46 protein-coding genes, 1 tRNA gene, 1 pseudogene and 1 riboswitch are annotated in these 47776 nt (G+C 65.7%); of the genes and pseudogenes, 23 read left to right on the forward strand and 25 right to left on the reverse strand.

What is annotated here, in order from left to right; translation table 11 throughout:
* Window positions 1-320: pseudogene (locus MXAZACID_RS19245) on the reverse strand (hypothetical protein); the annotation flags it as partial.
* Between the two features lie 126 nt (window positions 321-446).
* A complete protein-coding gene (pal, locus tag MXAZACID_RS07365) occupies window positions 447-947 on the reverse strand; it encodes a peptidoglycan-associated lipoprotein Pal (protein WP_008493592.1) in 501 nt (166 codons plus the stop codon).
* A gap of 309 nt (window positions 948-1256) precedes the next feature.
* Between pal and pheS the strand changes: the two genes are divergently transcribed.
* Complete coding sequence (pheS, locus tag MXAZACID_RS07370) at window positions 1257-2351, forward strand: phenylalanine--tRNA ligase subunit alpha (protein WP_008493593.1); 1095 nt, start codon at window positions 1257-1259, stop codon at window positions 2349-2351.
* A 4-nt stretch (window positions 2352-2355) separates the two neighbouring features.
* Window positions 2356-4812 carry a phenylalanine--tRNA ligase subunit beta gene (gene pheT, locus MXAZACID_RS07375; protein WP_008493594.1) on the forward strand — a complete coding sequence of 819 codons (2457 nt, stop codon included), beginning with the start codon at window positions 2356-2358 and terminating at the stop codon, window positions 4810-4812.
* 34 nt (window positions 4813-4846) lie between these two features.
* Here the strand turns inward: pheT and MXAZACID_RS07380 are convergent, their stop codons facing one another.
* The 3 genes from MXAZACID_RS07380 to MXAZACID_RS07390 are packed head-to-tail and all read right to left on the reverse strand — an operon-like array spanning window position 4847 to window position 7977.
* Window positions 4847-5059, reverse strand: a complete 213-nt coding sequence (locus MXAZACID_RS07380; protein WP_008493595.1) for a ribbon-helix-helix domain-containing protein — start codon at window positions 5057-5059, stop codon at window positions 4847-4849.
* The gene (locus tag MXAZACID_RS07385; RefSeq protein WP_008493596.1) at window positions 5043-7625 is read right to left on the reverse strand and encodes an MMPL family transporter; all 2583 of its coding nucleotides are present in this window, start codon (window positions 7623-7625) and stop codon (window positions 5043-5045) included. The genes MXAZACID_RS07380 and MXAZACID_RS07385 overlap by 17 nt, the downstream gene beginning before the upstream one ends.
* 43 nt (window positions 7626-7668) lie before the next feature.
* Complete coding sequence (locus MXAZACID_RS07390; RefSeq protein WP_008493597.1) at window positions 7669-7977, reverse strand: YggT family protein; 309 nt, start codon at window positions 7975-7977, stop codon at window positions 7669-7671.
* Window positions 7978-8098: 121 nt separating this feature from the next.
* Between MXAZACID_RS07390 and MXAZACID_RS07395 the strand changes: the two genes are divergently transcribed.
* Together MXAZACID_RS07395 and MXAZACID_RS17740 are read left to right on the forward strand one after the other, a co-directional pair.
* Window positions 8099-8174 (forward strand) — tRNA-Ala (locus MXAZACID_RS07395).
* A 212-nt stretch (window positions 8175-8386) separates the two neighbouring features.
* Window positions 8387-9424, forward strand: a complete 1038-nt coding sequence (locus tag MXAZACID_RS17740) for an ATP-binding cassette domain-containing protein (RefSeq protein WP_083878524.1) — start codon at window positions 8387-8389, stop codon at window positions 9422-9424.
* 39 nt (window positions 9425-9463) lie between these two features.
* Here the strand turns inward: MXAZACID_RS17740 and MXAZACID_RS19250 are convergent, their stop codons facing one another.
* Window positions 9464-9703, reverse strand: a complete 240-nt coding sequence (locus tag MXAZACID_RS19250) for a hypothetical protein (protein ID WP_168118403.1) — start codon at window positions 9701-9703, stop codon at window positions 9464-9466.
* Between the two features lie 124 nt (window positions 9704-9827).
* Between MXAZACID_RS19250 and MXAZACID_RS07410 the strand changes: the two genes are divergently transcribed.
* A complete protein-coding gene (locus tag MXAZACID_RS07410; RefSeq protein WP_008493599.1) occupies window positions 9828-10040 on the forward strand; it encodes a hypothetical protein in 213 nt (70 codons plus the stop codon).
* A 71-nt stretch (window positions 10041-10111) separates the two neighbouring features.
* A complete protein-coding gene (locus MXAZACID_RS07415) occupies window positions 10112-10585 on the forward strand; it encodes a YbaK/EbsC family protein (RefSeq protein ID WP_008493600.1) in 474 nt (157 codons plus the stop codon).
* Window positions 10586-10729: 144 nt separating this feature from the next.
* Here MXAZACID_RS07415 and MXAZACID_RS07420 read toward each other — a convergent pair whose 3' ends face one another.
* The gene (locus MXAZACID_RS07420; RefSeq protein ID WP_008493601.1) at window positions 10730-11620 is read right to left on the reverse strand and encodes a ketopantoate reductase family protein; all 891 of its coding nucleotides are present in this window, start codon (window positions 11618-11620) and stop codon (window positions 10730-10732) included.
* Window positions 11621-11705: 85 nt separating this feature from the next.
* Between MXAZACID_RS07420 and MXAZACID_RS07425 the strand changes: the two genes are divergently transcribed.
* Window positions 11706-12932, forward strand: a complete 1227-nt coding sequence (locus MXAZACID_RS07425; protein WP_008493602.1) for a transcription antitermination factor NusB — start codon at window positions 11706-11708, stop codon at window positions 12930-12932.
* Here MXAZACID_RS07425 and MXAZACID_RS07430 read toward each other — a convergent pair.
* Entirely contained in the window at window positions 12907-14124 is a 1218-nt protein-coding gene (locus MXAZACID_RS07430; protein WP_168118404.1) for a glycosyltransferase family 87 protein, read from the reverse strand. The genes MXAZACID_RS07425 and MXAZACID_RS07430 overlap by 26 nt on opposite strands.
* 82 nt (window positions 14125-14206) lie before the next feature.
* On the opposite strand from MXAZACID_RS07430, the gene rpe reads away from it, so the two are divergent.
* Genes rpe through MXAZACID_RS07455 form a run of 5 tightly spaced genes read left to right on the forward strand, consistent with a single transcriptional unit; the run spans window position 14207 to window position 19224 of the window.
* Window positions 14207-14914: a ribulose-phosphate 3-epimerase gene (rpe, locus tag MXAZACID_RS07435; protein ID WP_008493604.1), complete on the forward strand. Its 708-nt coding sequence runs from the start codon at window positions 14207-14209 to the stop codon at window positions 14912-14914.
* A complete protein-coding gene (locus tag MXAZACID_RS07440) occupies window positions 14911-16518 on the forward strand; it encodes a heparinase II/III family protein (protein ID WP_008493605.1) in 1608 nt (535 codons plus the stop codon). The genes rpe and MXAZACID_RS07440 overlap by 4 nt, the downstream gene beginning before the upstream one ends.
* Before the next feature lie 4 nt (window positions 16519-16522).
* Window positions 16523-17536: a UDP-glucose 4-epimerase GalE gene (galE, locus tag MXAZACID_RS07445; RefSeq protein WP_008493607.1), complete on the forward strand. Its 1014-nt coding sequence runs from the start codon at window positions 16523-16525 to the stop codon at window positions 17534-17536.
* A gap of 33 nt (window positions 17537-17569) precedes the next feature.
* Window positions 17570-18727: a glycosyltransferase family 4 protein gene (locus MXAZACID_RS07450; protein WP_240376556.1), complete on the forward strand. Its 1158-nt coding sequence runs from the start codon at window positions 17570-17572 to the stop codon at window positions 18725-18727.
* Window positions 18724-19224, forward strand: coding sequence for a CreA family protein (locus MXAZACID_RS07455; RefSeq protein ID WP_008493609.1), 501 nt, complete (start codon window positions 18724-18726; stop codon window positions 19222-19224). The genes MXAZACID_RS07450 and MXAZACID_RS07455 overlap by 4 nt, the downstream gene beginning before the upstream one ends.
* A 3-nt stretch (window positions 19225-19227) precedes the next feature.
* Here MXAZACID_RS07455 and MXAZACID_RS07460 read toward each other — a convergent pair whose 3' ends face one another.
* On the reverse strand, window positions 19228-19608 hold the full coding sequence (locus MXAZACID_RS07460) for a hypothetical protein (RefSeq protein WP_008493610.1): 381 nt from the start codon (window positions 19606-19608) through the stop codon (window positions 19228-19230).
* Window positions 19609-19792: 184 nt separating this feature from the next.
* Window positions 19793-19870, forward strand: a riboswitch (ZMP/ZTP riboswitch).
* A gap of 24 nt (window positions 19871-19894) precedes the next feature.
* Here MXAZACID_RS07460 and purH point away from each other — a divergent pair.
* From purH to MXAZACID_RS07485, 5 genes are all read left to right on the forward strand, one after another.
* Window positions 19895-21451, forward strand: coding sequence for a bifunctional phosphoribosylaminoimidazolecarboxamide formyltransferase/IMP cyclohydrolase (gene purH, locus MXAZACID_RS07465; RefSeq protein ID WP_008493611.1), 1557 nt, complete (start codon window positions 19895-19897; stop codon window positions 21449-21451).
* Between the two features lie 17 nt (window positions 21452-21468).
* Window positions 21469-21897, forward strand: a complete 429-nt coding sequence (locus MXAZACID_RS17745) for a hypothetical protein (protein WP_008493612.1) — start codon at window positions 21469-21471, stop codon at window positions 21895-21897.
* 297 nt (window positions 21898-22194) lie between these two features.
* Window positions 22195-22659 (forward strand): 50S ribosomal protein L13, encoded by a 465-nt coding sequence (gene rplM / locus MXAZACID_RS07475; protein WP_008493613.1) that lies wholly within the window; start codon window positions 22195-22197, stop codon window positions 22657-22659.
* Between the two features lie 5 nt (window positions 22660-22664).
* Window positions 22665-23156: a 30S ribosomal protein S9 gene (gene rpsI / locus MXAZACID_RS07480; RefSeq protein WP_008493614.1), complete on the forward strand. Its 492-nt coding sequence runs from the start codon at window positions 22665-22667 to the stop codon at window positions 23154-23156.
* The gene (locus MXAZACID_RS07485; RefSeq protein ID WP_008493616.1) at window positions 23156-23779 is read left to right on the forward strand and encodes a CPBP family intramembrane glutamic endopeptidase; all 624 of its coding nucleotides are present in this window, start codon (window positions 23156-23158) and stop codon (window positions 23777-23779) included. The genes rpsI and MXAZACID_RS07485 overlap by 1 nt, the downstream gene beginning before the upstream one ends.
* Window positions 23780-23805: 26 nt before the next feature.
* Here the strand turns inward: MXAZACID_RS07485 and hpnK are convergent, their stop codons facing one another.
* The 4 genes from hpnK to MXAZACID_RS07505 are packed head-to-tail and all read right to left on the reverse strand — an operon-like array spanning window position 23806 to window position 26103.
* Window positions 23806-24591 (reverse strand): hopanoid biosynthesis-associated protein HpnK, encoded by a 786-nt coding sequence (gene hpnK, locus MXAZACID_RS07490; RefSeq protein ID WP_008493617.1) that lies wholly within the window; start codon window positions 24589-24591, stop codon window positions 23806-23808.
* Window positions 24592-24594: 3 nt separating this feature from the next.
* A complete protein-coding gene (locus MXAZACID_RS07495) occupies window positions 24595-25062 on the reverse strand; it encodes a DUF1178 family protein (RefSeq protein WP_008493618.1) in 468 nt (155 codons plus the stop codon).
* Window positions 25059-25316, reverse strand: a complete 258-nt coding sequence (gene grxC, locus MXAZACID_RS07500; RefSeq protein WP_008493619.1) for a glutaredoxin 3 — start codon at window positions 25314-25316, stop codon at window positions 25059-25061. The genes MXAZACID_RS07495 and grxC overlap by 4 nt, the downstream gene beginning before the upstream one ends.
* A gap of 55 nt (window positions 25317-25371) precedes the next feature.
* Window positions 25372-26103: a ComF family protein gene (locus MXAZACID_RS07505; RefSeq protein WP_008493620.1), complete on the reverse strand. Its 732-nt coding sequence runs from the start codon at window positions 26101-26103 to the stop codon at window positions 25372-25374.
* On the opposite strand from MXAZACID_RS07505, the gene MXAZACID_RS07510 reads away from it, so the two are divergent.
* Complete coding sequence (locus MXAZACID_RS07510) at window positions 26104-26880, forward strand: methyltransferase domain-containing protein (RefSeq protein WP_008493621.1); 777 nt, start codon at window positions 26104-26106, stop codon at window positions 26878-26880.
* On the opposite strand, the gene radC is transcribed toward MXAZACID_RS07510, so the two are convergent.
* From radC to MXAZACID_RS07530, 4 genes are all read right to left on the reverse strand, one after another.
* A complete protein-coding gene (gene radC, locus MXAZACID_RS07515; RefSeq protein WP_008493622.1) occupies window positions 26875-27594 on the reverse strand; it encodes a DNA repair protein RadC in 720 nt (239 codons plus the stop codon). The genes MXAZACID_RS07510 and radC overlap by 6 nt on opposite strands.
* Window positions 27595-27674: 80 nt before the next feature.
* Entirely contained in the window at window positions 27675-30725 is a 3051-nt protein-coding gene (locus MXAZACID_RS07520) for an efflux RND transporter permease subunit (RefSeq protein WP_008493623.1), read from the reverse strand.
* Window positions 30726-30732: 7 nt separating this feature from the next.
* On the reverse strand, window positions 30733-31884 hold the full coding sequence (locus MXAZACID_RS07525; RefSeq protein ID WP_205619747.1) for an efflux RND transporter periplasmic adaptor subunit: 1152 nt from the start codon (window positions 31882-31884) through the stop codon (window positions 30733-30735).
* Window positions 31881-33389: an efflux transporter outer membrane subunit gene (locus MXAZACID_RS07530; RefSeq protein ID WP_144052680.1), complete on the reverse strand. Its 1509-nt coding sequence runs from the start codon at window positions 33387-33389 to the stop codon at window positions 31881-31883. Before MXAZACID_RS07530 ends, MXAZACID_RS07525 begins: the two co-directional genes overlap by 4 nt.
* A 107-nt stretch (window positions 33390-33496) precedes the next feature.
* Here MXAZACID_RS07530 and MXAZACID_RS17750 point away from each other — a divergent pair, with 107 nt between their 5' ends.
* On the forward strand, window positions 33497-34141 hold the full coding sequence (locus MXAZACID_RS17750) for a TetR/AcrR family transcriptional regulator (protein WP_081822227.1): 645 nt from the start codon (window positions 33497-33499) through the stop codon (window positions 34139-34141).
* A 241-nt stretch (window positions 34142-34382) separates the two neighbouring features.
* Here MXAZACID_RS17750 and moaA read toward each other — a convergent pair whose 3' ends face one another.
* From moaA to MXAZACID_RS07565, 8 genes are all read right to left on the reverse strand, one after another.
* Window positions 34383-35354, reverse strand: a complete 972-nt coding sequence (gene moaA / locus MXAZACID_RS07540) for a GTP 3',8-cyclase MoaA (protein ID WP_008493628.1) — start codon at window positions 35352-35354, stop codon at window positions 34383-34385.
* 36 nt (window positions 35355-35390) lie between these two features.
* Window positions 35391-35567 carry a DUF3553 domain-containing protein gene (locus tag MXAZACID_RS18230; RefSeq protein WP_008493629.1) on the reverse strand — a complete coding sequence of 59 codons (177 nt, stop codon included), beginning with the start codon at window positions 35565-35567 and terminating at the stop codon, window positions 35391-35393.
* The gene (locus tag MXAZACID_RS07545) at window positions 35554-36186 is read right to left on the reverse strand and encodes an RluA family pseudouridine synthase (RefSeq protein ID WP_008493630.1); all 633 of its coding nucleotides are present in this window, start codon (window positions 36184-36186) and stop codon (window positions 35554-35556) included. The genes MXAZACID_RS18230 and MXAZACID_RS07545 overlap by 14 nt, the downstream gene beginning before the upstream one ends.
* Window positions 36186-36782: a GNAT family N-acetyltransferase gene (locus tag MXAZACID_RS07550; protein WP_008493631.1), complete on the reverse strand. Its 597-nt coding sequence runs from the start codon at window positions 36780-36782 to the stop codon at window positions 36186-36188. Before MXAZACID_RS07550 ends, MXAZACID_RS07545 begins: the two co-directional genes overlap by 1 nt.
* A 164-nt stretch (window positions 36783-36946) precedes the next feature.
* Window positions 36947-38857: an RNA polymerase sigma factor RpoD gene (gene rpoD, locus MXAZACID_RS07555; RefSeq protein ID WP_008493632.1), complete on the reverse strand. Its 1911-nt coding sequence runs from the start codon at window positions 38855-38857 to the stop codon at window positions 36947-36949.
* 79 nt (window positions 38858-38936) lie between these two features.
* Window positions 38937-39161, reverse strand: a complete 225-nt coding sequence (locus MXAZACID_RS19255) for a hypothetical protein (RefSeq protein WP_168118405.1) — start codon at window positions 39159-39161, stop codon at window positions 38937-38939.
* Entirely contained in the window at window positions 39158-40765 is a 1608-nt protein-coding gene (gene dnaG, locus MXAZACID_RS07560; protein ID WP_008493633.1) for a DNA primase, read from the reverse strand. Before dnaG ends, MXAZACID_RS19255 begins: the two co-directional genes overlap by 4 nt.
* A complete protein-coding gene (locus MXAZACID_RS07565) occupies window positions 40766-41224 on the reverse strand; it encodes a GatB/YqeY domain-containing protein (protein ID WP_008493634.1) in 459 nt (152 codons plus the stop codon).
* 91 nt (window positions 41225-41315) lie between these two features.
* Between MXAZACID_RS07565 and carA the strand changes: the two genes are divergently transcribed.
* From carA to MXAZACID_RS07585, 4 genes are all read left to right on the forward strand, one after another.
* Complete coding sequence (carA, locus tag MXAZACID_RS07570) at window positions 41316-42644, forward strand: glutamine-hydrolyzing carbamoyl-phosphate synthase small subunit (protein ID WP_008493636.1); 1329 nt, start codon at window positions 41316-41318, stop codon at window positions 42642-42644.
* A gap of 85 nt (window positions 42645-42729) precedes the next feature.
* Window positions 42730-45972, forward strand: coding sequence for a carbamoyl-phosphate synthase large subunit (gene carB, locus MXAZACID_RS07575; RefSeq protein WP_008493638.1), 3243 nt, complete (start codon window positions 42730-42732; stop codon window positions 45970-45972).
* Window positions 45973-46056: 84 nt separating this feature from the next.
* A complete protein-coding gene (gene greA / locus MXAZACID_RS07580) occupies window positions 46057-46530 on the forward strand; it encodes a transcription elongation factor GreA (RefSeq protein ID WP_008493639.1) in 474 nt (157 codons plus the stop codon).
* Window position 46531: 1 nt separating this feature from the next.
* The gene (locus MXAZACID_RS07585) at window positions 46532-47728 is read left to right on the forward strand and encodes a threonine ammonia-lyase (RefSeq protein ID WP_008493640.1); all 1197 of its coding nucleotides are present in this window, start codon (window positions 46532-46534) and stop codon (window positions 47726-47728) included.
* The last annotated feature ends 48 nt before the right edge of the window (window positions 47729-47776 follow it).

Genomic DNA, 47776 nt, shown 5'->3' on the forward strand with positions numbered 1-47776 from the left:
ATCTCGTGCTTCAGCTCGGAGACCTGGCCATTGAGGGACTGCACCTGGGATTGCAGCGTCTGCACCTGGGTGAGTAGGCTCGCCACCAGCCCGCCATTGGCAGAATTGCCGGCATTGCCCGATGGCGGCGGCGCATTGCCGCCCCCCAGCGCGGAGCCGCCATTGCCGCCCCCTTGCGCCTGCATCTGCTGGAGCTGTTGCTGCAGCTGCAGAATCTCGTTCTGCAGGGCGATGCCCTCCTGGCTCTGGATCAGCGGCTGGGCGGATGCGGCCAGCGGCAGGAAAAGCGGGGCAGCGAGAAGCAGGAAACGGGGGCGCATTGAGACTCCAGTCAGGCCGTGAATGGCCTCAAATATAGTCAGGGATAGGCGCAAAACAAAACCGGCGGCCAAGGGCCGCCGGTCTGTACCACAAGGCCCGGCCAGATGGCCGGACGCAGGCCGCAATTACTTGCAGTTCTGCGGGTTGAAGCCCTGCACGGAGGTGATGGCGTTACGGTTCTGCGCATAGGCGGACTCGTCATTGCCAGCGGCAACCGGGCAATCCTTGCCGTAGGAGATGGTCTGGATGCGCGAAGCGGACACGCCCTGAGCCACCAGATAGTCGCGCGCCGAGTTGGCGCGGCGCTGGCCGAGGGCCAGGTTGTAGGTCTCGGTGCCGCGCTCGTCGGCGTTACCCGCCACCAGCACGTTCACGGAGGGGTACTTGGCCAGCCAGGCGGCCTGCTTGCCCAGGGTCGCGTCGGCATCGCTGGACAGACCGGACTTGTTGAAGGCGAAGAACACGCGGTCGCCGACATTGGCAACCAGATCCTGCTCGGAGCCCGGAGCCGGACCGGTGGAGGAGGTCATGCCCGCGCCGGTGTTGGAGGCGGTGCTGGTCGGGTTGGAAGAGCAGGCTGCCAGCAGGGCCAGGCCGGCAAGAGCGCCCAGAGCTTTGATTTTCATGGTAGGAACCGATCCCTGTCCGAATTGAGTGAGCAAAAATAGCCGTTTGGTTGCGTAATCACGATGATTACGTCACCTTGCGGGCTGTACTCTTCCGCCCTGGGAAGGGTCAAGCGCCACGTTAAGCTAATTTGTTCATATCGCGGGGGTTTCCAGCACCCCGATGTTTTTCTTTACATCTGTTGATTATTTGTAACACCAGAGCAAGCCGTCTGGACTTGCGGCGCGGCGGCGACGGACAGCGCGCGGCTTGACATTTGACCCCGACCGGGCTCTGCCCTGGCCGCGAAAGAGTGAGGCATAATCAAGATGCAGAGCGATGATTTGAAGAGCTTGGTGGAAGCGGCGCTGCCCGCCATCGCGGCCGCGGATGCGGGCGCTTTGGAAGAGCTGCGGGTCTCCCTGCTCGGCAAAAACGGCAATGTGACATTGTTGCTAAAATCGCTGGGCGGGATGGATCCGGACGCGCGCAAACAGGCCGGCGCGGAAATCAATCTGGTAAAAACGCAGATCACCGATGCGCTTTTGGCGCGCAAAACCGTGCTGGATGCGGCTTCTTTGGACGCCAAGCTGGCGGCTGAGCGCATCGATGTCACCGCCCCGCCGCGCCCCGACTCCACTGGCGCCATCCACCCGATCAGCCGCACGATGGAAGAGCTGGCGGCGATCTTCGCGCCGATGGGCTTTGCCATCGCCGAAGGGCCGGACATCGAGACCGACTGGAATAATTTCTCCGCCCTCAACATCCCCGCCCATCACCCCGCCCGCGCGATGATGGACACGTTCTATCTGCAGGCGCCCGAAGGGCAGCGCCCGCCGGTGCTGCGCACCCACACCTCGCCGGTGCAGATCCGCACCATGCTGGACTGGGCCAAGGCCCACGGCCTGGCGGAAAACGCCCCGCCGATCCGCATCGTCGTCCCCGGCCGTACCTTCCGCGCCGACCATGACGCCACCCATTCGCCGATGTTCCATCAATGCGAGGGGCTGGTGATCGGCGAGGGCATCCATCTCGGCCATCTGAAAGGCGTGCTGAACGACATGCTGCGCGCCTATTTCGGCGTGCCGGAATTGCCGGTGCGGCTGCGCGCCTCCTACTTCCCCTTCACCGAGCCCTCGATGGAGGTCGATATCGGCTGGAGCCGCAAGACCGGCGAGATCGGCGGCGGCACGGATTGGCTGGAGATCGGCGGCTCGGGCATGGTGCATCCCAACGTGCTGGCGAATTGCGGCATCGATCCGCGCCGCTTCCAGGGCTTTGCCTTCGGCATGGGGCTGGAGCGCATCACCATGCTCAAGCATGGCATCAACGATCTGCGCCTGTTCTATGAGAGCGATGTGCGCTGGCTGCGCCATTACGGCGTCTCCCCGCTCTCCCCCGCCAGCCTGCACGAAGGATTGTGATCCGATGAAATTCTCTTTGTCCTGGCTGAAGAGCTGGCTGCAAACCGACGCCTCCTTGGATCAGATCCTGGCGACGCTGAACAAGATCGGCCTTGAGGTCGAGGGCGTGGAAAACAAGGCCGAGGCGCTGAAGCCCTTCGTGATCGCGGAAGTGATCGAAGCGGTGCAGCACCCGAATGCGGATCGTCTGCGCGCCTGCCGGGTGAATGCCGGCGGGGCGGAGCTGTCCGTCGTCTGCGGCGCGCCGAATGCGCGCACCGGCTTGAAAGTGGTGTTCGCCCCGGCCGGGGCGGTGGTGCCGGCCAGCGGCATGGTGCTGAAGGTGGGCGAGATCCGCGGCGTGAAATCCGAAGGCATGCTCACCAGCTTTCGCGAGCTGGGGCTGGGCGAGGAGCATGACGGCATCATCGAGCTGCCGGACGACGCGCCGGTCGGCGAAAATTATGCGCAATGGGCCGGGCTGGATGAGCCGGTGGTGGAAATCTCCATCACCCCCAATCGAGGCGATGCGCTCTCCATTCGCGGCATCGCCCGCGACCTCGCCGCTGCCGGGCTGGGCACGCTGAAGGAGTTTGCGCCGGCGCCGATCAAGGGCGAAGGGGCGTCTGCCATTCAGTGGGCGAACGAATTCCCTGAAGCCGCCCCCTGGGTGCTGGGCCGCACCATCTCCGGCGTGAAGAACGGGCCGAGCCCGGACTGGCTGGTGAAGCGGCTGGAGAGCATCGGGCTGCGCCCGATCAACGCGCTGGTCGATATCACCAATTTCTTCACCTATGATCTCGGCCGCCCGCTGCATGTCTTCGACGTGAAGAAGATTAACGGTAGGGTATTGACCCTGCGCCGCGGCCAGGAGGGCGACACCTTCCCCGGCCTCGCCGGCAAGGCGGTGAAGGCCGGCCCTGAGGATTGCGTGATCGCCGATGGCAGCGGCGCGCAGTCGCTCGCCGGCATCACCGGCGGCGAGGGCACCGGCTGCGATGAAGGCACCACGGAGGTCTTCATCGAATGCGCCCTGTTCGACCATGTCAGGATCGCCCGCACCGGCCAGCGTACCGGCATCTTCTCCGATGCCCGGGCGCGGTTTGAGCGCGGGATCGACAGCCAGCTGCTGCCCGCTGGCCTGGATGCGGCCAGCGCCATGGTGATGGCGATTTGCGGCGGCAGCGCCAGCGAAATTTCCGAGGCCGGCGCCCGCCCGGCCTGGACCCGTCAGGCCAGCCTGCGTTTCGAGCGGCTGCGCAGCTTCGGCGGCTCGGACATCGAAGCTGCCGATGCGGTGGCCTCCCTGCAGCGCCTGGGCTTTGGCGTTGTCGCCCAGGATGCGCAGCGCGTCACCGTCGCGGTGCCGAGCTGGCGCAATGATGTCGCGCAGCCGCCATCGCTGGACCAGGCGCCCGGCCTGCCCGGCGGCACCGAGGCCGCCTTGGGTGCGGCTGAGATCGAGCCGGAGGTCGATCTGATCGAGGAGGTGCTGCGCCTGCAAGGGCTGGATGCGATCGCGCCGGTCTCGCTGCGTGCCGATACCCTCCTGCCCGCCCCCATCCTCACGCCCAAGCAATCGCGCACCTATCTGGCGCGCCGGGTGCTGGCGATGCGCGGGCTGCTGGAATGCGTCACCTTCAGCTTCGCCGACGCGGCCATCTGCGCGCTGTTCGGCGACGCGCCGGAGAGCCTGCGCCTGGCCAACCCAATCGCCGCGGACCTCAACCAGATGCGCCCCACCGCTCTGGTGACCTTGGCGCAGGCGGCGGCGCGCAACCTGGCGCGCGGCCAGGCGGATTTCGGCCTGTTCGAAACCGGCCCTTCCTATGCGGCGGATCTCTCCCAGGCGCTGGTCGCGGCGGGGTTGCGGGTCGGCGGCACGCCGCTCTCAGCGCTCACCCCGGCCCGGCCCTTCGATGCGATGGACGCCAAGGCCGATGCAATGGCCGTGCTCGCGGCGCTTGGCGTGCCGATGGAGGCCGTCACCACCCAGCCGGGCGGGCCCTCCTACTACCATCCGGGCCAGAGCGGCGCGCTGATGCAAGGGCCGAAAACCGTGCTGGCGCGCTTTGGCACGCTGCACCCGACCGTGACCAAGGCGCTGGACCTGCCGGCCAACGCGATCGCCTTCGAGATCTTCCTGGATGCGATCCCCGAGCCCAAGCGCCGCAAGAAATCCGCCCCGTCGCTGCCGGCCTTCCAGCCGCTGCGCCGGGATTTCGCCTTCCTTGTGGATGAGAGCGTCGGCGCCGAAGCGGTGCTGCGCGCCGCCAAGGGGGCGGAGCGCAATCTTGTCACCAATGCGGTGCTGTTCGACCGTTACCAGGGCAAGGGCGTGCCGGAGGGCAAAATCTCGCTCGCCATCGCGGTGACGCTGCAGCCGGCGGAGAAGAGCCTCACGGATGCCGAAATCGAGGCGGTCTGCGCCAAGATCGTCGCCGATGTGGCGAAGAAGACCGGCGCCACGCTGCGCGGCTGAACCAAAAACGGGGCGCTTACGAGCGCCCCGTTTTTTATCCCGTCTTGTTCGCTTCCCGCAGCGCGAACACCCGCAGCGCCGAGGCCAGCGGCCGCTCGCCGCCCCGCTCGGCGTCGATCAAGGTTACCAGCGCCGAGACCGCCATCCCCCGGCGCGCCGCAACCTCCCCCAGCACCGCCCAGAATTCCGGCTCCAGCGCCACGCTGGTGCGATGGCCGGAGAGCGAAAAACTACGCTTTTCGAGCATCGGCGAGGGTGTGCAGCAAGGCCGGCAGGAAGATGAAGGTGGAAACCAGCACCGCCGCCAAGCTGAGGAAGAGCAGATCCCCCATGCTGGCGGTGCCGCGATCCGCCGAGGCGGCGAGCGAGCCGAAGGCGGTGGCGGTGGTCAGGGCCGAGAACAACACTGCCCGCGCCGTCGCCGAGGCCAGGAAATTGCGCATCCCCGAACGGAAATTCATCACGAAATAGACGTTGAAGGACACGCCCACCCCCAACAGCAGCGGCAGCGCGATGATGTTGGCATAGTTGATCGACATGCCCGCCATCCGCGCGAACAAGGCGGTGAGCAGCGCCGAGAGCGCCAGCGCCGCCAGCACCAGCAGGCTGTCGCGCAGATTGCGGAACACCGCCAGCAGGATCACCGCGATGGCGATGAAGGCCAAAATCGCCGCTTCCTTGAAGGAGCTGAGAATGGTGCCCGCGGTGGCGATGGTGGAGATCGCCGGGCCGCCGGCATTGGGCGCCGCCGCCAGCACCGCCTTGGAGAAGGCATAGAGCCCCTTGGTAGTCTGCGCCGCCGCCGTCGGGAAAGCTTCCACCCGCACCTGGCCGTCAGGCAGGAACCAGTCCGCCTTGATCGAAGCCGGCAGATTATCCTGGGTGATCGGCTTGGCCTGCAAGGCGCGGGTGAGGTTTTGCAGCTCCAGCGGCAGGAAGCGGGTGATGGCTTCATTCATCGCCATGATCCGCGCATCATCCTCGCCCTGCAGCTGCTTGAGCACCGACGCGATCCCCAAAAGCTCGCTGCCCTTCGGCAGTTTCGCCTGCACATTGGTAATGGCGGCGATGGTCTTGGCCATCGCGTCGCGGATCTCCTGCGCGGTGACCGGCTGCTTGGGCGGGGTGGCGGCGGCCAGCAAGGTGGGCGCCAGGATGGTCTGGGCCTGTGCGAGCATCGCCAGCTTCTGCGGCTGGTCCTGCGGCACGAAGGTGGCGCCGGAAATCGCCTGCGAGACCTCCTTCAACGTCCCGAGCTTGTCCGCCAAGGCCCGCGCCGCATCCAGGTTGGGGGCCAGCGCATCCGCATAGAACGGGTTGGTCTGCGGGTCCGCGAGCAGCGAACGGATGGTGCGCATGCTCTCGGTATTGGGGTCCTTGGTATCCAGCGGGTTGGCATCGAAGCGCAGCGTTACCGCCCCCCACAACCCGGCCAGCGCCAGCGCCCCGAACAGGCCCAGCACCGCCCTGCGATGGCGGCGCAGGACATGGTCCGCCTTGGCCCCGCCCGGCAGCGCCACCGATTCCGTCTCAGGATGCGGGCGGAACAGCCGCAGCAGCGCCGGCAGGAAGCTGATGGTGCAGAAGAAGGCGATGAACATGCCCGCCCCGGCGATCTCGCCCAGCTCCGCGACGCCGACGAAGGGCGTGGGCGCGAAGGCGAGGAAGCCACAGGCGGTGGCGGTAGCGGCGAGCGCGATCTGCGCCCCGGCCAGGCGCGAGGTCTCGCGCAAGGCCGGCCCCAGCTCCGGCTCCATCAGCCGCACCGCGCGCAGCCGCACGCAATATTGAATGGCGAAATCCACCGCCAGCCCGATGAACAGGATCGCGAAGGCGACCGAGATCAGGTTGATCGTGCGCACCACGATGGCGGCGTAGCTCATGGTCAGCGCCAGCCCCATCACCAGCGTCAGCAAAATCGGCAGGATCAGCCGCCAGGAGCGCAGCGCCAGATAAAGCCAGAGCGCGATCAGCACCACGCTGATGATGCCGCCCAGCACCAGCCCATGGGTGAGCGAGGCGAATTGCTCGTCGGAGAGCGGGATCTGCCCGGTATAATTCACCGTCGCCCGCCCGGCCTTCACATCCGGCAGGGTCTTGGCGATCGCCATCAGCGCCTTGGTCGCCTCACCGCCCGGCTGCAGCGTGCCCTGTTGCAGTTTCGGATGCGCCAGCACGAATTCCGCGCCGCCCTGCCCCGGCGCGCCGGCCATGATCAGGCTTTGCCAGGAGAGCGGCACCGGCTTGCCATTCGCCGCCGCCTGCAAATTCGCCCGCACCCCGGCGATGGCCTGGTTATAGGGCGAGATATTCGCCCCGGCCTGCACCCCCTGGGTGATCAGCGCCAACCCATCCAGCAGCCCGCGCGCGGAGGGGTCCGCCGCCAGCTGGCCGAGGAAAGGCTGGGCCGCGACGATCTGGTTCAGCAGCTTGGCAAGCTGATCCGTGGGCAGCAGCAGCAGCCCTTCATCGGTGTAGAAGCGATCACCGGACGGGTAGCTCGAATCCTTGAAATGCGCGGTATCGGCTTGGAGTGCCGCATTCAGCGCGGTGGCGGTCTCCTTCGCCTCCTCCGGCGTATCGGCGCGCACCACCGCCACGATCAGATCGTTGAATTGCGGGAAATTCTTGTCCTCGGCGATCTGCGCCTGGCGCCAGGCCAGCGAGGCGGCGAAGAGATGATCGGTATCGGTATCGATGGCCAGATGCCGGGCCGTATAGCCCAGCCCCAGCCCGCCCAGCACCAGGAACAGCAGCACGCACAGCACGGCATGGCGGCTGGCCGTGGCGACGATGGAATTGATCAGCCTCACACTTATCCCCTGGCGAGCCGGGCGCTTGCGCAACGTCCCGGCCTTAGAATGCCAGACCGCGCATCACGATCTGACCGTAAAGATCAGCCAGCACCATCTGCAGCGCTTCCAGCAGCAAAATGGCGATGACCGGCGAAATATCGATATTCCCCATATAGGGAATGACTCGCCGGATGGGACGCAAAACAGGGTCCGTGATTCGGGTGAGGAAATCCCCCACCGTATAAACGAACTGATTGCGCGGATTCGCGATGCCGAACGCCACCAGCATGCTCAACACCGCCGCCGCGATAATCGCGAGAATGAGCAGGTGAATCAGTTCGGACGCCAGCCAGAAAATCGCGCCAACCATGGTTTTCCTCAAAAATTTCGGGTGCCAGAGACCTAGCGGGAGGAATGTGTCAAAGCAATGTTGACTTCCGCTTCCGAATGCGCGAAACGCCGCCCCCACGCGGTCATCGCATGACGGGACCGGGGCTGTAGCTCAGTTGGTAGAGCGCGTCGTTCGCAATGACGAGGTCAGGGGTTCGATTCCCCTCAGCTCCACCAGCCGCCCTTCCGACAAAAATTTAATCAGGGCGCCAGATGCGTTGCGCTGATTTGGTTACAAGCTTGTCATGTTTCGGTTTTTCGGGCACCGAGCGCGCAGGGCTGAATAATGGCCGAGCGGGCGCGCCTCCCGCCCCCCGGATGAATAATCTTTCCGGTAGCCGTTTCTTCATCCAAACATTTTAATCGGATGTGCGGTTGCGAGAGCCTCGATGGAACATGTGGCATCTTACTTAGGGCTGGCTGGCGTTTGCGGTGGGATCGCCGTGGCGGCGTGGCGGCTGCACGGGCGGCGGCTGCGCCGCGCCGAGGCCGCGCGGGCCTTGGAAAGCCATATGGTGGAAGGCATTGCGGCGTTGCGGCAGAGCCTGCGGGAGGAACTGCCGGACGAGGATGAGGGCGGCCCGCTGATCGATGCCGAGCCGCTCTCTGGCGCCTTGACGCATCGGGCCGCGCCGCCAGTGCTGCACTGCGCGGCGTTCGGCCTGGGGTTCGGCGCCAAAATCGTGCTGGACGATCTCAGCTTCACGGTGCCGGCCCAGGGCGTCTGCGTGCTGATGGGGCCGCCCGGCACCGGCAAATCCACGCTGCTGCGCGCCCTCGCGGGGCTGTATGCGGAGAATGCGCTCTATAAAAACTGGGGAGAGGTCTTTTATCAGGGGTTGAAGCTGGGCGCGACGAAACCGCCCGTGCTGGTCGCGCCGCGGCTGGATCTGCTCCGGCGCAGCCTGCTGGAGAGCCTGCTGTTTCATCGCGACTCATCGCTGCCCGCCGCCGCGCGGCGCGGCTGGGCCGCGGGCTGGGTGCGCGAGATGGGCATGGAGGCGCTGATCCCGCTCTTCGACCAGCCGCTGCTGGAACTGCCGCCCGGATTGCGCCGCGCCACGATGATCCTGCGCGAAGCGGCGGCCGGGCCGAAATTGCTGATGCTCGACGAACCGACCAGCGCGATGAGCGACGCGGACGCCCAGATGCTGCTCGGGCTGCTGCGCCGTCTGGGCGCACGCGGCGCCTTGCTGGTGGTGCTGCAGAGCCAGAATCAAGCCCGCGAGATCGCCGACAGCCTGGTGCTGCTGGCCGGCGGTGATCGGCAGGTGGCGGGGCGGGTACGCGGACTCTATCACCGCCCTCCCCAGCCCGCCGGCGGCGGGCTGGAAGCAGGGGCGGCCCTGACTCTGTTCGGCACGGCGGCGCAGCCCAGCGCCACCGCGCCGCGCTGTTCCTCCCCGCCTCTGTCCGACGCGGGCTGAGGCCATCTGCGCTTGCGGGGGGCGGTGGCGAACCTCATATCATCTTCGCCGCCCCTTCCTGGCGCGGCCTTTTGGGGAGATGAGGCAGACCATGGCGCCCTCCATCTGCACGACCATCACCTCGCCCGTGATGGCGGCCGCGTGCCATCCCAGCGCGCCGCCGGTGACCTGGCATATGGTCCCGCTCTCGCCGATCGCGACGCAATGGGTGCTGGTGCTTTTAAGCGCGTTGCTGGCGACCTTGCTGGCGGACCGGCCGAAAAAATAACCGCCGTTCATTGCTGCTTCGGACGCAACGCAGTTGGCGAAAATAAGCGATTGTGCAGTGCGGCGTAAATCTCCCATTTGAAGGGGCGCCGGCATGCTGCTTGCCGGCGGGCTTTGCCGATCTGGGACGCTGCACATGAATCTTACCGCCTGTCCGGACGCCTTCGAGGCGTATTACGCTTCCACCTGTGATGCCACGGCCCTGCAGGCCGCGAGTGGCTTTCCGGCCAATCAGGTGCCGGCCGTCACCTGGCATGTCGTGCCGCTGTCCCCCTCCGCGACCGAGCTGGTGCTGGTGCTGCTGACCATCCTGCTGGCGACGCTGCTGGTGAGCAAGCCGGAGAAATAAGCCGCAGGGCTTTCGCCGCCCCGCGATCCATGACAGCCTCCCGGGCTGAATCATTCAACTGGGATATTGCCATGAGCCTCGACTCTGTCCGCGCTTTTCTGGCGGACCACGCGCCTGACATCGAGATCCTGGAGCTTCCCGAAAGCACCGCGACGGTGGCGCTCGCCGCCGCCGGCCATGGCGTCGCCCCCGCGCAGATCGCCAAGACCCTGGCGTTGCGGGTGGGCGAGGAGATCGTGCTGCTGGTGGCGCGCGGCGATGCGCGGCTGGACAACAAGAAGGCCAAGACCGCCTTTGGCGGCAAGGTGAAGATGGTGCCGGTGGAGGAGGTGGCGGCGCTGACTGGCCATCCTGTCGGCGGGGTCTGCCCGTTCGGGCTGGCCAGCCCGCTGCGGGTCTATTGCGACATCTCGCTGCAGGCGTTTGAGGAGGTGCTGCCCGCCGCCGGCTCCACCCATAGCGCGCTGCGCATCAGCCCGGCGCGGATGGTGAAAATCACCCAGGCGGACTGGGTGGATGCCTGTCAAAAGCCGGAGGCGGCTTAAAAATCAAAAGTTTTTTGGTGCCGCTTTTTTACAAAAAAGCGGCGAAAACGTCCGGGGCAGTGGCACCGCCGTTGCCAAAACCCCGAACCTTTGTGGGGACTTTTTGAAAAAACTCACCACACCCCCCAAAAACTTTTGATAATTTTAGCGCGCGGTCTCCAGAATTTTCACCAAAGTCGTCATCGCCGCATTCACCGGGGTGGGAATGCCATGCGCCGCCCCGCGCCGCACCACATGGCCGTTGAGATCATCGATCTCGGTCTTGCGCCCCCGGATTATGTCTTGCGCGGTCGAGGAGAGCTGCCCCTTCATCGCCTGCGCCGCTTCGATGCAGCGCTCGGCCTGGTCCGGCGCCAGCCGCACCCCGTCCGCCGCCGCCACCGCCACCGCCTCATCCACCAGGGCGCGGATCAGCGCATGCGCGCCCTCCACCGCGACGATATGCCCGTACGGCGCCCGGGTGACGGCGGAGACCGCATTATAGGCGCAGTTCAACACCAGCTTGGTCCACAGCACCGCCTCGACATCCTCGGCGATGTCGGTGGGGATTGCAGCCGCATTCAGCAAGGCCGCCAATTCCCGCGCCCCATGGCCCTGGCCCAGCTTCAGCTCGCCCCGGCCATGATGGCGAACATGGCCAGGCCCGGCCATTTCGGTGGCGACATAGACCGCCGCCGGCAACACGCCCCGTCCCAAGGCAGCTGTGAGACGCTGGGCATTGCCGACCCCGTTCTGCAAGCTGATCAGCATCGCCTCCGGTGCCAGATGCGGCGCCATCTCAGCGGCAACCTGGGCGGTATCGGCGGATTTCACGCAGACCAGCACCAGCCCGGCGCCCTGCACGCCCTGCGCCCCGGTGGCGGCCTGCAGCTTCACGTTTTCGGTGCCCGAGGCACGCTCCAGCAGCAGCCCCCGGGCCTGGATGGCCTCCACATGCGCCGCGCGGCCGATCAGCACCACCTCATGCCCCGCCTTGGCCAGCAGCGCGCCGAAATAGCACCCCACCGCACCGGCCCCCATCACCGCGATCTTCATGGCAGCTTTCCTTCCTTTTCGCCCTGAGCGATGGCCAGAGCCCCCGCCATTATGCTAGGCCCCGCCCCTGAACCCAAGGACGCTTATGACAGACCCGACCCGCAATGCTGGCTTCACTCTGCTCCACGCCGTACTGGCGAAGGGCCGGCCGCTCGATGCAGCGCTTGATTCGCTGCCGCGCATCGAGCCGCGCGACAAGGCCGCCGCGCACCGGCTGGCGGCCTGCGTGCTGCGCCATGTCGGCACGCTGGATGCGGTGCTGGAGCCTTATCTGCGCCGCGACCCGCCGCCGGAGCTGCGCATCATCCTGCGCATGGGCGCAGCCGCCTTCCTGTTTCTGGACACACCCGCCCATGCCGCCGTCGCAACCTCGGTCGAGCTGGCGCGCTCACGCAAGCTCACCCCCTTCGCTGGGCTGGTGAATGCGGTGCTGCGCAAGGTGGTGGCCACCGGCCCGGCGGCGCTGGAGGAGCTGGACATGCCGCGCCTGGACACTCCCGCCTGGGCCTGGGCGAGCTGGGGCAAGGAGGCGCGGGCGATTGCCGAGGCGCATGCGCATGAGGCGGCTTTGGACGTCTCCGCCCTGCCCGGCTTCGTGCCCGAGGGCGGCTTGGCCTTGCCCACCGGCTCCTACCGCTTTCCCGCCGGGACGCCGGTGATGGACATCCCGGGCTTCGCCGAGGGCAAAATCTGGGTGCAGGACGCCGCCGCCGCGCTGCCGGCCAAGCTGCTGGCCGCCCAGAAGGGCGAGCGCGTGCTGGATCTCTGCGCCGCCCCCGGCGGCAAAACCGCCCAACTCTGCGCCGCTGGCGCCGCGGTAACGGCGGTGGAGCGCGACAAATCCCGCATGGCGACGCTGTGCGGCAATCTGGAGCGGCTGCATCTTGCCGCCGAAACCGTGCTGGCCGATGCCACCAGCTGGCAGCCGCCTTCCCCCTTCTCCGCCATCCTGCTGGATGCCCCCTGCAGCGCCACCGGCACCGCCCGCCGCCATCCGGAGCTTCTGCATATCCGCAAGGCCCGCGACATCGACACCGTCACCGCCCTGCAGGACAAGCTGCTGGACGCGGCGGCCGCGATGCTCGCCCCTGGCGGACGGCTGATCTACGCCGTCTGTTCCTTGCAGCCGCAGGAAGGTACCGCGCGGGTGGACGCCGCCTGCGAACGGCTCGGGCTGAAGCGCGACCCGCTCAGCCTGCCCGAACTGCCCGAGGCGGTGACCGCGCAAGGCGATATCCGCACCCATCCCGGACTCTGGCCCGAACGCGGCGGCATGGACGGGTTCTTTATCGCCAGGCTGGTGCGTCCCTGACCTTCCAGGCCAGCGCGGCCCCGGCGAGGGCGACCAGCGGGAAGAGGAGCAGGTGGGTGAGCATCACTGAGATCACGCCTGTGTAGCCAGCCATCAGCCACAACAGGCAGGCCGCGAAACGCTGCCAACCTTTACAAACGACAACCAGCGCCCCCATGGCAACCGAGAACGCCACGAGGTCGTACATGAAGCCATGGGGAACAATCCACACATTCAGGCAAACCGTAATAATAACCCTCGGCATTAACTTTAACCGACCTGGCGCCCAGCAATGCCAGATCAGACAGATCGCCAAAATAGAGGCCAAGCCTTGCACCACCAAGGCACTTCGATCAGCCAGCCCAAAGCTTCGCACCATGTCGTAAACCGTGATCGCGGCACCTGGAAAAACTTGCTTAATAGGGCGCGAAGCCCATAGCCATTCGTCATGCTGTGCGATGCCGAAAAACCACACCCAGCCGTGCAGCCCCCACAAGTATGTCGCCGCAACCGCCAGGAAAAACGCCACTGCCACAGCCCAGCCGATCATTCGCCAAGCCCGCAGCCGCAGCGCCGCAACCGACACACCTACGCCTAAATGAGGCTTGAGGCTCAACAGCCCGGCGCAGAAACCGGCAAGACGATTGCCGTGTCCTGCGAGCAGCAAAGCCGCAAGCAGCCAGGCGCCGGTCAGCGTGCCATTCTGGCCGTTGGTGAAGTCATGCAAAGCGGCCGGGCTGGCCAGACCAAGACTGATGATCTGCCAACTCAGCCCTGCCCTGCGCAACAGCAATGCGGCGACACAAACGCTGAAGAGCCGCCACACCCAAAACGCCTCCCCTAATGGCAACAAGGCAAATGGGGCAACGAGGAAACCCATTGTTGGCGGGTAGGGCCAAGCCTGGTCGATCGGCGACTGCGGGGAGAGGATATCGTTCTGGCAAACCTGCCGAAATGACTGCGAAAAATGAAAATGAAAACTTTGCGCCAGCTGCGAAATCAGGCCATTCCCGGCACACCAAAACAAACCAAAATCTTTCTGAGGCAGCTGATGCTCACCTCGCAAAACTTCCGTCTGGCCGTGCATTTGATATAAAAGCACCAGATGCGCTGCCAGAAATGCCAGATAAAGGCCAACGACCAGTGCTGCCGCTAGGACAAAGGAAAACCTGACCTGGGCCGTCGCCCCTGCCGCTGAAGACGAAGCTTGCATATCTTGCGCCTGCCACAGGGGCATCTTGGATATCAACCCCCCGCTTGTGAATCCTCCACCCTGCCGGTTACAACAAAGCATCATGACCGCCTCCCCGACTCGACCGCTCATCGCCCCGTCCCTGCTCGCCGCCGATTTCGCTCGGCTGAAGGAGGAGGTGATCGCCGTCGAACAGGCCGGCGCGGACTGGCTGCATCTGGATGTGATGGACGGGCATTTCGTTCCCAACATCACCTTCGGCCCGCTGGTGGTCAAAGCGCTGCGACCGCACACCAAAATGCCGCTCGACGTGCATCTGATGATCGCCCCGGCGGACCCGTATATCACCGCCTTCGCCGAGGCCGGGGCGGATCATATCTCCGTGCATCCTGAATCCGGCCCGCATCTGCACCGCACGCTCCAGCATATCCGCGGCCTGGGCAAGAAATCCGGGGTGGTGCTGAACCCGGCCACGCCGATCGACGCGGTGGCGCATGTGCTTGATCTCACCGACATCATCATGGTGATGACGGTCAATCCCGGCTTTGGCGGGCAGGCCTTCATCGCCTCGCAGCTGCCGAAAATCGCAGCGCTACGACGCATGATCGACGAGAGCGGGCATGATATCGTGCTGCAGATCGATGGCGGCATCACGCCCAAGACCACGCCCGGCGTGCTCGCCGCCGGCGCCACCTGCCTGATCGCCGGCACCGCTGTTTACGGCGCTCCGGATTACGCCCAGGCGATCACCGAGATCCGCACCGCCCTGCCCGCTTTGCCGGCGCAGACCAGCATCAGCCAGGGCGGATGAGCGAAGGCCCCGCCAAGCCGGTTGGCCTCGGCCGCCAGGCCCGCACCTGGTTCACCAGGCTGCAAAATCTGCGCCCCGCCGGCGGGCCGGATGCGCCGGCGCTCTCGCTGCGCGACCCCTGGCCGGGGGATCCCGCGCGCGGCGCCCGGCTGGTCAAGGCGGAGCTGGAATTTGGCGGCGCGGTGCTGCCCCTCCATCACGATATTTTCAGCCATGCCCCCGGCTGCACCCGCCTGCTGCGCGCGCATCTGCATGGCTTCACCTGGCTGCGGGATCTGCGCGCCCTGGGCACCGATGCCGCCCGCTCCCGCGCCCGCGCGCTGGCCATGGATTACATGGACACGCCCAAGCCCGAGCCGATTTCCTATGCGCCGGATGTGGTGGGCGCGCGGCTGGCCGCCTGGCTCGGCCATTATGATTTCTTCGCCGCCTCGGCCGATGACGCCTTTCGCCAGGCGCTGATGCACCGGCTGGTGCAGGATGCCCGCACCCTCTCCGCCGCTCTGCCGGCCGAATTTCTGGATGGCCGCGCCCTGACCGCGCTGAAAGGGCTGGCCGCCGCCTCCATCGCCATGCCCGAGCATGTGCAATATCTGCCCCGGGTGCAGAAAATCCTGCTGCCGGAGCTGGCGCGGCAATTCTACGCCGATGGCGGCCATATCGAACGCAGCCCGGCGGCGCATCTGCTGGCCTTGCAGGACCTCACCGAGATCCGCGCCTTGATGCAGGCAGGCTCCAAAACCCCACCGACCGAGCTGGTCACCGCCATCGAGCACGCCGCCGCCGCGCTGCGCGCCCTGCGCCATGGCGATGGCGGGCTGCCTTTGTTCAACGGCTCCCAGGAGGAGCTGGCGACATTGGTGGATCTGGTGCTAGCCCAGGCCGGGCGGGCGCGCGGCACGCTGGCGCATCTGAAAGCCTGCGGGCTATTCCGCCTCGCCGCCGGCAAGGCGGTTTTGTTCATGGATGCCGGCGTGCCCACCGCGCCGGGGCTGGACCGTTTCGCCCATGCCGGCACGCTGGGCTTTGAATATTCCTTCGGCAAGGACCGGCTGATCGTCAATTGCGGCGCCGCCCCGGCTTTGGCCAGCGACTGGGCCGGGGTGCTGCGCGGCACCGCCGCCCATTCCACCTTGATTATCGCCGACACCTCCTCCGCCGAGATCAAGGAGACCGGGCTCGGCCGGCGGCCCTTGAATGTGAATGTGCAGCGCCAGGAGGCCGGCGGCATCGGCTGGATCGAGGCCAATCACGATGGCTGGAGCAAGCCCTTCGGCGCCATCCATCATCGCCGCCTCGGCCTCTCCGAAAACGGCGAGGAATTGCAGGGCGAGGATCTGATCGAGGCGGAAACCCCGCAGCCTTTCGCCATCCGTTTCCATCTCCACCCCAACGTCACCGCCAGCCTGGTGCAGGATGACGAGACGGTGCTGCTGCGCACCCCCTCGGGGCGCGGCTTCCGGCTGAAGGCCGAAGGCGCGGCGCCGAGGATCGAGGAGAGCGTGTATTTCGGCCAGGCCGAGCCGCGCCGCGCCGAGCAGATCGTGCTGCCGGGCCATCAGGATGGCCCGCAGCATATCAAATGGACCATTACCAAGGCCTGATCCCATGCGCATTCTGTTGACCGGCGGCGCCGGCTATATCGGCTCCCACACCGCCGCCGTGCTGGCCCAGCGCGGCCACGAGATCGTCATTCTGGATAATTTCGCCAATGCCGAGCGCGACGTGCCGGCCCGGCTCGCCCGCCTCACCGGCCAAGAGATGACGGTGATCGAGGCCGATATCCGCGACACCGCGGCGGTGAGCGCAGCGCTGAAGGCGCATCCGGTCGAGGCGGTGATCCATTTCGCCGCGCTGAAGGCGGTGGGCGAGAGCGAGGCCGACCCGCTGCTTTATTACGACATGAACATCATCGGCACGATCCGGCTGATGCAGGCGATGCAGGCGACCGGGGTGGCGCGGCTGGTATTTTCCTCCTCCGCCACGGTCTATGGCCAGCCGGACAGCTCGCCGATTCTGGAGGACGCGCCGACGCGGGTGGAGAACATCTATGGCCGCACCAAGCTGGTGATGGAGGATCTGATCCGCGATCTGGCCCGCACCGGCAAGCTCAAGGGGGCTGCCAATCTGCGCTATTTCAACCCGGTCGGCGCGCATCCCTCCGCGGTGATCGGTGAGACGCCGCGCGGCGTGCCGAATAATCTGATGCCTTACGTGACCCAGGTGGCCACCGGCGAGCGCGCCCGGCTCAATGTCTTCGGCAATGACTACCCCACCCGCGATGGCACCGGCGAGCGCGATTATATCCATGTGATGGATCTGGCGCTGGCGCATGCGCTGGCGGTGGAACATATCACCGCCCATGATGTCTCCGTCACCGTCAATCTCGGCACCGGCAACGGCACCACGGTACTGGAGCTGGTAAAGGCGTTCAAGGCGGCGACGGGCCGGGAGATCCCGGTGAACATCGCGCCGCGCCGCGCTGGCGATGTCGCCAGCTATTACGCCAACCCGGCGCTGGCCGAGAAGCTTTTTGGCTGGAAGGCAGAGCGCGGGGTGGAGGATATGTGCCGCGATAGCTGGCGCTGGCAGGCAGCGCGGGCCGGGATCAACGATATTTAGGCAACATCCGATCAAATGGTATCGTTTGATCAGATGTTGCTCTACATCCGCTGCATGCCCGACCAACGCCCCACCCTCGTCTTTCTGCTGATGGAAGACTGGTTCTTCGCCTCACATTTCTGGGCACGCGGCCTGGCCGCCAAGGCGGCGGGCTGGCGGGTGGTGCTGATCACCCGGGAAAACCAGTCCCGCGCCGAAATCGAGGCCTCGGGCATCGAATTCATCGCCGCCGATCTCGACCGCAAGCGCCTCAACCCGTTCAAGGAGCTGGCTTTTTCATTCTGGCTGGCGCGGCAATATCGGCGGCTGCAGCCGGATGTGGTGCATCATATCGCGCTGAAGCCGATCATTTTCGGCGGCATCGCCGCCCGTCTGGCGCGCGTACCCGCCGTGGTCAACGCGCCGATCGGGCTGGGTTTCGTATTCTCCTCGCAAAAGCTGCTGGCGAAAATTTTGAAGCCCCTGGTCTCGGCCGGGCTGCGCGCCACCATGAGCCCCAAACACGGCATCGCCATTTTCGAAAACCCGGACGATCTGAACGCGATGGTCGAGGGCCGGATGGTGGCCCGCGCGCGCACCGCGCTGATCCGGGGGGCTGGCGTGGATATGACGCTGTTTGCCCCGATGACGGAAGCGGAAGGCCGGCCGCGCATTCTGCTGGCGGCGCGCCTGATCCGCGAGAAGGGCATTCCGGATTTCGTCGAGGCGGCGCGGCTGCTGAAGGGCCAGGCGGAATTCTGGCTGGCCGGCGCGCCGGACCTCTCCAACCCCAACCCGATCACCGAGGCCGAGCTGCGCGGCTGGGAGGCGCAAGGGCTGATCAAATGGCTCGGGCCGGTGAAGGACATGGCCGGGCTGCTGCGCGAGATTCATATTTTCACCCTGCCCTCGACCTATCGCGAAGGCCTGCCGAAGGCGCTGCTGGAGGCGATGTCCGCGGCGCGGCCCGCCGTGGCCACCGACATTCCCGGCTGCCGCGAGGCGGTGGTTGATCACGAGACCGGCTTTCTGGTGCCGCCGCATAATCCCCAGGCCCTGGCCGCCGCCCTGGCCCGGCTGATCGCCAGCCCCAGCCTGCGCGCCCGGCTGGGGGCAAATGGGCGGGCGCGCGTCGCCGCGCATTTTTCTGACGAAATCGTCTGCCAGAAGACGCTGGCGATCTATGACGGGTTGAAGGAGATACGGCGTTGAGGGGATTTCTCTATCGCGCGCTGGCCGTGCTGCTGGCGATTCTGGTGCTGATCGGGCTGTTTTTCTGGCTGGTGATGCCCCATGGCGGCGCGCGCCATCAGATCGGCGCGGTGAGCACAAATTTCCGCTGGTTCGGCCCCAATGACAAGGTGGTAGTGGAGCGCTTCGACGATCCGAAGATCCCCAATATTTCCTGCTATGCGGCCTCGGCACAGACCGGCGGCATTGCCGGCGGGGTGGGGCTGGCGAGCGATCCGAGCGAGTTTTCCCTCAATTGCATCGCCCATGGGCCGGTGAATTTGCCGGCGGACCTGCCGCGGCAAGAGCAGATCGGCGCGATCTCCGCCTCGCTGATCTTCAAGCATTTCATCCTGACGCGCATCCTCGACGATAAGAAAGATGCGGTGATCTATGTGCTGACCAGCACCAAGGTGCTGAAAGGCTCGCCGGCCAACGCCGTCTCCGCCGTGGTGGTGCAGGCGCAGCCGGGGGCGTAAACCCTACTGGCCGGGGGAGAGCTCGGCCAGATCGGTGTTGACCTTCTTCAGATCGCTCTGGGTCAGCCTGCCGCCGGAGAGGCTGGCGAGCTGGGAGAGGCTCATCGAGGAAAACAGCTCATAGCGCGGATCGCTGATCAGCCCCGGCATGTCGCGGTTCAGCACCGCCTTGCCGCGCGCATCCGCCGCGATCTTGTCGATCGGCGTCTGCACCGAAAATTGCGGCGCCGCCGGCTTGGCGGCCGCTCTCGGTGTCACCGGCGTGGGGACCTGCACCGATGCGTCGGTGACATGCGGCCCGGGTGCGGCCATCGCGCAGGCGCTGATCGCCGCGATCCCCGCCACCCCGGCGAAAACAAAACCCTGCCAACTCTGCCTGACCATGCTCAAATCCTCCTGAACCACAGCCTGACCGGGGCGCCGCCCCGGCCTGTTCACGTCATACAGCAAAACTTGATTACACTGCGACAAATTTGCCACAGGCGAGGGGCTTTAAATTTAGGACATGCCTGCGTTACCCCCAGCGCTTGCCTGCTTGCATCCGGTTTTGCCGCATGCGAAACCGCGCCGGCCCGCACGTGACTGGCGCTCAGATGGCTACCATCGGGGAGCGTGGGGGAGTTCGCCGCGCGCCTGGGCATTGCATCGTCGCCAATAACGGAGCCGCCTCGTGTCAGACATCGTCCCTATCCGCACCGCTTTGATTTCCGTCTCGGACAAGACCGGATTGGTCGAATTCGCCCAGAGCCTGGCGGCGACGGGGACCAAGATCCTCTCCACCGGCGGCTCGGCCAAGATGCTGCGCGAGGCCGGCGTGCCGGTCACCGAGGTTTCCGAACATACCGGCTTTCCCGAAATCCTGGATGGCCGGGTGAAGACGCTGGTGCCGCAGGTGCATGGCGGCATCCTGGGCCGCCGGCACGACCCCGCCCATATCGAGCAGATGGCCGCGCACGACATCGCGCCGATCGATCTGGTCGCGGTCAATCTCTACCCGTTCGAGGCGACGGTGGCGCGGGGAGCGGCGTTCGAGGATTGTATCGAAAATATCGATATTGGCGGCCCGGCGATGATCCGCTCCGCCGCCAAGAACCATGAAAGTGTCGCGGTGCTGACCGAGCCCGCGCATTACGCCAAGGTTCTGGAAGAGATCGCCGCGCATGGCGGCACCACTTTGGAGACACGCCGCAAACTGGCCGCCGGGGCCTATGCCCGCACCGCCGCCTATGATGCCGCCATTTCCGGCTGGTTCGCGGGGCAGCTGGGCGAGGAATATCCCGAGCGCTTCTCTTTCTCCGGCGAGAAGAAGCAGGCGCTGCGCTATGGCGAGAATCCGCACCAGTCGGCGGCGTTCTACACCTCCTCCCCGTCGCGCTTCGGGGTTGCCACCGCCACCCAGCACCAGGGCAAGGAACTGTCCTACAATAATTTCAACGACACCGACGCCGCCTTCGAGTGCGTGGCGGAATTCGACGCCCCCTCCATCGTCATCGTCAAGCACGCCAACCCGTGCGGGGTGGCGAGCGCGCAGAGCATGTCCGCCGCCTGGGATCTGGCCCTGGCCTGCGACCCGGTTTCGGCCTTTGGCGGCATCGTCGCGCTGAACCGCACGCTGGATGAGGAGACCGCCGCGAAGATCGCCACCATCTTCACCGAGGTGATCATCGCCCCGGAGGTGACCGAGGGCGCCAAGGCGCTGCTGGCCGCGAAGAAGAATCTCCGCCTGCTGACCACGGGCGGCGTGCCGAGCCCGACCGAGGCCGGTGTCACCTTCAAATCGCTCGCCGGCGGTTTCCTGCTGCAGAGCCGCGACGCCGGGCGGGTGGAGGCGGCGGACCTGAAGGTGGTCACCAAGCGCGCCCCCACCGCAGCCGAGCTGGAGGACATGCTGTTCGCCTTCCGCGTCGGCAAGCATGTGAAGTCCAACGCCATCGTCTATGCCAAGAACAAGGCCACCATCGGCGTCGGCGCCGGGCAGATGAACCGGGTGGATAGTGCCCGCATCGCTGCCTGGCGCGGCAAGGAGGCGAAGCTGGATTTCACCGGCTGCGCCGTGGCCTCCGATGCCTTCTTCCCCTTTGCCGACGGTCTGGAAGCGGCGATTGCCGCCGGGGCGAGCTGCGTGATCCAGCCGGGCGGCTCGATCCGCGATGCCGAGGTGATCGAGGCGGCTGACAAAGCCGGGATCGCCATGGTGTTCACAAATATGCGGCATTTCCGGCACTAATTCGTTATGATGAGGCTATGCTGATGACCCTGCCCTTCACTCTGCCGGACTGGATGCCGGGCTGGCTGTTCCTGGCCCTCGCCGTGCCGGCTTTGCTCTGGTTCCTGGCCTTCCTGATGGTGCCCTTCAATGTCTTCGGCCTGAAAGCCCGGCTGGAGACGATCGAGGGGGAGCTGGAGGATATGCGCGAGGAGCTGCGGGTGATGCAGATGCGCGCCAGCGGTGTCATCCAGACCCCGGTGCGCGCCATGGACAGCTATGACGACACCCCGAATTTCGCCCAGCTGAAACGCGCCCGCCAGGCCCCCGTGGAAGAGCCCCCTGCCCCCTCCCGCGCGCCGATTCCCAATAGCCGTGGCTTCGCGGACCGGGATTTCTCCGCCATCCGCGAGCCCCGCCCCGCCGCCCCGCAGCGGCCAAGGCGCAGCGAGCCGAGGCTGGATTAGAGCAATATGTGTTTAGATTGACGCGACAGCGTCACCCTAAACACATGAAACTGCTTGCCAAAACAAAACTTAGAGCACCAAGCTAAAGGATTGATGCTCTAAGCAAAAGCCGCCTGAGAGGGCGGCTTTTTTGCAGCTCTTTGAAAAAGCCGCCACGAAAAATGTCTGCAAACTTAGCCCCCGGTGATGGCTGGATGATCGCCTGAAAACCATGTGGTATGAAAATACCACATGCCAATCTATTGACCTTTTCCCTGGGCTTGCTCATAAGCCCGCCACTATTCTTTGGGTGAGCATATGAAAACGACGATTTCCATCAAGCCCGCGGATGTCAAGAAGGACTGGATCCTGATTGACGCCGAAGGTCTGATCCTCGGCCGCCTGGCGGCCATTGTGGCCACGCGCCTGCGCGGCAAGCACAAAGCCACCTTCACCCCGCACGTTGATTGCGGCGATAACATCGTCATCGTCAACGCGGAGAAGGTGAAACTGACCGGCAAAAAGCTGGAAGACAGCATCTTCTACTACCACACCGGCTATGCTGGCGGCATCAAGGAGCGCTCCATCAAGGACCGTCTGGCCGGCAAGCATCCTGAGTCCGTGGTCGAGAAGGCGGTTGAGCGCATGATCACCCGTGGCCCGCTGCAGCGCCAGCAGATGAAGAACCTGTATGTCTATGCTGGTCCCGAGCACCCGCATGGCGCCCAGCAGCCGAAGGCGCTCGATGTCGGCGCGCTGAACTCCAAGAACAAGAGGGCTTGATTCCAATGTCCGAAACCAATGCTTTCGCCGGTCTGAAGGACCTCCAGGCCACCGCCGGCGCCGCCACCCCGGACGCCGCCCCCCAGAAGCGTGAACCGAAGAAGGACGCGCAAGGCCGCTCCTACGCCACCGGCCGCCGCAAGAACGCCATCGCGCGCGTCTGGGTGAAGCCCGGCAAGGGCGATATCATCGTGAACGGCAAGACCGCCCCGGTCTATTTCGCCCGCCCGGTGCTGCGCATGCTGATCACCCAGCCCTTCCTGGTGGCTGACCGCTACAACCAGTTCGACGTGTATTGCACCGTCACCGGTGGCGGCCTCTCCGGCCAGGCCGGCGCCGTGCGCCACGGCATCTCCCGCGCGCTGACCTTGTTCGAGCCGGATCTGCGCCCGATCCTGAAGGCCGCCGGCTTCCTGACCCGCGACAGCCGCATGGTCGAGCGTAAGAAGTACGGCAAGCCGAAGGCCCGCCGCTCCTTCCAGTTCTCCAAGCGCTGATGCGCTTCGAAAAACCCGGCGAAAGCCGGGTTTTTTTATGGGCCGAATTTCTGTTCCTGTTCGCTGGCGTGCCGCTGCTCATCCTCATGCTGCGCCGGCCGGGGATTTTGTTTCTGGTGCTCTGGGGCGGTGGCCTGGCCTGCTGGCTGGCCAGTCGCGCTGTCCCGCGTGGCCGCGCCCAGGGGTGGCGTGAAATGCTGCGCCGCTTCGCGCTGTGCGGGGCCGCCCTCACCCTCGCCACCTGGCTTCTGGCCCCCGGCCTGTTTCTCTCGCTGCCGCTGCACCGCCCGCGCTTCTGGGCGCTGATCATGCTGCTCTACCCGCTGCTCTCAGTCTGGCCTCAGGAGATCATCTTCCGGCGCTTCCTGTTCGCCCGTTACGAGCCCATCTTCGGGCGCGCCACCGTGGCGGTTTCAGCCCTGGCTTTCGGCTATGCCCATATCATCTTCCTCAACGCCTGGGCGGTGCTGCTCACCCTCGCCGGCGGCTGGCTATTCGCCCGCTCTTACGCCGCCACACGCTCGCTCACATTCAGCGGCGTCGAGCATGCGCTCTATGGCTGTCTGGTTTTCACCATCGGGCTGGGGCAATATTTCTATACCGGTGCCGCCTGGCATCATTAGATGCCTCAGGCTAAAAGCTTGAGGCTCTAGCTGCGATAGCGGGCCAGCAGCGCCTCAAACTCCGCCACATGCTCATAATCCGGCATCAGCCGGACCAGCGCTTCATCCCGGCGCGTAGCCGGGTGGGTGTAGATTTCCGTGCGCCCCTCCGGGACCAGCGGCAGCAGCCGGGCGATGCGTTCGGCCGTCACATGCCCGGACCATTTCAGCCCGAACACCTGGTCCGGCACCTCCAGCCCACGCGCCTGGGCGCGCAGCAGCCGGGTCCAGGCATATAAAACACGGTCCCCGAAGGTGACGCGCTCGCCCAGCGCCGCCATCACCGCCGGCGGCTCGGCCGGCACCCGCAGCCGCTTCAGCCCGTAGCGCCGGCCGATCTCGATCATCAGCCGGGCGATGGTCGGGTGCAGCAGGAAATGCTTGTGCGCATCGGCATGGTGCAGGTCCAGCCCGGAGTCCGCAAAGGCCGCGAACTGCGCCTCGATCTCGGCGCGCAGCTCCCGCCTTGCCGCGGGCGAGAAGAAATAGCGCACGCCCAGAGCCGCCTGATTGGTGGAAAACCGCCCATCCGGGCCGGTGATGTGCGGCAGGCGGGCATGGCCGAGCAGCGAATCGCCATCCACCAGCACCAGATGCAGTCCGACTTTCAGCCCCGGCAGCATCCGCGCCCGGCGCACCGCATCCTCGGCGGCGGGGGCGGCGACCATCAGGCTCGCCTGGCCCAGCACGCCCTCGCGATGCGCGCGCTCCACCGCCTCGTTGACGCTTTCGGTCAGGCCGAAATCATCGGCGGAGAAGATGATCTCGCGCATGGTTCAGCTATCGTTGCGCGGCGCCCAGGGGATGCGGGCGAAGGCGATGCCATCCTCGGCCAGCTCCTCGGCTTCCTCCTCGGAGCTTTCGCCATAAATCCCGCGCGGCGCAGCCTCGCCATAATGGATCCGCCGGGCTTCCTCGGCGAAATCCGCGCCGACATAGTCGCAGTTTTTCTCGACCTCCTCGCGCAGCTTCTGCAGCGCCGCGCGCACCGCATCCGGCAGCGCGCCGCCGGCGGTCTGCGGGCCGGGGGGGAGCGCATCGGCCGGCGGCGGCTCAGGCGAGACCACCAGCTCGCGCCCCTTGCGCGGGATCGAGGGGGCCATCAGCGCCCGGTTCACCTCGACACTGCCGCAGGACGGGCAGGCCACCAGCCCGCCAGCCGCCTGGCTCTCAAAGCCTTCGGAATCCCGGAACCAGCCATCGAACTCATGGCCGGCTTCACAGCGCAGCTGGTAATGGATCATGGCGTAAGCAGAGGCTCCAAATTGCCGGCGCGCTCCAACGCCAGCAGATCGTCGCAGCCGCCAATATGCTGGCCGGCGATGAAGATCTGCGGCACGGTGGTGCGCCCGCCGGAGCGGCTGATCGCCGCCTCGCGCGCCGGCGTGCCGTGCGGGGCGCTGATTTCCGTGAAGGCCGCCCCTTTGCGCTCCAGCAACGCCATGGCGCGCATGCAATAGGGGCAGTAAGGCTGGGTATAGATCTCGATTTCAGGCATTTGCCTCCCAATTAGCTTGCGGGCGGGCGAATGCAAGGTGAATCTCAGCGCCCCTTCATTGCAAACGCGGATCCGCGACGCGCGCCAGGGTCAGCACATCCACCCGCATGGCCCCGGCGGCGCGCAGCGCCAGGGCGCAATGATGCGCCGTCGCCCCTGTCGTCATCACATCATCCACCAGCAGGATGCGCTTGCCCGCCAGCCCGGCATAAGGGCGGACATGGATGGCGCCCTGCAGCGCCGCCTGGCGTTGCGCCGCGCCCATTCCCTCCAGCTTCGCCGTGGCCCGCGCCCGGCGCAGCACATCCAGGCTCACCGGCCGGCCGGTGAGCCTGGCCAGGGCGATCGCCAGCAGCGCCGCCTGATTATAGCGGCGCTGGCGCAGCCGGGCATTGTGCAGCGGCACCGGCAGCAGCAGATTGGCCGCTTGCAGCAGCTCCTCCCCGGCCCGGCGCATCAGCCTGGCCATGCCGGCGGCCACCTCGCTCTGGTCGCTATATTTCAGCGGCAGGATCATCCGCTTGGCGGTCTCGTCATAGCGCAGCGCGGCGCGGGCCTGGGTGAAGGCCGGCGGCGATGCCGCGCAGGCGGCGCAATGCAGGGTTTCCGCCGGCGACGCGGCAAGGCTCAACGGCACGCCGCAACAGGCGCAGAGCGGCGCGGTGATGAAATGCGCGGTCTTGAAACACTCCAGGCAAAGCTGCCCCTGCGCCTCCACCAGACGGTGGCAGGCGAGACAGGAAGGCGGCAGGACGCTATCCAGAACCCAGCGCAACAGGGGTTTCATGTGCAGAGCATTTTCGATTTCACCACAATGGTAAAGCATCGCGAGCGCGCCGCCGGCCGGTTGGGCAATATCGCCCCGGTGCTGGAGGATCTGACCGCGCGGCTGCTCGACCGGCTGGACGATACCACCATCCGCTTCGAGCGCGCACTGGATTTTGGCGGTCGCGGCGCCGTCGCCCCGGCGCTGGCGGCGCGCGGCATGCTGGTGGACAGCGCGGATGCCTCACCGCGCCTGGCGGCGCTGGCCGGCGGGCGGCCCTTGATCCTGCCTGGCCCCGATGATTTCGGCCTGGCGCCGGGAGCGTATGATCTGGTCGTGGCCCCGCTCTCGCTGCATTGGCTGGATGATCTGCCGGGCGCGCTGATCCAGCTGCGCCGGGCGCTGAAGCCGGGCGGGCTGCTGCTGGCCAGCCTGCCGGCTCTGGGTACGCTGCATGAGCTGCGCCTGGCGCTGTTGGAGGCGGAGGAGGCGCTGACCGGCAAGGTCAGCCCGCGCGTCTCACCCTTCCCAGAGCTGCGCGACTGCGCCGGGCTGCTGCAGCGCGCCGGCTTCAGCCATCCGGTGGCGGATCTGGAGGAGATCACCTTCCTGTACGCCGATCCCCTGGCGTTGCTGCATGAGCTGCGCGACGCCGGGGAGACCAACGCGCTGGCCGGGCGCAGCCGCGCCATCCCGCCGCGCACCCTGTTCGCGGCGGCGCTGGCGGCACTGCCCCAGCAGGAGGGGCGGCTGGCCGTGGCGCTGCGCCTGGCCATGCTTACCGGCTGGGCCTCATAACAGCCCCGCCTTGCGAAAGCTCAGCCAGCGTCCGTTGCCGACGATGACATGGTCGTGCAGCACCACGCTCAGCGCGCTGGCGGCCTTCTTGATCTCGCGGGTCATCGCGATGTCCTCCTCCGAGGGCGAGGGATCGCCGCTGGGATGATTATGCACCAGGATGATCGCGGTGGCGTTCACCTCCAGCGCGCGCTTCACCACCTCGCGCGGATAGACCGGAGTGTGGTTGACCGTGCCCTGCGCCTGCGGCTCGTCGGCCAGCAGCCGGTTGCGGTTATCCAGGAATAAGAGCCGGAACTGCTCGATCTTCTCGCGTGCCAGCACCGCCTGCAGATATTCCATCAACCGGTCCCAGTTGCTGAGCACCGGACGGTAGAGCACTTCCGCCTTCGCCAGGCGCTGGGAGGCGGCCTGCACCAGCTTCAACGCCGCCACCCCGGCCTCGCCCAGCCCCGCAATGCCCAGCAGATCCGGCACCGGGGCGGAGATGGCATTGGCGTAGGAGCCAAAGCGCGCCAGCAAAGCCCGGGCGATCGGCTTGGTGTCGCGCCGCGGCAGCGCCAGGAACAAGGTCATCTCAATCAGCTCGTGATCGGCCAGCGCCTCCGGCCCGCCGGTGAGAAAGCGCGCCCGCAGCCGGGCACGATGGCCATCGGTGCCAAGCGACATCGGCGCCGGGCGCAGCTCCGGCGTCAACGCCTCCAGCATCGACATTTCGGCAAATCCCGTCGGTGCACGCGTTCGTTTCATGCACGCAAAAATTGCCAGAACTTAAAAGTTTTTCAACCTTTTATTTAGTTCGATACCGGTTTGTGATCCTCGGCCAGCACCAGATACACCGCCGGCACCACGAACAGCGTGAACAAGGTGCCGATGGACAGGCCCCCGGCGATCACCATGCCCATCGCATAGCGCGAGGCAGCGCCGGCGCCATTTGCGAAGACCAGCGGCAGCACGCCGACCACCATCGCCGCCGTGGTCATCAAAATCGGCCGCAACCTTATATTGGCCGCATGCTCGATCGCCTCGCGCTTGCCCATGCCGGCCAGCCGCGCCTCGTTCGCCACCTCGGTCATCAGAATGCCGTGCTTGGAGACCAGCCCCATCAGCGTCACCAGCCCGACATCGGTATAGATATTCAGGCTCAGCCCGCCAATGCCGATATAGATGAAGATCAAGGCGCCAGCGATGGACATCGGCACCGAGACCAGGATGATCAGCGGGTCGCGGAAGGAGTTGAACAGAGCCGCCAGCGCCAGGAAGATGATGATCAGCGCGAAGGCAAAGGTGAAGATGAAGGCGCTGCTGGTCTGCACGAACTGGCGCATCAGCCCGCCATAATCCAGCGTGTCGTCCGGCGGCAGAATTTTCTTGGCCAGGCTTTGCAGCGTGTGCAGCGCATCCGCCTCGGCCACGCCCGGCGCCACCACCCCTTGCAAGGTCGCCGAATTCTGCTGCTGGAAATGATTGATCGTCTCCGGGATCACGCTGGTCTTGATCGTCGCGATCGAGGAGAGCGGGACATTGATGCCGCCGGAGGAGAGCACGTAATAATCGTTCAGATCGGCGACATTCAGCCGCGCGGTGCGCTGCGTCTGCGGGATCACCTTATAGGAGCGGCCATCGAGATCGAAATAATTCACATAGCCGCCGCCCAGCGCCTCACCCAAAGCGGCGCCGATCTGGCTCATATTCAGACCCAGCGCCGCCGCCTTGTCGCGGTCGATCACCACCTCCGCCTCCGGCTGGTCGATCTTCAGATCGCTCTGCAGGAAGATGAATTTGCCGCTGGCCAGCGCCGCCTGCAGCAGCTTCTGGGTGTCGGGATAGAGCACGTTGAAGTCGCTGGTGCTCTTCACCACGAACTGCACCGGCAGGCCCGAGGAGCCGGGCAACGGCGGCAGCGGGAAGGCGGCGACCTGCTGGCCGGCATCCACCTTGTTGGCATCCGCCTGCATCAGCGTCTGCAGCGTCGCGGCCGGGCGGCGCTCGCCCCAGGGCTTCAGCACCGTGCCGATGATGTTGGTGCCCGGCACGTCGATCTGAAAGCTGTGCGCGACGTCTGGATATTTCAGCAGCGAGGCGTTGAAATGGCTGTCCCACATGGCGCGCTGGCCGGTGGTGCTGTCCGGTGCCGAGGTGGAGCTGAACAGCACGATGCCCTGATCCTCCACCGGCGCCAGCTCGCTCTTCGCCCCGGCGGCGAGGAAATAGATGCTGCCGAGCACGATGGCCGCGAAGATCAGCGTCACCGGCACCGTCTCCAGGCTGGAATGCAGCATCCTGGTATAGGCGCGATGCACGCGGGCGAAGGCGGCATCGATGAAATTGATCAGCTTGCCTTCCCAGTTGGGCTGCTCGCGATCCACATGCTTGAGAAACCGCCCGCTCAGCATCGGCGTCAGGGTCAGCGCCACCACCGCCGAGATCGTCACCGAGCCCGCCAGCGTCAACGCGAATTCGGTGAACAGCGCCCCGGTCAGGCCGGACTGGAAGGCGATCGGCACATAGACCGCGATCAGCACCACCGTCATCGCCACGATCGGCCCGCCCAGCTCCGCCGCCGCGGCGCGCGCCGCCACCAGCGGGGTTTCACCGAGATCGAGATGGCGGTTGACGTTTTCCACGACGATGATCGCATCATCCACCACCAGCCCGATCGCCAGAACCAGCGCCAGCAACGTCAGCAGATTGATGGAGAAGCCGAACGCCGCCATCATCGCGAAGGCGCCGATCAGCGAGAGCGGGATCGCCACCACCGGGATCAGCACCGAGCGCGGCGAGCCGAGGAAGGCGAACACCACCAAAGTCACGATCAGCAGCGCCTCCAGCAGCGATTCCACCACTTCGCGGATGGAGGCATTCACGAACACCGTGCTGTCATAGACAATCGCGCCGGTCAGGCCGGTGGGCAGATTGGTCTGGATTTCCGGCATGATCTTGCGCACGCCGGAAATCACGTTGAGCAGATTGGCCTGCGGTGCCACCTTGATGCCGATATAGACGCCGAGCTTGTTATCAAAGGTCACATGCTGGTCGTAGCTATCCGCGCCCAGCTCCACCTTCGCCACATCCTTGAGCCGGATGATGGCGTTGTTCTGCTGCTTGAGAATGAGCTGGCCGAATTCGGCGGCGCTGTGCAGGCCGGTATTCGCGGTCAGCGTCACCTGCGTCATCGTGCCCTTGGTGTTGCCCAGGGCGGAGATGAAATCATTGGTGGAGAGCGCGGTCCAGACATCGCTGGGGGTGAGGCCGAAGGCGGCGAGCTTCTGCGGGTCCAGCCAGATGCGCATGGCATAATTCTGCCCGCCCAGAATCTCCGCCGTCTGCACGCCCTGCACCGCCTGCAGCTGCGGCTGCACGACGCGGGTAATATAGTCGGTGATCTGGTTGGCGTTCAGCACCGAGCTGCGAAAGCCGATATACATCGCATCGACCGACTGCCCCACCGCCAGCGTGATCACCGGCTGTTCGGTGCCGCTGGGCAGCTGGTTCAGCACCGAATTCACCCGCGCCGAAACCTCGGTCAGCGCCTGATCCGGATTATGGTTGAGCACCAGATTGATGGTGATGGTGGAGACGCTGATGCTGCTCGACGAGGTCATGTAGTCGATGCCATTGACCTGGGCGACGGCGTTTTCCAGCGGCGTGGTCACGAACCCCGCGATCGTATCCGGCGAGGCGCCGGGATAGGTCGTGGTGATGGTGATGGTGGCGTTCTCGGTCTCGGGGAATTGCTGCACCGGCAGCGTGCCCACCGCGCGCAAGCCCATGACCAGGATCAGCACGGACACGGCGATGGCCAGCACCGGCCGGGCGATGAAGAGATCGGTAAAGCGCTTCATCGCTTTTTCACTCGTTCGGCGGGTTCGGGTTGGGATCGTTGCTGGGCTGGATCGTGTTGTTCACCGCCACCGGCGAGCCATTATGCAGCTTCACCTGGCCGGCGGTGACAACTTCGTCGCCAGCCTTCACCCCATCCAGGATCTGCACCTGATCCCCGCGCGTCGCCCCCAGCGTCACGAACACCTGGTCAGCCACCAGCGCGTTGCCCTGGCCATGCTTCACCACATAGACGGTATCGCCATAAGAGCTGTAGGCGATGGCGGTCTGCGGCAGCGTCACTGCCTCCTTCGGCGCGCCGGTCTCCACCGAGACGCTGGCGAACATGCCCGGGCGCAGGCGCAGATCGTCATTCCGCAGCACGGCGCGCACGGCGATGGAGCGGGTGGCGGAATCCACCGTGGCGCCGATCGCGGCGATCTTCGCGGGGAAAGTCTGGCCCGGATAGGCGTCGATCTTCAGATTGACCACCTGCCCCACCTTCAGCGCCACCAGCGCCTGCTGCGGCAGGTAGAAATCCACGAAAAGCGAGCTCAGCTGCTCCAGCGTGACGATGGCGGTGCCGGGCTGCAGATACTGGCCCAGATTGACCTGGCGGATGCCCAGCCGGCCGGAGAAGGGGGCGCGGACGATCTTCTCATCCATGCTCGCCTGCTGCGCCGCCACCTGCGCCTGCGCGGCGGCGAGATTGGCGCGGTCCGTATCCACCGTGGATTGCGCCACCGCATTGGCGGCGAACTGCTTCAGGTCGCGGGCGTAATTGATCTCATCCAGCTTCGCCTGCGCCTGCAGCTGCGCCAGCACGGCGGGGTCGTTATTCGCGCGCAGCGTGAGCAGCACATCGCCCTTCTGCACATCCTGGCCGGATTCGAAATGGATGGTATCGACGATGCCGCCGACTTCGGCCGAGAGCGAGGCGCCATTGATGGCGGTCACCGTGCCGACGGACTGTATCGCCGGCTGCCAGGGTGTTTCCTGCGCCTGAATGGTCGCCACCGTCTGCACCTGATTGGCGAAGCCTTTCAGGAATTTGGCGATGAAGACCGCGCGCAGCGCCCCCCAGCCAAAGACCATGCCCAGAATAAGCACCACGATCAGCAGCATGATGATGGTGCGCTTCACGGGTCTGGCCGGCTTGCTCATTACGATGCTGTCCTTCATGGAATCACCCCGCAGCACTGGCTGGTCACGTCCTGGCGGTGCCACCAACCGCCGCCCAGCGCCTGGTACAGCGCCGCGGTATCGGCCAGGCGCGTGGCCTTGGCCTTCACCGCGGCGATGTCGGCGGTCTGGTAGGTCACCTCGGCATTCAGCACCGCGGTGAAGGGCTGGCCGCCCAATTTATACTGCGCCTGGGTCACTTGCAGGCTTTGCGCCGCGGCATCGCGCGCGGTCTGCGCGGCGGCCAGCGTGGCCGCGTCATATTGCAGCGCCGTCAGCGCATCCGCGACATTCTGGAAGGCGGAGATGACGGTGGATTGATATTGCGCACCGGCCCCGCGCAGCGCCGCCAGCGCGCCCTTGCGCTGCGCCGCCAGCTGCCCGCCTTCGAAAATCGGCTGGGTCAGCCCGGAGACGAGGTTCCAAAGCAGAGTCTGCGGCGTGAACAAGGTGCCGGGGGTGAGGGATTCGTGCCCGATCTGCGCCGAGAGCGTGATCTGCGGCAGCATATTCGCATCCGCGACGCCGACATTGGCCGAGGCCTCATGCAGCTGCGCGGCGGCGGCCTGGATGTCCGGCCGCTGCGCGACGATGGCGCTGGGCAGGCTCACCGGCAGATCCGCCGGCAGGGTCAGATCATCCAGCGTGAAGCTCTGCAGATGGAAATTGCCCGGAAACTGCCCGGCATAGGCGGCGAGCTGGTTCTGCGCCTGGGCGAGCTGGGATTGCAGCGGCGGCAGGCTGGCCTGCTGCTGCGCCAGGGTGGATTGCTGCTGCAGCACCTGCGCCTGCGGCACCCCACCCAAGCGCGCCTGGGTCTGCAAAATCGTCAGCAGCTTCTGCTCATCGCCGATGACTTGCTGGGTCGCCTGGATCTGCCCGTTCAGCGAGGCCTCATTGACCGCGGCGGTGACGATATTGGAGGTCAGCGTCAGATAGGAGGCTTCCAGCTCCCAGCGCTGATATTCGGCGGTGGCGATGTAATTCTCGATCTGCCGGCGCTCGCCACCGAACACGTCCACCGAATAAGAAACCGAGAGCGAGGCGTTATAGAGCGTGTAGGGCCGCAGCTTGGCGCCGCTGCCGCCGCCGAAGGCGGCAAGCCCGGCGGAGGAGCCCTGGTCGCGCTGCGCGCCGAGGCTGGAGGAGATGCTGGGGATCAGGCTGCCCTGGGCGGCGCGCACGGTTTCCTGCGCCTGCACCAAGGTCTCCTGCGCTGCTTTCAGGCTGGGATTATTCGCCAGCGCCTGGGCGATCAGCGCATCCAGCGCCGGGGAGCGGAAGAGATGCCACCAATCGCCCGGGATATCAGCCCCGGGCCGGAAGGCCTGGGCGGCGCCATCGGCGCGGCTGGTGGCGGCGGGGAGAGGCTGCGGCGTCAAGGCCACATTCGGGGCGGCGGGCGGATGATAATTGGGGCCCACCGCGCAGCCGGCGAGCGCCGGCAGCAGCGCCAGAGCCAAGGCGGCTGAACTTACTCCGGAACGGAAACCAGCGGGTTTCATGCCAGCACGGGTACGTGGCTTTCCTCCCACCGTCAAGCTGATTTTTAACGGTATTATTTAAATATGAAAACTTGATGGTTTCCTTTGTGCCGCTCTATAGGTTATCCATGAGTCCCGCATTGCCGCCCGCCGAAACCTCCCACCCCCCGTCGCCAGAACGGCTGGAGGCGCTGATTGCCGCGGCGGAACAGCTTTTCCTGAGCAAAGGCTACCACAACACCACCATGGCGGACATTGCGCGCCAGGCTGGCATGTCCAAGCGCACCGTCTATACGCTGGTGCCCTCCAAGGCGGATTTATTCGGCGAGCTGATGGCGCATCAGCGCCAGACCAGGCTGCAATTCCCCGAGCCGCCGCCTGGCGCCAGCCTGGAGGACACGCTCTGCGCCACCCTGGCGGCGCTGGCGCAATTCCTGCTGGACCCGGTGCAGATTGCCATGACCCGGCTGCTGATCACCGAATTCAGCCATGATCCGGATTTCACCCAGAGCTTCCTCGCCGGGCGGATGCGCAAGGGCAAGACGCATCTGCAAGGCTGCCTGGTGGAGATCGCGATCACCCAAGGGGCGAGCCCGGAAATGGCGGCGGAGATGTCGGGCATGTTGTTTGGCATGGCGCTGGGGGAATTCGTGTTCGGGGTGCTGTGCGGGCTGCGCACGGCGCCGGCGCCGAAAGTGCTGAACACCCGCATCCGCACGGCGGTGCGGATGTTCCTGGCCGGGGCAAAGGCGATCAAAGCCGAGGAAACATGAAAGTTTCGGGGCTGTCCCAGAAAACTTTCAGGCTTATGCTTTCAACGCCTTGAAGGATCAGCATTATTTCGATCATTGCAGGGTTTCGCCTTTTGCCCGTGTCGTCAAGGGCACGCGGCTTCGCCGCGCGTCGCCGAAGGCGAGTAAACCCCTTGACGACACGGGCAAAAGGCGAAGAGACTCGGGATCGACATAATGGCCAGATGAATGAAGATCGGGGACAGCCCCAAATCTTTTCGCCTCAACCGCCGGTGACGGACATATGCCGCGCCACCGCCACCCGGCTGATGTCGAAATCATGCCCTTTCGGCTTCGCCGCGATGCCGCGCTCGATCGCCTGAATCAGCCCGGCATCATCCGCGCTGGCCCGCAGCGGCCGGCGCAGATCCACCGCATCCTCCTGGCCCAGGCACATATAAAGCGTGCCGGTGCAGGTCAGCCGCACCCGGTTGCAGCCCTCGCAGAAATTATGGCTGAGCGGGGTGATGAAGCCGATGCGCTGCCCGGTCTCCGCCACCCGCATATAGCGCGCCGGCCCGCCGGTCTGGTAATCGCTGGCGCTCAGGCTCCAGCGCCGCGCCAGATCCCGGCGCACCGCCGCCAGCGGCAGATGCGTTTCTTCCCGGTGCGTCACCTCGCCCATCGGCATGGTCTCGATCAGGCAGAGATCGAAACCATGGCGGCCGCACCATTCCAGCATGGCGTCGAACTCATCGTCATTCACGCCCTTCAGCGCCACCATGTTGATCTTCACCGCCAGCCCCGCCGCCTGCGCGGCTTCCAGCCCGGCCAGCACCTGACCCAGCCGGCCCCAGCGGGTGATGCGGGCGAATTTCGCCTCATCCAGCGTGTCCAGGCTGACATTGATCCGCCTCACCCCGGCCTGCGCCAGCCCGGCCGCATGTTTGGCGAGCTGCGAGCCATTGGTGGTGAGCGTCAGCTCCTCCAGCCCCTGCCCCAGCCGGCTGCCCAGCCCCTCGATCAGGCTCATCACATTCCGGCGCACCAACGGCTCGCCGCCGGTCAGGCGCAGTTTTTTCACCCCCAGCCGGATGAAGGCGGCGCAAAGCCGTTCCATCTCTTCGAGCGTCAGCAGCTCATCCCTGGGCAGGAACTGCATATCCTCGGCCATGCAATAGGCGCAGCGGAAATCACAGCGGTCGGTCACCGAGACGCGGAGATAAGAGACAATACGGCCGAACGGATCGATCATGGCGCTCTATTTCGGACTGTTCCGGTCCGATTGCAATCACGCCGGATCGGCGAGGTCCAATATCACCCGGCCGGTATCCACCAGCACCTTGCCGGCATGCTCGAAATTCACCGTCACCCGGTTGCCGATGGCGCTCTGCACCTGCCCCAGCCCCCAATCCGGGCGCTGCGGATGGCGGACATACTGGCCCGGCTCGTACTCAGAGCGTTCCAAGGCAGGCCTCCACGAAATCCGCCATATGCGCCGGCGGCGGTGCGGTGGCCGCCACCCCCAGCCCCGGCAGAACCAGCTTGCGCGCCAGCAGGCACATCATGCCCTGCCCGTCGCCATAGACCGGATCACCCACCACCGCATGGCCCAGATGCGCGGCATGGGCGCGGATCTGATGGGTGCGGCCGGTATGCAGGATGAACTCCACCAGCGCCTTGCCATCATGCGTGCCCAGCACCCGCCAGCTGGTCCGCGCGCTGGCGCCTGCGGGCGAGACCACCATGCGCCAGCGCCGCTCCTGGGTTTCCTTCAGCAATGGCGCATTGATTTCCCCGGCTTCCTGCGCCGGCACCGAGCCGAGAATGCCCCAATAAAGCTTCTCCGCCTCGCCCGCCGCCAAGGCCGCCTGGGCCGCCAGCAGAAACTGCTTGCCGCGCGCCACCAGCAGGCAGCCCGCCGTATCCTGGTCCAGCCGGTGCGCCAGCCACGGCCCGGTATTGCCCCGGTGCCAGGCCGGGAAATGGTCCTCAACCGAGGCCCCGCCCGCGCGGCCGGGATAGACCGGCAGCCCCGCCGGCTTGTTCACCACCAGCGCCCGGTTATCCTGAAACAGCAGCTCCATCAGCGGCGCAGATGCTCTGGAATGGTGAAGCCCAGCCGGGTCGGGATATCCCACACCTCATCGCCCCGCCGATATTCCCGGAACCCCGCCGCCAGATAATTCGGCAGCGCCCGGGGATGGTCGGCATTGCAGGTATTCACCGTCATGCCGCGCAGGGCGGTCGCGCCCTCGAACACCGCATCCACCGCATGGTCCAGAAACGGCCGGCCCAGCCCGCGGCCGATAAAGCTTTGCCGCAGACCGAAATAATTCAGATTGATATAAGGCCAGTGGGCGGCATCCAGCTCATAGAACCCCGCCAGCTCGCCCCCCACCCGCAACAGATGCAGCGAGAGCGTGCTGGCGGCCAGATGCCGCTCCAGCATCGCATCCGGCATCACCCGGCGCAGCCACCAGAGCCAGGGCGTGCCGATTTCCTCGTACAAAGCCCGGTAGCTCGCCAGATCCAGCCGCTCGCGGGTGACGGCGACACCCTCCGGCAGCACAATTTTCGGCCGCGCCGGCCGGGCCATCATCCGCAGGAAGATGACAGTGACATGAGCGCGCTCGGTCGCCTCACCCGGGGCCGGCTTTGCGTAATCCAGGATCTCGGGCATGGCGTTGCCTCACGGGTTTTGGGGGCCGGGGGCGTGACGGCTTCGTCGTCTCCACCTCAGGCGTTTTTTGCAGCTTTTTGAAAAAAGCTGCACCAAAAACTTCTACTAGAGCAATATCGGATCAGATGCCTGCATCTGATCCGATTAAGTTGCTCGCAAAACAATCAGTCGTCCAGGAAGCTGCGCAGCTTGCGCGAGCGGCTGGGGTGCTTGAGCTTGCGCAGCGCCTTCGCCTCGATCTGGCGGATACGCTCGCGGGTGACGTTGAATTGCTGGCCGACCTCTTCCAGCGTGTGGTCGGTATTCATGCCGATGCCAAAACGCATGCGCAGCACGCGCTCCTCACGCGGCGTCAAGGAGGAGAGCACGCGCGTCGCCGCCTCGCGCAGATTGGCCTGCACGGCGGCATCCAGCGGGATGATCGCCGCCTTGTCCTCGATGAAATCGCCCAGATGGCTGTCTTCCTCGTCGCCGATCGGGGTTTCCAGCGAGATCGGCTCCTTGGCGATCTTCAGCACCTTGCGCACCTTCTCCAGCGGCATGCCGAGCTTCTCGGCCAGCTCCTCCGGGGTCGGCTCGCGGCCGATCTCGTGCAGCATCTGGCGCGAGGTGCGCACCAGCTTGTTGATCGTCTCGATCATATGCACCGGAATCCGGATGGTGCGGGCCTGATCGGCGATCGAGCGGGTGATCGCCTGGCGGATCCACCAGGTGGCGTAGGTGCTGAACTTATAGCCACGGCGATATTCGAACTTATCCACCGCCTTCATCAGCCCGATATTGCCCTCCTGGATCAGATCCAGGAACTGCAGGCCGCGATTGGTGTATTTCTTCGCAATCGAGATCACCAGGCGCAGATTGGCCTCGATCATCTCTTTCTTGGCGCGGGTGGAATCGCGCTCGCCGCGCGAAACCGTGGTGTAGACCCGGCGGAATTCCTCGATCGGCAGGCCCGCCTCGGCCGCGACCCGGCCGATCTGCGCGCGCAGCTCATTCGCCTGCGCGCCGTGCTTCTTGCCGAACTCTTTCCAGCCCTTGCCCGGCAGCTCCGCCACCGCCTCGACCCAGCCCGGATCCATCTCCCGGCCCCGGTAATGCGCCAGGAACTCATCGCGCGGCACCTTGGTGCTCTCGGCCAGGCGCAAAAGCTGGCCCTCCAGCCCGTTCAGGCGCTGGTTCAGCACCTTCAGCTGCGCCACCAGCTCCTCAGTGCGATTATTATGCAGCCGCACCTGCTCGACCTTGGCGACCAGCTCGTCGCGCAGCTTCTCATAGGCCTTCTCGTTGCGGGCATTCACATCCCCGCCGGCGGTCAGGTTCTCGATGCGCTTGGTCTGCATCTTCGAGAGCTTGTCGTAGAGCTTCTCGATCTCGTCGAAATTCTGGAAAATCTCGGGCTTGAGTTTCTCTTCCAGGGCCGAGAGGGACATGCCTGCGCCCTCGCCCTCCTCGTCCTCGTCCAGCTCCTCATTGGCGTCGAAACTCGCCGCCGCCTCAACCGGCTCGGCGCCGGCCTGCATGGCTTCGAGGTCGATCACGTCGCGCAGCAGCACCCGGCCATTATTCAGCGCCTCATGCCAGGCGATGATGGCGCGGAAGGTCAGCGGGCTCTCGCAGAGCCCGCGGATCATCATGTCCCGCCCGGCCTCGATGCGCTTGGCGATGGCGATTTCGCCTTCGCGCGAGAGCAGCTCCACCGTGCCCATCTCGCGCAGATACATGCGCACCGGATCGTCGGTACGGCTGACCGAGGCCTCGGAGATATTCCCCGACGGCTCGTCGTCGCTGTCCATCTCGTCCTTGGGCGCGGCGGCGGTCTCCGCCTCCTCGCTCTCCTCGGACTCGACCACCTGGATGCCCATTTCATTGAGCATCGCCATAATGTCTTCGATCTGCTCGGAGCTGTTCTGCTCCGCCGGCAGGACCGCGTTCAGCTCATCAAAGGTGATGTAGCCGCGCTCCTTGCCCTTGGCGATCAGGCGTTTGACGGCACCGGACTGGGTGTCGAGCACATTGGCATCCGCCTCTGCCTCGGGGGCGGCATTTTCCGTGGTGGCGGTCGGCTTGGTGGCCATGGTCAGGTCAGGTCTCCGGTCTAAGCGGCTCGTATATTTTACAAGTCATTTACTAGGCAACATGCGCGCCCAGAATGGTTCAGATTTCTTCAACCCCGGCCGCCCCCGTGCGGGCGCGGTCCAGCAGCTGCACATAGCGTATGAAGCGGTCGCTCGCGCTCTGGTCCTCAGGATGGGCCAGCCAGAAGGCCTGGGCTTCGTCACGCTGCCGACGCAACGAGTCGATGCTGAAATCCATCAATTCGTACAAACTCCACCAACTTCGTCCGGCTTCCGCCGGGCTTGCACCCTTGATGAGGCTCAATTCCGCCTTGGCCAGCGCCGCCAGTTCGGCGGCACGCGCAGCAAGGCCGAGCTTCCGGAGATGGGTGAGAAGCGATTCGGTGTCAAGGGTTTTGCCGGAGAGCACATAGGCGTGCAGCGCCTCCCGGAAGGGCTCATCCTCCGCCGGCAAGGCGATATTCGAGAACGGCTCCTCGAATTCCGGCAGCAAGGCCGGTGGGCCAGCAGAATGGCCAGCATCAGCCGCGCCCGCCTGGCATTGGCGGCCTCGGCGTCGGGCGCGCTGCGCGGCGGGATCTTCACCGGTGGCGGCGGCGGGGCGAAGCGCCCGCCTTTGGCAAAGCCGCCAGGCTGGAAGCGCGGCGCCGGGGCGCGGCGGGTGGCGGCGAAAAACGCCTCTTTCAACGCGTTGCGATATTCCTCGGCCAGGAATTTATCCGGAATCGTGTTGGCTGCCCCCAGCAGGCGCTGGCGAAAGCGGGTGCGCCCTTCGGGGGTGGCCATGTCCTGCCCGGCCTTCAGCATGTCGAACAGCACGGCCGAGAGCGGCTGCGCCTTGCCCAACTCCGCCTCGAAGCCAGCCCGGCCTGCGCGCTTGATCAGGCTGTCAGGGTCGTCCTTGGCCGGCAGGCGCAGCAATTTCAGGGTTTTGTCGGGTGTGAGCTGGGTCAGCGCCAGCTCGGCGGTTTTCAGCGCGGCGCGCTGGCCGGCGGCGTCGCCATCGAAACACAGCACCGGCGCCGGGGAGAGGCGCCAGATCTCTTCCAGATGCTCCTCGGTCAGCGCCGTACCCAGTGGCGCCACCGCCCCGCCAAACCCGGCCTGGGCCAAGGCGATGACATCCATATAGCCCTCGACCACGATCAAAACCGCGCCCTTGCGCACCGCCTCGCGCGCCAGATTGAGCCCGTAGAGCGAGCGGCGCTTGGAGAACAAGGCAGTTTCCGGGCCGTTCACATATTTCGGCTGGCCATCGCCCATGATCCGCCCGCCAAACGAGATCAGCGCCCCGCGCCGGTCGCGGATCGGGAACATCACCCGGCCGAAATACATATCCGTGGGGCCGCGCTCGCCTTGCTTCATCAGCCCGGCCTCGATCAGCTGGTCCGGCTTGATGTTCTGCCCGCGCAAGGCGGTGGCGAGCTGCCCTCGCCCCTCTCCGGAGAAGCCGAGCTGAAAGCGCCGGATGGTGTCGTCTGACAAGCCCCGCTCGCGCAGATAAGCCAGCGCCGCCCGCCCCTCCTGGCCCCAGAGCCAGAGCTGATATTCCTTGCAGGCGGCCTCCAGCACTTCCGAGAGGCTGGAGCGCCTGGCTTCGGCCTGGGCCGCCTGGGGGCTTTGCTTGGGCACCTCCAGCCCGGCCTGCCCGGCCAGATCCTCCACCGCCTCCATGAAGGAGGCGCCGGTGCTCTTCATGACGAAGCTGATGACATCCCCATGCTCGCCGCAGCCAAAGCAATGAAAATGGTCGTCATACACATAAAAGGACGGCGTCTTTTCCCCATGGAACGGGCAGCAGCCCTTGCGCTCGCGCCCGGAGCGGCTGAGCTTCACGCTCTTGCCGATCACGGTGGCGATCGGCAGCCGGGCGCGCAGCTCGTCGAGGAAATTCGCCGGGAGCGCCATTTAGCCGGCCAGCGCCGCCTTCACCGCCTGCGAGGCGACACCCATATCCAAAGCCGCGCCATGCTTGGCCTTCAGCGCGCCGACAACCTTGCCCATATCCTTGGCCGAGCTGGCGCCGGTGGCGGCGATCGCCTCGGCGATGGCGGCGTTCAGGGCGTCGCCCTCCAGCGTCTGCGGCAGAAATTCGGAAATCACCGCGATCTCCGCCTCTTCCTTCGCCGCCAGCTCCTCGCGCCCGCCCTGGCGATAAAGTGCGACCGAATCCCGGCGGGATTTGATCATCGAGCGCAGCATCGCCAGAATTTCATCATCCGGGATCTGCTCCACGCCTTTCGGCCGGGCGGCGATGTCGGTATCCTTCAGCTTGGCCTGGATCATGCGCAGCGCCGAGGTGCGCTCCGCATTGCGCGCCAGCATGGACGCCTTCACGGCGGCGGTCAGATCTTCGCGAATAGCCATTTCATACCCTCACTTGCTGGTCCGGAAAAAATTTCCGGACCGTCCTATTCCATAATTGAGATCGGAGCAAAATTCCGCTAAAGAGGCTGCCATGGCAATCTCCCTCGATGAAATCCTGCGCCGCCTCGGCGGCAGCGACGCCGCGGCCACGCTGACCGGCGTCTCCCCCGAAGCCGTGCGCAAATGGCGGAGCAGCAACGCCATCCCGCCGCGCCATTGGCCCGCCATTATGGCGGCAACCGGGCTCACCTGGGAAGAGCTTTCGGCCGCACCGGAGAGCACTGAGGTGCCGCCGGGCGCCACCGCCGCCCTGGTGCTGGCGGACGGCACCGTGTTCTGGGGCCGTGGTTTTGGCGCGCGCACCACCAGCGCCCCCTCCGAGCTGTGCTTCTCCACCGGCCTCACCGGCTATCAGGAGACGATGACCGACCCCTCCTTTGCCGGGCAGATTGTCACCTTCACCTTCCCGCATATCGGCAATGTCGGCACCAACGCCGAGGATATGGAAGCGACCCAGATCTTCGCGCGCGGCATGGTGACGAAGGAGGATGTCACCTCCCCCTCCAATTACCGCTCCACCGCCCCGCTTAGCGCCTGGCTGAAAACCCAGGGCATCGCCGGCATTTCCGGCGTGGATACACGCGCGCTGACGCTGCGCATCCGCGATCTGGGCGCGCCGAATGCGGTGATCTCTTTCCCCGAGGACGGCAAGTTCGACCTGAAGGCCCTGGCGGCGCAGGCGGCGGGCTGGGCCGGGCTGGAAGGGCTGGATCTGGCCAAGGAGGTCTCCTGCACCCAGTCCTATGAATGGACCGGCGGCACCTGGGACTGGGCGAATGGTTTCGCCGAGACCAATGGCGGCAAGAAGGTCGTCGCCGTCGATTACGGCGCCAAGCGCAACATCCTGCGCTCGCTGGCCTCCGCCGGCTGCCAGGTGACCGTGGTGCCCGCCACCGCCACCGCCGAGGATATTCTGCGCCACCAGCCGGACGGCGTGTTCCTCTCCAACGGCCCCGGCGATCCGGCGGCGACCGCCGCCTACGCCGTGCCCGCCATCCAGGGCGTGATGCAGGCCGGCGTGCCGATTTTCGGCATCTGCCTCGGCCACCAGCTGCTGGCCACCGCCTTGGGCGCCAAAACCTACAAGCTGGAGCGCGGCCATCGCGGCGCCAACCAGCCGGTGAAGGATTTGCGCTCCGGCAAGGTGGAGATCACCTCGCAAAATCACGGCTTCGCGGTGGATGAAAAGAGCCTGCCGGCGGGCGTTGAAGTGACTCACGTCTCGCTGTTCGACGGCTCCAACGAAGGCATCGCCGCCCCGGCGAAGAAGGTGTTTTCCGTGCAGTACCATCCGGAAGCGAGCCCAGGGCCGAGCGACAGTGCTTATCTGTTCAAACGTTTTGTTGAGCTGATGGGCTAAGCCCAAAACATTAATGGGGGTCCGGGGCCTCAGGCCCCGGCGGGTGCAGGGCGGAGCCCTGCGACTTCTTTTCAGGATTTTTCCAATGCCCAAACGCACAGACATCAAGTCCATCATGATCATCGGCGCCGGGCCGATTGTCATCGGCCAGGCCTGCGAGTTCGATTATTCCGGCGCCCAGGCCTGCAAGGCGCTGCGCGAGGAGGGCTACCGGGTGATCCTGGTCAACTCCAACCCGGCGACGATCATGACCGATCCGTCTCTGGCGGATGCGACCTATATCGAGCCGATCACCCCGGAGATGGTGGAAAAGATCATCGCCAAGGAGAAGCCTGACGCGCTGCTGCCGACCATGGGCGGGCAGACCGCACTCAACACCGCGATGGCGCTGGCCAAGTCCGGCGCGCTGGAGCGTCTGGGGGTGGAGCTGATCGGCGCCAATGCCGAGGTGATCGACCGCGCCGAGGACCGTTTGAAATTCCGCGACGCCATGGCCGAAATCGGCGTCATGGGCCCGAAGTCCGCCATCGCCCATACCCGCGAGGAAGCGGCCGCAGCCCTTGAGCAGGTCGGGCTGCCGGCGGTCATCCGCCCCTCCTTCACGCTGGGCGGCACCGGCGGCGGCATCGCCTATAACCGCGAGGAATTCTTCGAAATCTGCATGGGCGGCATCGAGGCCTCGCCGACCAATGAGGTGCTGGTCGAGGAATCCGTGCTGGGCTGGAAAGAATATGAGATGGAGGTCGTCCGCGACAAGGCGGATAACTGCATCATCATCTGCGCCATCGAGAATATCGACCCGATGGGCGTGCATACTGGTGATTCCGTCACCGTCGCCCCGGCGCTGACGCTCACCGACAAGGAATATCAGATCATGCGCGATGCGAGCATCGCCTGTCTGCGCCGCATCGGCGTCGAGACCGGCGGCTCCAACGTGCAGTTCGGCATCAACCCGGAAGATGGCCGCATGGTGGTCATCGAGATGAACCCGCGCGTCTCGCGCTCCTCGGCCCTCGCCTCCAAGGCCACCGGCTTTCCCATCGCCAAAATCGCGGCCAAGCTCGCGGTCGGCTATACGCTGGATGAGCTGCAGAACGACATCACCAAGGCCACCCCGGCCAGCTTCGAGCCGGTGATCGACTATGTCGTCATCAAGATCCCCCGCTTCACCTTCGAGAAATTCCCCGGCACCCCGGCGCTGCTGAGCACCTCGATGAAATCCGTCGGCGAGGCGATGGCGATCGGCCGCAATTTCCAGGAGGCGCTGCAGAAGGGTCTGCGCTCGCTGGAAACCGGCCTCTCCGGGCTGGATGAGATGGCAGCACCCGGCGATGGCGGCATGGATGCCTTCCGCGCCGCCCTCTCCACCCCGCGCCCGGACCGGCTGCTGGTCGCGGCCCAGGCGCTGCGCGCCGGGATGAGCCTGGAAGACGTCAACGCCGCCACCAAGTTCGACCCGTGGTTCCTGGAGCAGATGCAGGGCATCATCGCCGCCGAAAACGAGGTGAAGGCCAATGGCCTGCCCAAGGATGCGTTCGGTTTCCGCCGCCTGAAGGCGATGGGCTTTGCCGATAAGCGCCTGGCCCAGCTCTGCGGCCAGAAGGAGGCCGCCGTCACCGCCGCGCGGCTGAAGCTGAACGTCACCCCGGCCTATAAGCGCATCGATACCTGTGCCGGCGAATTCGCCTCCGCCACCTCCTATATGTACTCCACCTATGAGGGCAGCTACGGCACCCCGCTGGACGAGGCGGATGTCTCCGACAAGCGCAAGGTGGTGATCCTGGGCGGCGGGCCGAACCGCATCGGCCAGGGCATCGAGTTCGATTATTGCTGCGTCCATGCCGCCTACGCCCTGCGCGAGGCCGGCTATGAGACGATCATGGTCAATTGCAACCCGGAGACCGTCTCCACCGATTACGACACCTCGGACCGGCTCTATTTCGAGCCGCTTTTCGCCGAGGACGTGATCTCCCTGCTGCGCAAGGAGCAGGAAAAGGGCACGCTGTTGGGCTGCATCGTGCAATATGGCGGCCAGACCCCGCTGAAGCTCTCGCAGGCGCTGGAGCTTGCCGGGATTCCCATCCTGGGCACCTCCGCCGATGCGATCGATCTCGCCGAGGACCGCGAACGTTTCGCCGCCCTGCTGCAGAAGCTCGGGCTGCGCCAGCCCGATAACGGCATCGCCCGCTCCGCCGAACAGGCCGAGGCGATTGCCGAGCGCATCGGCTTTCCCATCATCATCCGCCCCTCTTACGTGCTGGGCGGCCGGGCGATGGAGATCGTTTACGACCGCCACGGCCTGGCCCGCTATATGCGCGAGATGATCCGCCCCTCGGCGGAAAACCCGGTGCTGATCGACCGCTATCTGAACGAGGCGCTGGAAGTGGATGTGGACTGCATCTGCGACGGCACGGATGTTTATGTGGCCGGGGTGATGGAGCATATCGAGGAAGCCGGCATCCATTCCGGCGACAGCGCCTGCTCGCTGCCGCCCTACTCGCTCTCGCCGGCCATCGTCGCCGAGCTGCGGGCGGAGACGGTGGCTTTGGCCAAGGCGCTGAACGTGGTCGGGCTCATGAACGTGCAATACGCCATCCAGAACGACACCATCTATGTGCTGGAAGTGAACCCGCGCGCCTCGCGCACCGTGCCCTTCGTCGCCAAGGCGACCGGCGTGCCGGTGGCGAAGATCGGCGCGCTGGTGATGGCGGGTGAGAAACTCGCTGACTTCAAGTTGGATGACAGCCTGCAGCCGCGCCATGTCGCGGTGAAGGAGGCGGTGTTCCCCTTCGCCCGCTTCCCGAATATCGACACGCTGCTCGGGCCGGAGATGAAATCCACCGGCGAGGTGATGGGGCTGGACACCAATTTCGCCCGCGCCTTCGCCAAGGCGCAGCTGGGGGCGGGGGTGAAGCTGCCGCTTTCCGGCACCGCCTTCGTCTCGGTCAAGGATGTGGACAAACCCGCCTTCCTGCCGGTGGCCCGCCGGCTGACGGAGCTGGGCTTCACCCTGCTCGCCACCGGGGGCACCGCCAAGGTGCTGACCGAGGCGGGGATTCCGGTGAAAAAGGTGAATAAGGTGCTGGAAGGCCGCCCGCATTGCGTGGATGCCATCCTCTCCGGCGATGTGCAGCTGATCATCAACACCGCCTCCGGCGCGCAATCGGTGGCGGACAGTTTCGATATCCGCCGCTCCGCCCTCACCCATGGCGTGCCCAACTTCACCACCATCGCCGGCGCGCGGGCGGCGGCGCATGCCATCGCCGCCCTGATCGGCGGCACTCTTGAAGTTGCGCCGCTTCAGTCGTACTTTCCCCAATCCTTCTGATGGAGCGCCGGCGGGCGACCGCCGGCGTCCGTCTTTTTGACCTCTAACCACCCGAGGGCGCGTCCGCGCCCTTGAGGAGATGCAGTGCAGAAATTTCCCATGACCGCGAGCGGCCTGGTGGCCCTCGAAGACGAATTGCGGAACCTGAAGGCCGTTGAGCGTCCGGCGATCATTCGCGCCATCGCCGAGGCGCGCGCCCATGGCGACCTCTCCGAGAACGCCGAATATCACGCCGCGCGCGAACGCCAATCCTTCATCGAAGGCCGCATCGCGGAGCTGGAGGAGATCACCTCCGCCGCCGAAGTGATCGACCCGACCTCGCTCTCCGGCGACACGGTGAAATTCGGCGCCACCATCCTGCTCGTGGATGAGGACACCGATGCCGAGGTCTCCTACCAGATCGTCGGCGTGCATGAGGCCGACATCAAGCAGGCCCGCCTCTCCGTCACCTCGCCGCTGGCCAAGGCGTTGATTTCCAAGCGCGTCGGCGACACCGTGGCGGTGCCCGCCCCGGGCGGCGACCGCTCCTACGAAATCCTGAAAATCAGCTACGTCTGAGATGATCACTTACGATGATGTCCTGGCCGCCGCCGCGCGGATTCAGGGGGCGGTGTTGCGCTCGCCGTTTTTGCGGATGGACGGGCTCTCCCGCCTGACCGGGGCTGAGTTGTATGTGAAGCTCGACCATCTGCAGGCCACCGGCGCCTTCAAGGAGCGCGGCGCGGCCAACCGCATCGCGCTGCTCACCGCAGATGAGCGCCAGCGCGGCGTCGTCGCCATGTCGGCTGGCAACCATGCCCAGGCGGTGGCGCGCCATGCCGCCCTGGCCGGCATCAAGGCCACCATCGTGATGCCCCGCCACACCCCGGCCACCAAGGTCACCCGCACCGCCAGCTGGGGCGCGCATGTGGTGCTGCATGGCGAGACCCTGGCCGAAGCCGCGGCCGAGGCGCGCCGGCTGGAGGCCGAGGAAGGGCTGTTTTTCATCCACCCTTATGACGATCCTGCGGTAATGGCCGGCCAGGGCACCATGGCCCTGGAAATGCTGCAGGACGTGCCGGATCTGGACGCCATCGTCGTTGCCACCGGCGGCGGCGGTCTGGTCGCCGGCTCTGTCACCGTCGCCCGGCATCTGCGCCCGGACTGTCAGGTGTATGGCGTCGAGGTCGAGCATTACGCCGCCTTCGCCCAGGCGCTGGCGGGCCAGGAGATCAAGGTCGGCGGCCCGACTATCGCCGAGGGCATCGCCGTGCGCGATATCGGCCAGCGCCCGCTGGCGGTGCTGAAAGCGCTGCAGGTGCCGGTGCTGGTCGTCTCCGAACATGCGGTGGAGAGCGCCATCGACAGTTTCGCGGAAAACGCCAAGCAGGTCACCGAGGGTGCGGGCGCTGTCGGCCTCGCCGCGGTGATGAGCTTCCCCGAGCATTTCCGCGGCAAGAAGGTCGGCATCTCAATCTGCGGCGCGAATATCGATCCGCGCATCCTGGCCAACACGTTGATGCGCTGCCTGCTGCGCGATGGCCGGCTGCTGCGCCTGGTGCTGGAGATGCCGGACCGGCCCGGCATGCTGGCTGAGGTCTCGCGGCGCATCGGCGATCTCGGCGGGAATATTCTGGAAGTCGCGCATCACCGCCTGTTCTCCAGCCCTTCGGTGCAGGATGCGCAGCTGGAAGTGATGATCGAGGCGCGCGACGCGGCGCATGGCGAGGCGATCGAGGCGTCGCTGGCGGAATTGTTCGTGCTGCGTAGGTTATAAAAGTTTTTTGGTGCCGCTTTTTTACAAAAATGCGGCGAAAAAATTTGG

This window comes from Acidocella sp. MX-AZ02 (assembly GCF_000306035.1).
Taxonomy (GTDB): Bacteria; Pseudomonadota; Alphaproteobacteria; order Acetobacterales; family Acetobacteraceae; genus Acidocella; species Acidocella facilis.

Bases quoted from the DNA above. Each gene is read 5' to 3' on its own strand.
- MXAZACID_RS07585 (WP_008493640.1), top strand. From the start codon at position 46,532: ATGATCACTTACGATGATGTCCTGGCCGCCGCCGCGCGGATTCAGGGG.
- galE (WP_008493607.1), top strand. From the start codon at position 16,523: ATGCGCATTCTGTTGACCGGCGGCGCCGGCTATATCGGCTCCCACACC.
- moaA (WP_008493628.1), bottom strand. From the start codon at position 35,354: ATGATCGATCCGTTCGGCCGTATTGTCTCTTATCTCCGCGTCTCGGTG.
- MXAZACID_RS19250 (WP_168118403.1), bottom strand. From the start codon at position 9,703: ATGAACGGCGGTTATTTTTTCGGCCGGTCCGCCAGCAAGGTCGCCAGC.
- MXAZACID_RS07505 (WP_008493620.1), bottom strand. From the start codon at position 26,103: ATGAAACCCCTGTTGCGCTGGGTTCTGGATAGCGTCCTGCCGCCTTCC.
- MXAZACID_RS17750 (WP_081822227.1), top strand. From the start codon at position 33,497: ATGAGTCCCGCATTGCCGCCCGCCGAAACCTCCCACCCCCCGTCGCCA.
- MXAZACID_RS07430 (WP_168118404.1), bottom strand. From the start codon at position 14,124: ATGCAAGCTTCGTCTTCAGCGGCAGGGGCGACGGCCCAGGTCAGGTTT.
- rpe (WP_008493604.1), top strand. From the start codon at position 14,207: ATGACCGCCTCCCCGACTCGACCGCTCATCGCCCCGTCCCTGCTCGCC.
- MXAZACID_RS07420 (WP_008493601.1), bottom strand. From the start codon at position 11,620: ATGAAGATCGCGGTGATGGGGGCCGGTGCGGTGGGGTGCTATTTCGGC.
- MXAZACID_RS07545 (WP_008493630.1), bottom strand. From the start codon at position 36,186: ATGGAGCTGCTGTTTCAGGATAACCGGGCGCTGGTGGTGAACAAGCCG.
- MXAZACID_RS07450 (WP_240376556.1), top strand. From the start codon at position 17,570: ATGTTGCTCTACATCCGCTGCATGCCCGACCAACGCCCCACCCTCGTC.
- MXAZACID_RS07380 (WP_008493595.1), bottom strand. From the start codon at position 5,059: ATGCTCGAAAAGCGTAGTTTTTCGCTCTCCGGCCATCGCACCAGCGTG.
- rplM (WP_008493613.1), top strand. From the start codon at position 22,195: ATGAAAACGACGATTTCCATCAAGCCCGCGGATGTCAAGAAGGACTGG.
- MXAZACID_RS07425 (WP_008493602.1), top strand. From the start codon at position 11,706: ATGACAGACCCGACCCGCAATGCTGGCTTCACTCTGCTCCACGCCGTA.
- MXAZACID_RS07550 (WP_008493631.1), bottom strand. From the start codon at position 36,782: ATGCCCGAGATCCTGGATTACGCAAAGCCGGCCCCGGGTGAGGCGACC.
- pheT (WP_008493594.1), top strand. From the start codon at position 2,356: ATGAAATTCTCTTTGTCCTGGCTGAAGAGCTGGCTGCAAACCGACGCC.
- rpsI (WP_008493614.1), top strand. From the start codon at position 22,665: ATGTCCGAAACCAATGCTTTCGCCGGTCTGAAGGACCTCCAGGCCACC.
- radC (WP_008493622.1), bottom strand. From the start codon at position 27,594: ATGTCGATGCTGGAGGCGTTGACGCCGGAGCTGCGCCCGGCGCCGATG.
- MXAZACID_RS07530 (WP_144052680.1), bottom strand. From the start codon at position 33,389: ATGAAACCCGCTGGTTTCCGTTCCGGAGTAAGTTCAGCCGCCTTGGCT.
- MXAZACID_RS07460 (WP_008493610.1), bottom strand. From the start codon at position 19,608: ATGGTCAGGCAGAGTTGGCAGGGTTTTGTTTTCGCCGGGGTGGCGGGG.
- MXAZACID_RS07565 (WP_008493634.1), bottom strand. From the start codon at position 41,224: ATGGCTATTCGCGAAGATCTGACCGCCGCCGTGAAGGCGTCCATGCTG.
- MXAZACID_RS07415 (WP_008493600.1), top strand. From the start codon at position 10,112: ATGAGCCTCGACTCTGTCCGCGCTTTTCTGGCGGACCACGCGCCTGAC.
- MXAZACID_RS07440 (WP_008493605.1), top strand. From the start codon at position 14,911: ATGAGCGAAGGCCCCGCCAAGCCGGTTGGCCTCGGCCGCCAGGCCCGC.
- MXAZACID_RS07525 (WP_205619747.1), bottom strand. From the start codon at position 31,884: ATGAAGGACAGCATCGTAATGAGCAAGCCGGCCAGACCCGTGAAGCGC.
- MXAZACID_RS07410 (WP_008493599.1), top strand. From the start codon at position 9,828: ATGAATCTTACCGCCTGTCCGGACGCCTTCGAGGCGTATTACGCTTCC.
- MXAZACID_RS07495 (WP_008493618.1), bottom strand. From the start codon at position 25,062: ATGATCCATTACCAGCTGCGCTGTGAAGCCGGCCATGAGTTCGATGGC.
- MXAZACID_RS07390 (WP_008493597.1), bottom strand. From the start codon at position 7,977: ATGGTTGGCGCGATTTTCTGGCTGGCGTCCGAACTGATTCACCTGCTC.
- grxC (WP_008493619.1), bottom strand. From the start codon at position 25,316: ATGCCTGAAATCGAGATCTATACCCAGCCTTACTGCCCCTATTGCATG.
- MXAZACID_RS07520 (WP_008493623.1), bottom strand. From the start codon at position 30,725: ATGAAGCGCTTTACCGATCTCTTCATCGCCCGGCCGGTGCTGGCCATC.
- carA (WP_008493636.1), top strand. From the start codon at position 41,316: ATGGCAATCTCCCTCGATGAAATCCTGCGCCGCCTCGGCGGCAGCGAC.
- rpoD (WP_008493632.1), bottom strand. From the start codon at position 38,857: ATGGCCACCAAGCCGACCGCCACCACGGAAAATGCCGCCCCCGAGGCA.
- pheS (WP_008493593.1), top strand. From the start codon at position 1,257: ATGCAGAGCGATGATTTGAAGAGCTTGGTGGAAGCGGCGCTGCCCGCC.
- MXAZACID_RS17740 (WP_083878524.1), top strand. From the start codon at position 8,387: ATGGAACATGTGGCATCTTACTTAGGGCTGGCTGGCGTTTGCGGTGGG.
- MXAZACID_RS17745 (WP_008493612.1), top strand. From the start codon at position 21,469: ATGCTGATGACCCTGCCCTTCACTCTGCCGGACTGGATGCCGGGCTGG.
- dnaG (WP_008493633.1), bottom strand. From the start codon at position 40,765: ATGGCGCTCCCGGCGAATTTCCTCGACGAGCTGCGCGCCCGGCTGCCG.
- pal (WP_008493592.1), bottom strand. From the start codon at position 947: ATGAAAATCAAAGCTCTGGGCGCTCTTGCCGGCCTGGCCCTGCTGGCA.
- hpnK (WP_008493617.1), bottom strand. From the start codon at position 24,591: ATGCGCGAGATCATCTTCTCCGCCGATGATTTCGGCCTGACCGAAAGC.
- MXAZACID_RS07485 (WP_008493616.1), top strand. From the start codon at position 23,156: ATGCGCTTCGAAAAACCCGGCGAAAGCCGGGTTTTTTTATGGGCCGAA.
- carB (WP_008493638.1), top strand. From the start codon at position 42,730: ATGCCCAAACGCACAGACATCAAGTCCATCATGATCATCGGCGCCGGG.